The sequence below is a fragment of the Micromonospora yasonensis genome (assembly GCF_026013475.1).
Taxonomy (GTDB): domain Bacteria; phylum Actinomycetota; class Actinomycetes; order Mycobacteriales; family Micromonosporaceae; genus Micromonospora; species Micromonospora yasonensis.
The window spans coordinates 1-56123 of the sequence record NZ_JAPDPH010000005.1 but is presented as its reverse complement, the minus strand read 5'-3'; the positions used below and the strand labels follow the sequence as shown (position 1 = coordinate 56123).

General features: G+C 70.1%; 53 protein-coding genes, 2 tRNA genes and 3 pseudogenes (1 of these 58 running past the window's edge). 21 read left to right on the top strand and 37 right to left on the bottom strand.

From position 1 onward, the window contains the following. Positions 1 to 95, top strand: the 3' end of a protein-coding gene (locus ONA70_RS02340; RefSeq protein WP_265004630.1) for a glycine betaine ABC transporter substrate-binding protein. Its footprint begins 793 nt before the window's first position; only the last 95 of its 888 coding nucleotides appear in the window; its start codon lies beyond the left edge, outside the window; the stop codon is at positions 93 to 95. Positions 96 to 177: 82 nt separating this feature from the next. On the opposite strand, the gene ONA70_RS02335 is transcribed toward ONA70_RS02340, so the two are convergent. Next, on the bottom strand, positions 178 to 564 hold the full coding sequence (locus ONA70_RS02335) for a hypothetical protein (RefSeq protein ID WP_265004629.1): 387 nt from the start codon (positions 562 to 564) through the stop codon (positions 178 to 180). A gap of 210 nt (positions 565 to 774) precedes the next feature. On the opposite strand from ONA70_RS02335, the gene ONA70_RS02330 reads away from it, so the two are divergent. The 5 genes from ONA70_RS02330 to ONA70_RS02310 all read left to right on the top strand — a co-directional run bounded on the left by ONA70_RS02330 (position 775) and on the right by ONA70_RS02310 (position 4618). Further along, positions 775 to 1308, top strand: coding sequence for a ribbon-helix-helix protein, CopG family (locus tag ONA70_RS02330; RefSeq protein WP_265004628.1), 534 nt, complete (start codon positions 775 to 777; stop codon positions 1306 to 1308). A gap of 76 nt (positions 1309 to 1384) precedes the next feature. Beyond that, positions 1385 to 2224: a DUF4097 family beta strand repeat-containing protein gene (locus tag ONA70_RS02325; RefSeq protein WP_265004627.1), complete on the top strand. Its 840-nt coding sequence runs from the start codon at positions 1385 to 1387 to the stop codon at positions 2222 to 2224. 30 nt (positions 2225 to 2254) lie between these two features. Continuing rightward, positions 2255 to 3214, top strand: a complete 960-nt coding sequence (locus tag ONA70_RS02320; protein WP_265004626.1) for an ATP-binding cassette domain-containing protein — start codon at positions 2255 to 2257, stop codon at positions 3212 to 3214. Then, positions 3211 to 4050 (top strand): ABC transporter permease, encoded by an 840-nt coding sequence (locus tag ONA70_RS02315; RefSeq protein ID WP_265004625.1) that lies wholly within the window; start codon positions 3211 to 3213, stop codon positions 4048 to 4050. The genes ONA70_RS02320 and ONA70_RS02315 overlap by 4 nt, the downstream gene beginning before the upstream one ends. A 100-nt stretch (positions 4051 to 4150) precedes the next feature. Continuing rightward, on the top strand, positions 4151 to 4618 hold the full coding sequence (locus ONA70_RS02310) for a hypothetical protein (RefSeq protein WP_265004624.1): 468 nt from the start codon (positions 4151 to 4153) through the stop codon (positions 4616 to 4618). Positions 4619 to 4661: 43 nt separating this feature from the next. Here the strand turns inward: ONA70_RS02310 and ONA70_RS02305 are convergent, their stop codons facing one another. From ONA70_RS02305 to ONA70_RS02285, 5 genes are all read right to left on the bottom strand, one after another. Further along, on the bottom strand, positions 4662 to 4910 hold the full coding sequence (locus tag ONA70_RS02305; RefSeq protein WP_265004623.1) for a hypothetical protein: 249 nt from the start codon (positions 4908 to 4910) through the stop codon (positions 4662 to 4664). A 298-nt stretch (positions 4911 to 5208) separates the two neighbouring features. Next, complete coding sequence (locus ONA70_RS02300) at positions 5209 to 5694, bottom strand: hypothetical protein (RefSeq protein ID WP_265004622.1); 486 nt, start codon at positions 5692 to 5694, stop codon at positions 5209 to 5211. Positions 5695 to 5943: 249 nt separating this feature from the next. Next, complete coding sequence (locus ONA70_RS02295) at positions 5944 to 6690, bottom strand: cytochrome c biogenesis CcdA family protein (RefSeq protein ID WP_265004621.1); 747 nt, start codon at positions 6688 to 6690, stop codon at positions 5944 to 5946. Between the two features lie 451 nt (positions 6691 to 7141). Next, positions 7142 to 7333: a DUF397 domain-containing protein gene (locus ONA70_RS02290; protein WP_265004620.1), complete on the bottom strand. Its 192-nt coding sequence runs from the start codon at positions 7331 to 7333 to the stop codon at positions 7142 to 7144. Beyond that, a complete protein-coding gene (locus tag ONA70_RS02285; RefSeq protein ID WP_265004619.1) occupies positions 7326 to 8192 on the bottom strand; it encodes a helix-turn-helix domain-containing protein in 867 nt (288 codons plus the stop codon). The genes ONA70_RS02290 and ONA70_RS02285 overlap by 8 nt, the downstream gene beginning before the upstream one ends. Before the next feature lie 661 nt (positions 8193 to 8853). On the opposite strand from ONA70_RS02285, the gene ONA70_RS36810 reads away from it, so the two are divergent. Together ONA70_RS36810 and ONA70_RS02280 are read left to right on the top strand one after the other, a co-directional pair. After that, positions 8854 to 9255 (top strand): helix-turn-helix domain-containing protein, encoded by a 402-nt coding sequence (locus ONA70_RS36810; protein ID WP_406601130.1) that lies wholly within the window; start codon positions 8854 to 8856, stop codon positions 9253 to 9255. Beyond that, on the top strand, positions 9243 to 9527 hold the full coding sequence (locus ONA70_RS02280) for a hypothetical protein (RefSeq protein WP_265004618.1): 285 nt from the start codon (positions 9243 to 9245) through the stop codon (positions 9525 to 9527). The genes ONA70_RS36810 and ONA70_RS02280 overlap by 13 nt, the downstream gene beginning before the upstream one ends. A gap of 152 nt (positions 9528 to 9679) precedes the next feature. On the opposite strand, the gene ONA70_RS02275 is transcribed toward ONA70_RS02280, so the two are convergent. The 4 genes and pseudogenes from ONA70_RS02275 to ONA70_RS36805 form a co-directional block, all read right to left on the bottom strand. Next, a complete protein-coding gene (locus tag ONA70_RS02275) occupies positions 9680 to 10003 on the bottom strand; it encodes an STAS domain-containing protein (protein ID WP_265004659.1) in 324 nt (107 codons plus the stop codon). A 180-nt stretch (positions 10004 to 10183) separates the two neighbouring features. Further along, positions 10184 to 11161 (bottom strand): annotated as a pseudogene (locus tag ONA70_RS02270) (transposase); the annotation flags it as partial. Positions 11162 to 11349: 188 nt separating this feature from the next. Continuing rightward, positions 11350 to 11844 carry a PadR family transcriptional regulator gene (locus ONA70_RS02265; protein WP_265004617.1) on the bottom strand — a complete coding sequence of 165 codons (495 nt, stop codon included), beginning with the start codon at positions 11842 to 11844 and terminating at the stop codon, positions 11350 to 11352. Positions 11845 to 11967: 123 nt separating this feature from the next. Continuing rightward, complete coding sequence (locus tag ONA70_RS36805; RefSeq protein WP_406601129.1) at positions 11968 to 12510, bottom strand: TlpA family protein disulfide reductase; 543 nt, start codon at positions 12508 to 12510, stop codon at positions 11968 to 11970. Between the two features lie 638 nt (positions 12511 to 13148). Here ONA70_RS36805 and ONA70_RS02260 point away from each other — a divergent pair. Next, positions 13149 to 13508 (top strand): hypothetical protein, encoded by a 360-nt coding sequence (locus ONA70_RS02260; protein ID WP_265004616.1) that lies wholly within the window; start codon positions 13149 to 13151, stop codon positions 13506 to 13508. A gap of 56 nt (positions 13509 to 13564) precedes the next feature. Here ONA70_RS02260 and ONA70_RS02255 read toward each other — a convergent pair whose 3' ends face one another. Both ONA70_RS02255 and ONA70_RS02250 read right to left on the bottom strand, forming a co-directional pair. Continuing rightward, positions 13565 to 14152, bottom strand: a complete 588-nt coding sequence (locus ONA70_RS02255; protein ID WP_265004615.1) for a glutamate ligase domain-containing protein — start codon at positions 14150 to 14152, stop codon at positions 13565 to 13567. A gap of 51 nt (positions 14153 to 14203) precedes the next feature. Then, positions 14204 to 14937, bottom strand: a pseudogene (locus ONA70_RS02250) (UDP-N-acetylmuramoyl-tripeptide--D-alanyl-D-alanine ligase). Positions 14938 to 15285: 348 nt separating this feature from the next. On the opposite strand from ONA70_RS02250, the gene ONA70_RS02245 reads away from it, so the two are divergent. Beyond that, positions 15286 to 15936 carry a hypothetical protein gene (locus tag ONA70_RS02245; protein ID WP_265004614.1) on the top strand — a complete coding sequence of 217 codons (651 nt, stop codon included), beginning with the start codon at positions 15286 to 15288 and terminating at the stop codon, positions 15934 to 15936. Between the two features lie 60 nt (positions 15937 to 15996). Here the strand turns inward: ONA70_RS02245 and ONA70_RS02240 are convergent, their stop codons facing one another. Further along, the gene (locus tag ONA70_RS02240) at positions 15997 to 17007 is read right to left on the bottom strand and encodes a sigma-70 RNA polymerase sigma factor region 4 domain-containing protein (RefSeq protein WP_265004613.1); all 1011 of its coding nucleotides are present in this window, start codon (positions 17005 to 17007) and stop codon (positions 15997 to 15999) included. Positions 17008 to 17427: 420 nt separating this feature from the next. On the opposite strand from ONA70_RS02240, the gene ONA70_RS02235 reads away from it, so the two are divergent. The 5 genes from ONA70_RS02235 to ONA70_RS02215 all read left to right on the top strand — a co-directional run bounded on the left by ONA70_RS02235 (position 17428) and on the right by ONA70_RS02215 (position 22124). After that, positions 17428 to 17694, top strand: coding sequence for a hypothetical protein (locus ONA70_RS02235; RefSeq protein ID WP_265004612.1), 267 nt, complete (start codon positions 17428 to 17430; stop codon positions 17692 to 17694). A 723-nt stretch (positions 17695 to 18417) separates the two neighbouring features. Next, positions 18418 to 18822 carry a hypothetical protein gene (locus ONA70_RS02230; protein WP_265004611.1) on the top strand — a complete coding sequence of 135 codons (405 nt, stop codon included), beginning with the start codon at positions 18418 to 18420 and terminating at the stop codon, positions 18820 to 18822. A 65-nt stretch (positions 18823 to 18887) separates the two neighbouring features. Next, complete coding sequence (locus ONA70_RS02225) at positions 18888 to 20339, top strand: FtsK/SpoIIIE domain-containing protein (RefSeq protein ID WP_265004610.1); 1452 nt, start codon at positions 18888 to 18890, stop codon at positions 20337 to 20339. 143 nt (positions 20340 to 20482) lie between these two features. Next, entirely contained in the window at positions 20483 to 21916 is a 1434-nt protein-coding gene (locus ONA70_RS02220) for a replication initiator (RefSeq protein WP_265004609.1), read from the top strand. Next, on the top strand, positions 21900 to 22124 hold the full coding sequence (locus ONA70_RS02215; RefSeq protein ID WP_265004608.1) for a helix-turn-helix domain-containing protein: 225 nt from the start codon (positions 21900 to 21902) through the stop codon (positions 22122 to 22124). The genes ONA70_RS02220 and ONA70_RS02215 overlap by 17 nt, the downstream gene beginning before the upstream one ends. Here ONA70_RS02215 and ONA70_RS02210 read toward each other — a convergent pair. Further along, positions 22098 to 22334 (bottom strand): hypothetical protein, encoded by a 237-nt coding sequence (locus tag ONA70_RS02210; RefSeq protein ID WP_265004607.1) that lies wholly within the window; start codon positions 22332 to 22334, stop codon positions 22098 to 22100. The genes ONA70_RS02215 and ONA70_RS02210 overlap by 27 nt on opposite strands. A gap of 74 nt (positions 22335 to 22408) precedes the next feature. On the opposite strand from ONA70_RS02210, the gene ONA70_RS02205 reads away from it, so the two are divergent. After that, positions 22409 to 24001, top strand: a complete 1593-nt coding sequence (locus ONA70_RS02205) for a tyrosine-type recombinase/integrase (RefSeq protein WP_265004606.1) — start codon at positions 22409 to 22411, stop codon at positions 23999 to 24001. On the opposite strand, the gene ONA70_RS02200 is transcribed toward ONA70_RS02205, so the two are convergent. The 4 genes from ONA70_RS02200 to ONA70_RS02185 all read right to left on the bottom strand — a co-directional run bounded on the left by ONA70_RS02200 (position 24002) and on the right by ONA70_RS02185 (position 27850). Continuing rightward, positions 24002 to 24078: transfer RNA gene (locus ONA70_RS02200), tRNA-Ile, on the bottom strand. A gap of 138 nt (positions 24079 to 24216) precedes the next feature. Continuing rightward, positions 24217 to 25461, bottom strand: coding sequence for an NAD(P)/FAD-dependent oxidoreductase (locus tag ONA70_RS02195; RefSeq protein ID WP_265004605.1), 1245 nt, complete (start codon positions 25459 to 25461; stop codon positions 24217 to 24219). Then, positions 25451 to 27589 (bottom strand): MMPL family transporter, encoded by a 2139-nt coding sequence (locus ONA70_RS02190; protein ID WP_265004604.1) that lies wholly within the window; start codon positions 27587 to 27589, stop codon positions 25451 to 25453. Before ONA70_RS02190 ends, ONA70_RS02195 begins: the two co-directional genes overlap by 11 nt. A 188-nt stretch (positions 27590 to 27777) precedes the next feature. Next, positions 27778 to 27850, bottom strand: a tRNA-Asn gene (locus ONA70_RS02185). A gap of 287 nt (positions 27851 to 28137) precedes the next feature. On the opposite strand from ONA70_RS02185, the gene ONA70_RS02180 reads away from it, so the two are divergent. From ONA70_RS02180 to ONA70_RS02165, 4 genes are all read left to right on the top strand, one after another. Then, a complete protein-coding gene (locus ONA70_RS02180) occupies positions 28138 to 28530 on the top strand; it encodes a hypothetical protein (RefSeq protein ID WP_265004603.1) in 393 nt (130 codons plus the stop codon). 267 nt (positions 28531 to 28797) lie between these two features. Continuing rightward, entirely contained in the window at positions 28798 to 32133 is a 3336-nt protein-coding gene (locus ONA70_RS02175; RefSeq protein ID WP_265004602.1) for a ThuA domain-containing protein, read from the top strand. 83 nt (positions 32134 to 32216) lie between these two features. Continuing rightward, positions 32217 to 33290: a sugar phosphate isomerase/epimerase family protein gene (locus ONA70_RS02170; RefSeq protein ID WP_265004601.1), complete on the top strand. Its 1074-nt coding sequence runs from the start codon at positions 32217 to 32219 to the stop codon at positions 33288 to 33290. A gap of 108 nt (positions 33291 to 33398) precedes the next feature. After that, the gene (locus ONA70_RS02165; protein ID WP_265004600.1) at positions 33399 to 34583 is read left to right on the top strand and encodes an ROK family transcriptional regulator; all 1185 of its coding nucleotides are present in this window, start codon (positions 33399 to 33401) and stop codon (positions 34581 to 34583) included. A 44-nt stretch (positions 34584 to 34627) separates the two neighbouring features. Here the strand turns inward: ONA70_RS02165 and ONA70_RS02160 are convergent, their stop codons facing one another. From ONA70_RS02160 to ONA70_RS02075, 18 genes are all read right to left on the bottom strand, one after another. Then, a complete protein-coding gene (locus ONA70_RS02160; RefSeq protein ID WP_265004599.1) occupies positions 34628 to 35638 on the bottom strand; it encodes a sugar phosphate isomerase/epimerase family protein in 1011 nt (336 codons plus the stop codon). Positions 35639 to 35908: 270 nt separating this feature from the next. Further along, positions 35909 to 36976 (bottom strand): polyprenyl synthetase family protein, encoded by a 1068-nt coding sequence (locus tag ONA70_RS02155; protein ID WP_265004598.1) that lies wholly within the window; start codon positions 36974 to 36976, stop codon positions 35909 to 35911. Further along, entirely contained in the window at positions 36973 to 38367 is a 1395-nt protein-coding gene (locus tag ONA70_RS02150; RefSeq protein WP_265004597.1) for an alkaline phosphatase family protein, read from the bottom strand. Before ONA70_RS02150 ends, ONA70_RS02155 begins: the two co-directional genes overlap by 4 nt. Beyond that, positions 38364 to 39551, bottom strand: a complete 1188-nt coding sequence (gene eboE / locus ONA70_RS02145) for a metabolite traffic protein EboE (RefSeq protein ID WP_265004596.1) — start codon at positions 39549 to 39551, stop codon at positions 38364 to 38366. The genes ONA70_RS02150 and eboE overlap by 4 nt, the downstream gene beginning before the upstream one ends. Then, entirely contained in the window at positions 39551 to 40402 is an 852-nt protein-coding gene (locus tag ONA70_RS02140; protein ID WP_265004595.1) for a TatD family hydrolase, read from the bottom strand. The genes eboE and ONA70_RS02140 overlap by 1 nt, the downstream gene beginning before the upstream one ends. Further along, positions 40402 to 41022 carry an EboA domain-containing protein gene (locus ONA70_RS02135; protein ID WP_265004594.1) on the bottom strand — a complete coding sequence of 207 codons (621 nt, stop codon included), beginning with the start codon at positions 41020 to 41022 and terminating at the stop codon, positions 40402 to 40404. The genes ONA70_RS02140 and ONA70_RS02135 overlap by 1 nt, the downstream gene beginning before the upstream one ends. Positions 41023 to 41054: 32 nt before the next feature. Further along, positions 41055 to 41921, bottom strand: a complete 867-nt coding sequence (locus tag ONA70_RS02130) for a sugar phosphate isomerase/epimerase family protein (protein WP_265004593.1) — start codon at positions 41919 to 41921, stop codon at positions 41055 to 41057. After that, positions 41918 to 42805: an SCO3242 family prenyltransferase gene (locus ONA70_RS02125; protein ID WP_265004592.1), complete on the bottom strand. Its 888-nt coding sequence runs from the start codon at positions 42803 to 42805 to the stop codon at positions 41918 to 41920. The genes ONA70_RS02130 and ONA70_RS02125 overlap by 4 nt, the downstream gene beginning before the upstream one ends. Beyond that, the gene (locus tag ONA70_RS02120; protein WP_265004591.1) at positions 42802 to 43950 is read right to left on the bottom strand and encodes an inositol-3-phosphate synthase; all 1149 of its coding nucleotides are present in this window, start codon (positions 43948 to 43950) and stop codon (positions 42802 to 42804) included. The genes ONA70_RS02125 and ONA70_RS02120 overlap by 4 nt, the downstream gene beginning before the upstream one ends. Positions 43951 to 44168: 218 nt before the next feature. After that, positions 44169 to 45374: a Gfo/Idh/MocA family protein gene (locus tag ONA70_RS02115; RefSeq protein ID WP_265004590.1), complete on the bottom strand. Its 1206-nt coding sequence runs from the start codon at positions 45372 to 45374 to the stop codon at positions 44169 to 44171. A 20-nt stretch (positions 45375 to 45394) separates the two neighbouring features. Further along, the gene (locus ONA70_RS02110; RefSeq protein WP_265004589.1) at positions 45395 to 46447 is read right to left on the bottom strand and encodes a substrate-binding domain-containing protein; all 1053 of its coding nucleotides are present in this window, start codon (positions 46445 to 46447) and stop codon (positions 45395 to 45397) included. A gap of 91 nt (positions 46448 to 46538) precedes the next feature. Continuing rightward, positions 46539 to 47648: an ABC transporter permease gene (locus ONA70_RS02105; protein WP_265004588.1), complete on the bottom strand. Its 1110-nt coding sequence runs from the start codon at positions 47646 to 47648 to the stop codon at positions 46539 to 46541. A gap of 43 nt (positions 47649 to 47691) precedes the next feature. Next, on the bottom strand, positions 47692 to 49254 hold the full coding sequence (locus tag ONA70_RS02100) for a sugar ABC transporter ATP-binding protein (RefSeq protein ID WP_265004587.1): 1563 nt from the start codon (positions 49252 to 49254) through the stop codon (positions 47692 to 47694). A 116-nt stretch (positions 49255 to 49370) separates the two neighbouring features. Then, the gene (locus ONA70_RS02095) at positions 49371 to 50549 is read right to left on the bottom strand and encodes an ROK family transcriptional regulator (protein ID WP_265004586.1); all 1179 of its coding nucleotides are present in this window, start codon (positions 50547 to 50549) and stop codon (positions 49371 to 49373) included. Between the two features lie 210 nt (positions 50550 to 50759). Beyond that, on the bottom strand, positions 50760 to 51839 hold the full coding sequence (locus ONA70_RS02090; protein WP_265004585.1) for a YihY/virulence factor BrkB family protein: 1080 nt from the start codon (positions 51837 to 51839) through the stop codon (positions 50760 to 50762). A 62-nt stretch (positions 51840 to 51901) separates the two neighbouring features. After that, entirely contained in the window at positions 51902 to 52708 is an 807-nt protein-coding gene (locus ONA70_RS02085) for an ABC transporter permease (RefSeq protein ID WP_265004584.1), read from the bottom strand. Positions 52709 to 52717: 9 nt separating this feature from the next. After that, positions 52718 to 53515, bottom strand: coding sequence for an ABC transporter permease (locus tag ONA70_RS02080; RefSeq protein ID WP_265004583.1), 798 nt, complete (start codon positions 53513 to 53515; stop codon positions 52718 to 52720). Between the two features lie 114 nt (positions 53516 to 53629). Beyond that, positions 53630 to 54586 carry a helix-turn-helix transcriptional regulator gene (locus tag ONA70_RS02075; protein WP_265004582.1) on the bottom strand — a complete coding sequence of 319 codons (957 nt, stop codon included), beginning with the start codon at positions 54584 to 54586 and terminating at the stop codon, positions 53630 to 53632. Between the two features lie 63 nt (positions 54587 to 54649). Between ONA70_RS02075 and ONA70_RS02070 the strand changes: the two genes are divergently transcribed. Then, complete coding sequence (locus ONA70_RS02070; RefSeq protein WP_406601128.1) at positions 54650 to 55795, top strand: epoxide hydrolase family protein; 1146 nt, start codon at positions 54650 to 54652, stop codon at positions 55793 to 55795. A 36-nt stretch (positions 55796 to 55831) separates the two neighbouring features. Here the strand turns inward: ONA70_RS02070 and ONA70_RS02065 are convergent. Further along, positions 55832 to 56123: pseudogene (locus tag ONA70_RS02065) on the bottom strand (NmrA family transcriptional regulator); the annotation flags it as partial.

Sequence of the window (56123 nt, the reverse complement as noted above, 5' to 3'; positions counted from 1 at the left end):
AGGACCTGATGTTCAACACCCACAAGGGTGACGAGGCGAAGGCCGTCGACGAGTGGCTGAAGGCCAACCCGGACTACCTGAAGGCGCTCGCCTGAGCACCGCATGACCACGAGGGGCCCCGCCGGTTCGGCGGGGCCCCTCGTGGCAGGTGAGGATAGATACCGCGGCGGTGCCGGGTCACACGCCGGTCAGTCGCCGACGGAGCAGGTGGGCGGCCAAGCTGACCACGCCGCTGCCGGCCGCCGTGCCGAGCAGCACCAACGCCGCGCCCACCGCCCACAGCCCGGATTCGTCGGTCGACGCGGCGTGCACCGCCCAGGGAACCGTGAAGGCGACCGCCATCACCGGCGCCACCAGCCACGGGCCGAGCCACCAACCGCCGACCGCGGCGACGACACCGAGCGTGAGCACGCAGCCGACCACCTGCCACACCGCGTACGGGCCGCTGGTCGCGCCGGTCTCCGGGTCGACCGTGTAGCCGGTCTCCCAGCTCAGCCAGGCGAACCAGGTGCCGACCGTCGCCGCCGCCAGGATCAGGCCGCCGAGCAGGGTACGCGTTGTCATGGTCCCCGATCCTTCCGTTCGCGCCGGCCAGGCACATGAGCCTTCGTACTCAGGGACCCGCCGGCGGACCTCCTCGTCCGGCGATCGAGCAGCGGCGTCCCCACGCTTGACCTGCGCTCTTTCATCCCGATACGTCAGGCAGCGCCAACACGACACCCGCTGGTGCCAAAATGGCTTGTTCGTGTGCCATCGATGTGCCATATTGGCACCATGGACTTGACCTCGTATGTGAGCAACCTCGGACGTGAGTTCGCCACGCTTGCCGAAGCCGGCGGTGAAGAGGCGCGTGCGCTGGTCGAGCGCCTGACCGGGTCGCTTGAGTCGGCGATCCGGATGACGCTGCTGGACGCGCTGTCGGGCGCCGCCGACGAGATCACCCGGGACCTGGCTCCGGGTTCGGTGGAGCTGCGCCTGCGCGGGCGGGATCCGAGCTTCGTCGTGACTCCGCCACCCGCCGAGCCGCTCGGGCTCGCGGCCGAGGACACCGCGGCGACGGTCGGCGGCGCGCCGGACAGCGATCTGCTGATCGCCGAGGACGGCCCTGCCGCCCGGATCAACGTACGCATGCCCGAGCAGCTCAAGGCCGCGATCGAGGAGGCCGCGGCCAAGGAGGGGCGCTCGGTCAACGCCTGGCTGGTCCGGGCGGCCGCCGCCGGCCTGCAGCGGTCCGATCGCGATCAGCGTCCCGAGCCACGCGGCGGCGGGAAACGGACCAAGCAGGGCTTCACCGGCTGGGTGCGCTGACCGCACCGCACGCCTTCCTTCCACCACGTCCCCGACCAGCGGGGGCGACTCACCTACCCATGATGCGGGGACAACCATGCCTACTTTCGAGACGCCCAAACCGATCTCCGTCACGCTCGAATTCGGCGTCGGCTACGTGCGGATCGCCGCGAGCGACCGCACGGACACCATCGTCGAGGTCCGGCCGAGCGACAAAACCGACGAGTCCGACGTGCAGGCCGCCGCGCAGGTCCGTGTCGACTACACCAACGGCATGCTCCAGGTCACCGGCCCGAAGCGCACTTTCGACTTCTCGAAGAAGAGCAGGTCGGTGGACGTTTCCATCGAACTGCCCAGCGGTTCCCAACTGTCCGCTCACCTGCAGATGGGCGACATCCGCTGTGCCGGCCGGCTCGGCGAGTGCCGGGTCAAGACCACCGGCAACGTCGGGTTCGAACGAACCGGCCCGCTGCGACTGCATACGGGTATCGGTCACGTCACCGTCGACGGCATCACAGGCAACGCCGAGATCTCCACCGGTTCCGGCAAGATCCAGATCGGCGAGGTCGAGGGCGCCGTGGTGGTCAAGAACTCCAACGGCGACACCACGATCGACGCGGTCACCGGCGACGTGCGGGTGCGCAGCGCCAACGGCGCCATCGACGTCGAGCGGGCCGGCGCCGGCGTCGACGCGAAGACGTCCAACGGCAGCATCCGCCTCGGCGAGGTGGTCCGCGGCTCGGTCGTCCTCGGCACCGCCGCAGGCGACCTGGACATCGGCATCGCGGCGGGCACCGCCGCCTGGCTCGAGGTCAACACCGGATTCGGGCACGTGCGCAACCAGCTGGAGAGCACCACCCGGCCCGACGAGACCAACCAGACCGTCGAGGTCCGCGGCCGCACCTCCTACGGCGACATCACCATCCACCGCTCCTGATCCACTTCCAGCCCCGGAGGAAGGGAAACCATGACCATCACGCAATCCCGCCCGGCGATCGCCGCGACCGGGCTACGGAAATCGTTCGGCGACCACGTCGTGCTCGACGGTCTCGATCTGAACGTGCCACGGGGAAAGGTCTTCTCGCTGCTCGGCGCGAACGGCGCCGGGAAGACCACCACGGTCAAGATTCTGTCCACTCTGATCAGTGCCGACGCCGGTGACGTCCAGGTCGCCGGGCACGACCTCGCCCGCGAACCGGACTCGGTGCGCGCCGCCATCGGCGTCACCGGCCAGTTCTCCGCGGTGGACAACCTGCTCACCGGCGAGGAGAACCTGCTGCTGATGGCGGATCTGCACCACCTCGCCCGGGGCGAAGGCCGCCGGCGCGCCGCCCAGCTGCTCGAACAGTTCGACCTGACCGAGGCGGCAAGGAAGCCGGCATCGACCTACTCCGGGGGCATGCGGCGGCGGCTCGACCTGGCGATGACCCTGGTCGGCAGCCCGCAAGTGATCTTCCTCGACGAGCCGACCACCGGACTGGACCCGCGCAGCCGCCGGAACATGTGGCAGATCGTCCGGGACCTGGTGGCCGGCGGCGTCACCATCTTCCTGACCACGCAGTACCTGGAGGAGGCCGACGAGCTGGCCGACCGGATCGCGGTCCTCGACCACGGCCGGGTGGTCGCCGAGGGAACCGCGGAGGAACTGAAGCGCCGCATCCCCGGCGGGCACGTTCGCCTGCGGTTCGCCAACCCGCAGGGCCTCGACGCGGCCATGCGCGTACTGGGTCAGGCGTCGCGCGAGAACGACGCGCTCGCCCTGCGGGTGCCCAGCGATGGCAGCCTGCGCTCGCTGAAGACCCTGATCGGCCGGCTCGACGACCGCGCCATCGAGGTCGACGAGTTGTCCGTGCACACCCCCGATCTCGACGACGTCTTCCTCGCCCTCACCGGCAACCCCACCCACGAAGAGGTGACCACTCGATGAGCGCCCCGGCCCTCACCGCCTCGGCTCCGGCGGGCCTCCGTTTCCATCCGCTACGCGACTCGGCGACGATGCTGCGCCGCAACCTCAAGCGCATGCTGCGGTACCCGTCGATGACCGTGATGCTCGTCGGGATGCCCGTCGTCTTCCTGCTGCTGTTCGTCTACGTGCTCGGCGGCACGCTGGGCGCCGGGCTCGGCGGAGCGGCGCACAGCGGCGCGGCCGGCGGGCGCGCCGCGTACGCCAACTACGTCGCTCCCGCGATCATCCTGATGACCGTGGCGGCCACGGTCCAGGGGACCGCGATCTCGATCGCCATGGACCTGACCGAAGGCATCATCACCCGGTTCCGCACCATGCACATCGCCCGCGTCTCGGTGCTGACCGGACACGTCCTGGGCAGCGTGATCCAGGCGATGTTCAGCCTGGCGGTCGTGATCGGCGTGGCGTTGCTGGTCGGCTTCCGGCCCACCGCCGGGCTGGGCGCGTGGCTGGCCACGGCCGGTTTCCTGGTGGCGGTGACCTTCGCGCTCGTCTGGTTGTCCGTCGCGCTCGGCCAAGTGAGCAAGAGCGTCGAGACCGCGAGCAACCTGCCCATGCCGCTCATTCTGCTGCCCTTCCTCGGCAGCGGGTTCGTCCCCACCGACTCCATGCCGGCCGGTCTGCGCTGGTTCGCCGAGTACCAGCCGTTCACGCCGATCATCGAAACCCTGCGCGGCCTGCTGATGGACAAGCCGATCGGGAACAACGCGTGGATCGCGCTCGTCTGGTGCGCCGTCATCGCGCTCGGCGGATACCTGTGGTCGAAGCGGCTGTTCAACCGCGAGTCCTCCCACTGACAGGAACGGTGATTCCCACCGCTGTCGGCGGCACGGTCAGGAGACGGGCAGAGGTGATCGACGCATCCGCCCTACCCCTGATGCCTGGCAGACTGACCGCGTGACGGATGAGCACGGCCAAGACGAACCCGGCACCGACCAGTCGCCAGGGACACCAACTCTGAAAATCGCGAGGCAGTTGGCAAAGGAGTTGGCAGGGGTGGCGACTGTGGAGGTCGACCGCATCGAGGGCGGGATATCGGTGGGCGTCACACCACGTAATCCCGATGCTCGCGCCTTCGGATGGACCGACTTCTCCGATGAACTCATCCTGGGAGTCGGTGACCACGGCGGCCGATGGGAACTGGAAGCCGGCCCTGAAGATTTGGCCCTACTCGAAGACATCGCTCGCTCAGTGATCGCCGGCAGGGTCCGGGAGGTCTTTGCTCCGGGCCGCTCGGCCGTCTCGGTCACCCTCGCCGATGGATCAGTGGAGACCGAGATCGGAGGCGAAGCGCCAGCAGGCTGCCTGCCGCTACCCTTCTGGCGGCGTTGGTCCCGCAGCGTCCAGTACGCCCCGTACAGGTAACCGGCTATGACGGCCCATCGGACTCAGCCGGGCGCTCGGCCTGCTAGGTGGCGTGTCCCTTCAGCAGGTATCCGGTCCAGTAGATCGCGAACACGATCAGGAAGCACGTGAAGAACACTCCCGAGATGATGCTCGCGAAAACGAGCGCCTTTAGGCTGTCGGCCTGTGCGTGTGCGAAGAATCCAGCGATGCCCAAGACCAAGAAGATGATCATGTAGATGGGCAGCCTTCGACTGTCGGCTGGGTGAGGCACGCGAGGCAGCCGGGGGGCGCGAGGGTCGCTGCTGATCACGCCGTGAGTATCAGGGACGCGCTCGGTGCAAGCTAGCGGATCTCTGAGGCCGGGGCCGGGGCCAGTCCGGACTGAGGGCATCGGTCCGGATCTTGATGCCGTTCGACCGGGTCGCCGCCAGCATGGCTGACCAGGGCGCTTCCGTGGTGGGGCGGGCGGGACTCGAACCCGCGACCGAGGGATTATGAGTTGAATCCCGTTAATCTTTGGGCATGATCGCGAGTCCGTAGGGGTGCCTATCTGTGCAGGTCGGCACCCCTACGGCTGCTTCTCAGGGGGTTTACATGTCGGCTGGTTCTCAACCGTCCGGGCTCACATCGGGCTCACATTCGGCGCATGTGCCGAGCTGGCTGCCGTCAGAAGGTGTCCTTGCTGACACCATTGAAGACATTGACGCCGTCGACGTAGACGTATCCGTAGTTGCGGTAACGGTGGCCCGATAGCTTCGGGGCGGAGATGTTCGGGTGGTGGCCGAGGTAGAGTCCTGGTTCCCACTGTTTGCGACCCAGTTGCCAGTCGTGGTGTCGAGCAGCCTGTAGTAGGTGTAGCAACTGCTGCCGAGGCTGCCACGGCTGTTGATGTAGAGGTCCCCGAACACAGTCACGCCGTTGTCGGAGGAGCAGACGCCCACGTTCCAGGGTGACCCGCCGGTGAGGCATCCTCCGCCCGCGAGCGGACCTGGCGAGGCCTGCGCCGCTACCGGTGCTGCGGTGACCGTGATCGCTGCTGCGGACAGCGCTGCCAGGGTGGCCAGTCGAAGCCGGCGAAGATCGAACTTGCCCATGAGTCCTCCCGTGGATGGGTGTCGATGCGTCACCGACAGTAGATGCGGAAGTTGCGCTCCGCAACCCCTGTGAGTTCGCTTGAGTGCCTAGAGGCGGAGGGGTGGTATTTCGACGCCTCGCGCAAGATCAATTGAGCTCTGCATCGCATAACGGGATGTGCCGCATTTATGTCCAGTTGTAACGCTCGTGGCACAAATGCTTGGGAGCAGCCACTTTGGTGGCCCTCTGTGGGCTGATGCGACACCTTATTAAACGAGCACGTCAAAAGTCGAAAAAGCTGCTCTCAGCCAGATGGTGAACGAGTTCCATGCGCCAGTCGCCAACGCTATCCCTACGGCAATCAGCAGCAATCCGCCAACTTTGGAGACAACTCCATTGTGTCGACGGATGAATCGGAAAACTCCCAGGAGGCGACGGAAGTAGATGGCGAAGATGAGGAAGGGGACGCCGATTCCTGCGCAGTAGGCGGCGGCGAGCATGAGCGCACGCTGCTCGGTGTGGTTAACGATTGCAAGTTGCATCACCGCCCCAAGTGTCGGCCCGACGCAAGGAGTCCACGAAAGTGCAAAGACAATGCCGACGAGCGGTGCCGACCACACACCTACGGGGGGAAGTTTCCTAATTCGCCATTCGGTTTGGAGCTTTGGAATGAGGCCCATGTAAATTGCGCCGAGTCCTGCGACGAGCAAGCCACCGACGACCTCTATCATTCGCTGATGCGCAAATAGCGCTCTCCCTAATTGAGAGCCCATTACCAGCGTGGTAACAAAAACTAGTGAAAAGCCTGCAATGAAGAGCAGCGCACCTGCGACCACCCGCCCCCGGCGCTGTTGCTCTAGGTCTCGTCCGGTAAGCCCGGTGACGTATGCCACATAACCTGGAATCAGTGGCAGTACGCAAGGCGAGAGGAAGCTCGCCAGGCCCGCGAGAAGCGATACGAGGATCGCGAGGGGAAAACTTCCCGATAGGGCTATTTCGCCGAATTTCTCGCCCACCTTGGTCCTCACGGTCGCGCTGTTTGTGCCCGCTCATCGGCCTGGGCCTGCAAGGCATGGTAGCTGCCGGTTGGGTAGACCCCGCGTCTAGGGTATTCCGCCAATCTCACCTTGCGTGGCCGAAGATGCCCACCACCCCGGGCCACTCCGGGTTGTCTGTGGGGTAGCGCGCCCAGGTTGAGATCGGCCGGGCCCGGTAGGCTGGAATCGAAAAACGATCTCATGGTGGGAGCGGTCCACTAGTTGAATCCTGGTCGTGATTGAGGGTAACTGCTAGTCCATAGGGGTGGCCCTCTGTGCAGGTAGACCACCCCTATGGCTGCCCGTCAGTGATCGCCGTGCCGGCCAATGCGTGGGCGTCTGGCCTCACGGGGGCTCACCGCACCTGCGCCCTGGCCATACGTTCCCTGCTTGAGGTGGGCACTCGGCGGTTGGCGCGGCACCGAGAGGGCTACTTTGCCGTCTTGGTGAAGCGAAGGAAGGCTTCCCAGCCAGCGGGGGTGAAGACCAGCGCCGGCCCGTGCTGGTCTTTGCTGTCCCGGACGGCAACGAGGCCTGGGAGGTTCGCGGCTACCTCCACGCAGTTGCCCTGAGAGCTGCTGCGGCTGCTCTTCCGCCAGACTGCGCCGGTCAGATTAGTCATGATACCTCTCCTTGATTCCTTGCATTATTTTGTGGGACTCCTCCACGCTCAATGCCTGAGACGTGAGGGTGTTCCAAACCTCGGCATACGCTCTGACCTCTTCAAGGCGATCGATGTAGAGCGCTCCCGAGAGCCCCTCGTTATAGACGGTTGTCGGCTCGGCAGACCGAGCACCATTCGTCGGGAAATCTAGAATGACGAAGCTACCGGCAATGGCTACCTGGCTCAGTCTCTTGTTCAGTGGTAGGAGCCTGACGGACACGTTGGGTGCCTCGCCGGCTTCCATGAGTCGATCTATCTGCCCGGCCATGCCCGGCACGTTCGCGTGTAGTAGCGCCTCCTCAATGATCACTTCCAACGAGGGAGCTGCTGGCCTCTTTCGGACTAGGAGACGTTGACGCTCCGTGCGGAGTCCAACGAGCTTGGCAACCTCTTCGTCGGTGACACCTGGTCGAGTCCGTACTACCTCAGCGGCGTAGTTGGGTGTCTGCAACAGGCCGGGCACCAGAGCATGTTCGTAGGTCCGTATCCGGCTGGCCGCAGACTCAAGCCCTACGTACAGCTCAAACCATCGAGGGATGATCTCCCCGTAGGCGTGATACCAGCCCTTGCTCTTGGACTCCTTGGCCAGACTGATCAGAACTTCGGTCATCTCCGGTGAGGCCCCGTACAGGCGGCACATCTGGTCAACGTCGAGCGCGCGTACGGGAGTCTGCCCCGACTCGATGCGGTACATCTTGGCCCGCGACCATTCAAGATCAGAGGCCGCAGCTTCCAGGCCGATGCCGGCTTGCTCCCGGGCCTGCCTAAGCAGCCGGCCAAGCTCCCGCCTCGGCACCGTCGATCCCGCTTCGCTCATCGGCACCATCCTCCCTGTCTCATCCTGACGCGTCATTCGACTTGCCGTGAGACGGCTCTTGCATCATCGCCCGCTAGGCGCGTCTCTGCGCGATCGTCTCGTCTGGAGTGTTGCACGGCGCATCGATGCCGCCGGATCGTAGCTGGCAGCGAGCCTGGTAGACGGAGGCCGGAGGTGACTTGGATGCCCCGATGGAAGTGGTTCCAGCGCGAGCGGGAGCCGGTGGACGTGGTAGATCGCTCGGCGTATGCCCACCGTGGCGGTGCCTACGGCGGCCATCTCCGTCCAACGCCCTCGTGGAACGCCCCGACGATGCCACTGGCCCAGGATCGGCCCCTGCTGACGCGGGGTGGCACGTGGCGCGCCGATCACGCGGCCCGACGGCCACGTGGGGATCGGCTGTGAGCGTGGAAACGCCGCAGCCTGCACCACCGTTCGCCGTGATGATGGCAGGCTTCGTCGTGGACTTCCATCACCGAAACGTGTGCTCCCGCTGCCAGGCCGACGGTAGTTGTCCCCGGCTGGTGCGCGCTGGCGAGACCCTGAGGGCTTGGAGAATCAAGAACGGACGGATAGCCGGGTTGATGCCGACGCACACCGCTGCGGAGGGCGCGCCGGGTGGGCCGCGGGCTGGTCGGTCTGATGGGGGCGGTGGCCGGCGGTGACAGCTTCCGTCTTGGCCGCGCTCGCGGCTCCCAGCCGGTTGAATGTGGTGACGCCCGATGCGGTGGCGGAGTCTCGCCGGACGTTGGGGCGTGTCCTTGCGGAGGCGCGGGTAACGCAGGATCGGTTGGCGGTGCTGGCGCGTTGGTCACGCAGCACCATCGCCAATGTGGAGGTGGGACGCCAGTGCGCGCCTCGTGAGTTCTGGAAAGCCTGTGACGTGGTGTTGGGGCTGGAGGGCGCGCTACTGGCGGCGTGGGGCCGCACGGACGCCCTGGCGCGCCGGCTTCGAGAGCAGGAGACAGAGGCGCAGATTCGGCAGCTCCTCGCCCAGCCGGCCCCGGGGTGCGTGTGCCGTGAGCTGCACCGGCTGTTGGCGGAGTCGGGGTGGTCATCGTGACTCGCCGTCCGCACACGCCGATCCGGCCGATCTGGCTGTGCAGGGGTTGCGGCCACCCGTGGCCGTGCGGAGACGCCAAGTTGGCGCTACTGGCCGAGTACGAGCGGGATCGAGTGTGCCTGTTCGTCTATCTGGCCGGTCTGCTCGGCGAGGCGGCGGACGACCTGGGCAAGCTGCGGCCGGACGACGCGTGCAGCGACGCGGAACTGTTCGATCGTTTCCTGGGATGGCCGAGCCGGAGTCAATCCCGCGCTTCGGGTCACGCAAATTGATTCCCTTGGGGTTTGCCGGCTAGGCGTCTGGCCGCCGGCCGGCATCTTCGGAACCCATGAGATATGGCCATCTATGCCAGCGATGTCATTACTCACTGCAATGTGTCGGCCGTGAACGGGCAGGGGCGGGGTGGCCGGCGTAGCCCGAGGAACTATCGGTCCGCTGGGTCGAGCAGATACGACAGCCCGGTGAGTTCCACGATTCGGCGCACGCGTTGGCTAGGCGAGATGGTGAATTGGCGGTCTGACTTGTGGGCGGCGTTGGAGGTGTAGACGAGCGTGGCGGTCACGGTGGAGTCGATGAAGGTGACCGCTTGCATGTCGATGAGGAGGCGGGTGAGGCCGGGTCGCTGAAGCTCGCCGATGATCGCCTCCCGCACCTCCCGGTCGGCGGATAGATCGAGCTCTCCGGACAGCATGATCGTGCTGGTGTCCCCCAGCCGGTCGACGGTGTGCTGCCAGAGCGGCGCGCGCATCGACGCAGCGTACCCCGTCCAACGGCTCTGCGCCCCCACGCTCCCCGGCCAGCGGGGCGAGGGGGCGGCGGCACTGGTTGATGTCGTCTGCGATGGCGGGTGTGTCCCGTCCCTCGTCATCCGGGCAGGTGGCCTCGCCGCCTCCCGGGATCGCGCCGCTGACCTCCCGGGCGCGTGTCCGGCGGCGGTGTGCGGACGTTCGCGGCGGACGATGAACTGGGTCCCGTCGGGCCAGCCGGCAGCGTCGAGTAGGCCGGTGATCTCGCAGATCTCGGCATGCTCGCGCAGATCCCAATCGGTGTCGAGGGCGGGAACCCAGCCGGTGGCGGCCGTGATGGCCTGTCGGACGGGTTCGGTGATCGCGGCGCCGACGGAGAACCGGATGTCCAGGTGCTGCTCGCGCAGGCCGCGTATGTGGGCGAGGAAGCCGTGACTGGAACCGGCTGAATCACTGCGGATCAGGATCGGGGTGCCGTGCCGGTGCTCATCCGGGATCTGCGCCAGGGCCTGATCAAGGACGGTGATGTGATCGGCGGTGGTGTTGGACCCGGCCCTGCCCTCACGCAGCAGGCCGGATAATGCTTCGCCGGTGTTGTCCAGGAAGCAGAACAACGGGTGATACATGAATGTCTTCTTCCAGGTCCGCGTCGCTGACTCCTTCTCGGAATGGCAGAGCACGATCGAGGCGTCCATGTCCACGACCAGGCCTGCGACCGTCTGCCCGGCCACGCTGACCTGCGGGAAGGCTCGGTCGCGGGTCTCGGCGTGCTGGGCCCAGGCCACCTGCCACGCCTGAGCCCGCGCGGCCCGCAGTTCGGCCAGCAGCGTCTCGTCCAGTTGTGACAGCAGCCGCTACGCCGTCGGATCGGAGGCGACCGGCGCGAACAGGCCGGCCTGATCCCGTAGCGCCGCCAGATCGGCGATCGCTTCACCGCCGTCGGCGAGCATCACCGCCAGATCGACCGCAACGCGACCCGGATCGTGACCGCCCTGCCGCTGCCGCTGCCGCTGCCGCAAACCAGCACAAGCCAGGCCGAACGCGCTGGTCAACCCGGTCGCATCCGCCACATCGGCGAGCAGGCGGGCACCAGCGTGACCGACCACGCCTCGCCGGTCGCCGGTCACCACGATCTTCGGACGTGTTGCGGTAGCCTTCACCCAGCAAGTGCCTTCCGTGACGGGATGATCAGGACTCTCGACAAGCCCTATTTTCCCTGAACAGAAGGCACTTCTGCGTTTCCAGCCCAGCCCGTGGACAGCCCTTAACGAAGGGCCGAGTTAACGAAGGGCCGAGGCTAGAAGCCTTACAGGCTTGGGGGGGACTGCGTTATGGCCGTGTATGGGAATTACGACGATCCGTCGAGATGCAATCGAGAAAACTCCAGCCACTGAACCAGAGCGCGGTTCTGGAACACCCTAAAGCTGCTCCCAAGGTCAGCCTTCAGTTCATTTGACCTCTGCAGAACAATTTCCTCAGCTTCGTCAATCCGGCCGAGAGCCCAAGAAGTTGGCTTACCGCAGTGAAGCCCCAGAACTATTCGTTTCGGCAGGCTTGCCATGTCATCTTGCGGCACAAAAGGCATGTTCAGCCACTTATCTAGCATACTTCTTCCCTCCTCAGTGGCTTTGTATTGGAGCCTATCTGGCCCTTGATCTCGACCAATGGTTTGGCTCGCAAGAGCTTTCATTTTGGCCAATCTAGCTATGATTCTATAAAGTTGTCCGTAAGCAGGTGGTTTATCATCGGGAAACAGGGCTTGGAAAGCATTACGTAAGTCGTACCCGTGCATAGGCTTCACTGCAAGCAAGCCCAACGCAATGGCGTAGTCCTCTCTGATCACCCTCAACTCCAACTTTCTAGCGCCTAAGCCACCTGCAACCGCTCGAAAGCAGGTTCCGTAGGGCAAGGGCGTCACCTTACGAATCGTGCTGCTTGCCTGCATAACTTGAGGGCGCGTTAGGCCCTACTTCTCCGAGAGAGTCTGACTAAGAACATGCCGCAAATCGTCCCTCGCCACTCCGCCGACAATACGGGCGGACACCCGCCCACGGCGGTCCACGACTACTGTCCCTGGCTGTGGATTTGAGACGATGGCGCGATACTTCGCAGCAACCCTGCCTGGAGGATCGAAGATATTGGGGTAAGTCAAGTGGAATGCTTCTACAAATGATAGAGCCTTCGTCTCACTGTCATTGGAGTTGACGCCGACGAAGCTTACGCCCTCTTTGGCATACTCTTCATAAGTTAGCTGCAACTGGGGCGCTTCAAGGCGGCACGGAGCGCACCAGGATGCCCAAAAGTTGATAACCGTCGCGGGTGATTGCGATGCAAACGGATTGAAAACTTGAGGACTAGACAACAATCGTCCTGTGAACTCTGGCGCCGGAACCCGATCCTTCGGTTGAATTAGCCGTAGAGTAAGTTCATCAGATGCCTGCGGAGCATTGCCGCAACCCGTCACGCCTGCAAGCACAGCCGTCAGCGCCAGAAAACATCGCCGCTTCATTGACCAACCATTCGAGTCGTCTTGTACAGACTGATTGATTGTTATCCTACAGGTTCTGTGGATCCACGGGTGTTGCCGGACCGGGCCTGGGCGTTTCGCCTGGCGGGTAAGGCGTCGTGATGACCGCGTGCCAAAGGACCAGACCACTAGCGAAACGCCGCCCGCTCCGTTGGCCGCTGCGAAAGCCATAGCCCGAGCGGGTTTGGCGGCATGGGACAGAAACCGTCGCTGAACGGCCCAGAAAGGGCTACCCAAGCTGTCGCTCCAGACGCTTTTGAGAGACCGAGATCAATGAAAAGGCAATCAGCGTCTCGGCTACGAAGAGCACCTACGTTAAGGCCGCGCACGGTAGCCGTAGCGGCAAGCGTTCGACGACTAAGCCGGCCGACGCATCGTGATGGGCGGCAATTGGCATGCGGCGTCCCTTGCTTAAGCGACGATGTGGTTGCGGAATTCGCAGTTCTCGGGCAGGAATCTGGTCCTGTAGTTGGCCAGATTGCGAAACCCGGGTGCGAAGCCACAGTCGTGTCGCGGCTCTACACATCAAGGACCTGACCCTAGCCACTGGCCAACCGCTATTGACACCGCTGCCGCGCAGTGACACATTTCAGTTCCTCAATTTTAGTGGGAGGTTGTGCATGAAGACGGGGATCGGTCTGAAGCTAACGGCCGGGTTCGTGCTACTGGCAGGTGCCGTCCTAATTGCCCCGGCGCCCGCATATGCGGCCACCGCAACGAATTCCATCGGCTATGCATCGGATTTCAACTCGGGTAACGACGAACAAGCATGCAAAACGGTCAACACTAGTCGCAAGATTTATGGCCAATTCACTCGTCGCAATGGAAGTTCCGGTGAAACTGGCCACGACGCGAATTACACTCAGTGCGCTACGAGCCCCTACTACACGGGCGGTTCTAAAATCTATCGCATTCGGGTGTGCGAAGACATCTCTTTCCAGCCCGACCCTTGTTCTGCCTGGGTGAACACCGGATACTAGCGCATAGTCGCAACAATCTGCAGGGCCCAGCCGATTGGTTGGACCTTGCGATGCGCTCAGCCGTTTGAGATCGGCTGACATATCTTGGGAAGCAAAAGAGTGACGCCGACAAGGGTGCCGCCTGAGGTCGCGCTGTCCGAGCGAGTCTTATGCCTGGCGGTGACAGGGCCGGGTTCCTCGATCAGCTTGTCTGCGAGCTTGAGGAGCCCGGCGCTGTTGGCTGCCTTCACCAACACCACGTCGCCTGGCCGCAACCCGGCGGGCAGCAACTCCCACGCCTCGGCCACGCTGCCCGCACGGTCCACCGTCGTGCCGGTGCCCGCGGCTCCGTCCGCGTACTGCCCAGCGTCGGCTTGGCCGATCGCCACCAGCAACCCAGCCCCGACCTCGGCCACCTGCTGCCCGATCTCCCGGTGCACCTGTGCGGAGTGCTCGCCTAGCTCGGCCATCTCCCCGAGCACCGCGACCGCCCGCCGGCCATCCCCGGTGATCGCCTTCAACGCGCGCAACGCGGCCCGCATCGCATCCGGCGCGGCGTTGTAGGCGTCGTTGATGACCGTCACCCCATCCGGGCGAGTGCTGACCTGCATGCGTCCCGGCGACACCGCCTCGGCTCGTGACACCGCCTCGGCGACCGCCTCCATGGGGTGCCCCAGACCGAGGGCGACCGTTGCGGCGGCGAGTGCGTTAGACGCCTAGTGCAGCCCGTAGAGACGCAACCGCACCTCGGCGGCCTGACCGTCGTGCACGAGCCGGAACCCGGCGCGGCCCAACTCGTCCACGGTCACGTCTTCGGCGCGCACGTCCGCCGGGCCGTCGATGCCGTAGGTCAACACCAGGGCACCGGTGCGGCTCGCCATCGCGGCCACCGACACATCGTCGCCGTTGAGCACCGCCAACCCGCCGTCGCTCGCGTCGGGCAGCGCTTCCACGATCTCACCCTTGGCCTGAGCGATGTTCTCCACCGACCCGAACTCGCCAAGATGCGCGTGCCCAACGCGAGTGACGACGCTGACCGTGGGCGGGGCGATGCGGGTCAGATACGCCACGTGGCCAATGCCACGCGCACCATCTCCAACACGAGATAGCGGGTGTCGGCGGTGGCCCTGGTGACCGTGTACGGCAATCCAAGCTCGTTGTTGTTCGACGCGCGGTTGGCCACCGTCTCAACCCACGCGGGAAGCACCTGGGCGAGAATGTCCTTGGTCGAGGTCTTGCCGACTGATTCGGTCACCCCGATCACGGTGGTCTGCGGCAGCCGGTCCACGACCGCGCGGGCGAGTCGACCGTAGGCGGTGGGTACGTCCTCGACGACCACCGCCGGCACTCCGACCGGCCGTGACGCCAGCACCGCCGCCGCGCCGACCCCGATTGCCTGGGCGGCGTAGTCGTGCCCGTCGACGCGCTCACCCGGCAACGCCACGAACATGCCGCCGGCCTCAACGCGCCGGCTGTCGAACACGACGGGGGCGGTCACGGTGACGCCCTGGGGAGCGTCGTGGACGGTTCCGCCAACAACGGCCGTGATCTCTTGCAGAGTCATCGGAAGCACGTGATGAACTATCGTGTGCGGTCAGCGGAGCGAGGGCTGTAGCCGGATCGTGGATGTCTGTCCGCCGGCAGCTACTGGCATTAGCCCAACTGGCACGAGGCCAACTGTCGCTAGCGCTACTGGCACTATGCCAAGCTGTGTTTTATGTACCGCAATTCGCCTGCCGGTCGCCGGAGCGTCTGTGCTCGGCGGTCGACGCGTCGGCGCTTGCGTTCAGCGCCGTGGATGATGCCGAAGCCACGAACGCGGGCGGCCTGGGCGTCCTGGGCTGATGATCTGTATAACCTGCGGTCCGAGCTGGCCCACGATCAGGTGTGGCGCGCTCAGGCGGAAGGTGCGGACGCGCCGGTGATGGTGCTGCCGGTGGGTGATCCGGCCGTGCCGCTCGGCAAGCGTGCTGCCGAGCCTCGGGGGTTGTCGGCGGCGGCGCGGCGTCGTCGGGCGCTGGCCGATCAGGTGGCCAACACTCTTGCGAATCAGCCGACGATTGACCCGTGGCGCGCTGGGACGGACGTGCTCACGCAACAGGTGTTGCCGGCTCGGTTGGGCGATGATCCGGCGATGCGGCAACCGTTTGTCGATGCTGCCGCTGTAGTGGAACGGGGCGGGCCGGGTGTGCTGCGGATCGTTCCCGGAGACGGCGGGGTGGTGCTGCGGGTGCACGGGCCGTCGTGGTCGCTGGTGTTCCGGGTCAGTCCGATCGTCAACGCGATCGTGGTGTTCTTGGATGCGACGTCTCGCTACGGCTGGCGGGTCGAGGACGACACGGAGTCCCGGGAGCTGATCCAGGAAGCGGTGACGCGCGTGGTAGCTGAAGCGGCCCGCTATGGGTGGGGCGGGGACAAGTACGCGCGGCCGGTGGCACCGGTGGCCTGACAGCTGTCCGGCCGCCTCGTGGATGCGGTGCGCGTCTAACGAGGCGGCCGGACTTGGCGTCTAGCTGTGCGGTCGCTGCTCAGGGATCCGGCGGGCGATGAGCCGGCGGAGTTGCCGCACGGCGGTGGCGCGGCGCTTGGATGCGTTGCTGGGCGACAGGTTCAGGTCGGCGGCGACCTGGCCGAGGGGTTCGCCGTCGAGGTAGGTGCGTCGCAGGAGTTCGGCGCTGGCGGGGTCGATCCGGTCGGCGGGCGGCATCTGGGCGGACTGCGCGACGAACTCTTCTAGGCGGGCGATGACGGCATCCATGCCTCGGGGGTCAGGTCCGTCGTGGTGCCTAGCGTGGTGGGCGCTGATCTCGTCGTCGCCGCCTACGGGCACCTCTCGGAGTTGCTCCTCGCGGAGGCGTGTGATGCGAGCTTGGTGCTCGGCGGCGGTCTCGTCGTGGCGGCGGGTGAGCTGTTTGCGGCGGTGCTCGGTGCGTCCGCTGGCGTGGTCGTACGCGCCGCCGAGCAGCCTGGAGTAGACGTTGGGCCGGTCGATGTCCAGCCGCCAGCGAGTGCCGGCCGCGGTGGTCACGGTGGCTTGCATCCGGTCGAGGAAGGCGTGAATCAGCGTGTACTGGGCTGCGATCACGCGCTTGGCGGGGTCGTCGGGCACGGCGAGTCGGGCGGCGCGGGAGAGAAGTCCACGGGCGGCGACGCCGAGGGCATAGAGGTTCCAGTCTTCGCGGTTGTCGGGGTCGTCGCGGACCTGCCCGACGATGTGCCGCCATACCTGGTCTTTGATCTCGCGGGTGGCGTCGTCGGTCAGCAGGCGGCGCAGGACCTCATCGGCGCGGGCGGGGCGGGGGTCGTCGGTGCCGGTGATCCAGCCTTTCGGCACGCCGACGCGGCAGAGCGTGATGGCGGCGGACAGGACTTGGCCGGCGGGCAGCGCTTTCTGTTTGACGAGGGCGGCTACCGGGTCGGGTGGGGCGTCGGTGTCGGCGGCGGGTGGTGTGGAGAAGGTGAGTTGGCCGGGCAGGGCTATGCCGTGGGGGTGCCTTGTGGGCACTCGGTGTTCGGGCACGGGTTCGTGTCCTCCCAACGTCGCCTCGGGCTGGGTGGGACACGCTGGGCCGCCGGTCGGCGGTGTGGCCGGGTCGACGCTGACCCCTGGTGCGGCCCCCGGCGTGCTGCGGACACCGCCGGGAGTCGCACAAGCGTACGAGAGATCGCGTCAGGGTGCCACGGCGTTGTGCGGCCCCCGCTGCGAGCGCTCGTCGTCGCTCGGCTCCACAACCGACAGCCGGACCGGCCCCCCGCTCCGGCCTGACCTTGATCTCTTCGAGCGTACGCGCGGGCCAGAAAAATCTTCGAGTTGTGCCCACGAAGTTATCGATCTTGGAATATTCGGGCCTCTGGCGGTCCCCTTTAACAGGTAGAAGGATCCGTCCACGCGACGCGGCGGCACCGGGAGGGGGCGAAGATCGAAGGTGCCGGGCCGTGGATGACCGGCGGCGCCTTCGTGCCTGCTGGCGTCGTGTTCGCGCTGCTCAGCCTGGTGTTCGGGGGCAAGCCGGCTTGCCGGCGCGGCAGCACCTCAAGCCCGGCCATGGATCGACCGGACGGGCGTCGTCGGCGCTTTCGGTGCTGTGGCCTGCGGTTTCGGCCGATGTTGGCCGCATCGGTGAGGATCGGTCGCGGTTCGGGCGTGTCGGCTGGCGTCCTGGTGGCGGTGGTGGTCCGGGCCTGCAGCCAGCTCGCCGACGGGTGAGGTCGCCGTCTGCTCGTGCCGTCGTCTACTGCGGTCGTTGTCGCTGGTGGCGTTTGCCCATGGTCGGGGTCCGGCGTGAGGGTCTGACGCCTGGTTGTTGGCTGCTGGTCGTCTCCGGTGTCGTGTGCGCTTGCGCTTCTCTCTGGGGCGGGGCGGGGGACCGGCCGCCAGGCCGCAGCCCCCGACCCCGCCCACCGCTCCTTTCCCCTCCTTCCGTCTGTCGCGGGATCGGCCATGCCGATCCCGCTTCTTGACCAAGTAGGGAAACTCGTACGCACCCTGGCCCTCCGGGGTCCTGACCTGCCCGCCCGCGTTCCTGCCTTCCTGGCCCTGCTTGCAGGCTGGCACAACGGGTGCCGCGCCAGTGCCCGATTCCGGTCCACCTGTGGTACGGCCCGCTGCGGCGTCCCTCGCCCCGTCGCCCGGTTTCACGCTGGCCGGCGCTGGTCCCCTGGTCATGGTGTCCGGCATCGCAGTACCGCCACGTCCCGGTATAGCCGTCGTCGTGATCGTCGGCGGCCATCCGTCCCGCCCCGTCCGTAAGGAGCCTCGCTATGCCCTGTCCCGCGCTGTTCGCCGCCGTCGCCTCGCCCCGGGCCTCGGCCGGCGCACCCGTGCGGAGTCGCGGCCCTCCCCCTGGCTGGTCGCTTCTCCGCTGTCCCTGTCCCGACTACGGCACCACCTGTGAGCACCACCCAAACCCCTTCCTTTTAGGAGCTTGTTGTGAACAGCATCCCTGTTGATCTTTCTCGTTTGTCCGGTCTGCTGTGCGTGTCCGCGCCGGAGCGCAAGACGGACCTCGACGGTGAGGTTCGTAAGGACCGGGACGGTAATGCCCTGTGGGTGACCGGGATCGCGGTGCGCCGCGCTGGCACCCGGAAAGCGTCGGTGATCGACGTGCAGACCTCCGCCGAGCCGGAAGGCGTCACGGAGGGCAGCCCGGTGGGTGTGACCGAGCTGGACGTGTCCCTGTGGGAGATCGAGGGCCGGCACGGCCTGTCCTACAAGGCGGCGTCGGTCTACCCGGTCCGCGCCCGCACCGACAACCGCTCGGGCTCCGGGCCGGCTTCGACGGCGGTGCCGGCTCCGTCCCAGCGGGAGCGCGGCGGTAAGGCAAACCAGTCATGATCGCCGCCGAAGCAGTGATGCCGCCGGCATCGGTCTTGCCGCCGACGCCTGCGCCGTCACCGTCGATGACCCCCGGGATGCCCGGCTTCGCGCCGCGTTTCCCGGGGGTCACCCTCGAACGGCTACAGAGCTGGCTACCCACCATTGGCCGCGTCGGCGCGGTCGTGGCCGCCGTCGTCGTGCTGCTGGTCGTGGTGTCGCGGCTGCTGCGATGGAAGGCACCCCGCGTGCACTGGTGCCTGTTCGGGTTCCCGCTGCTGCGGCTGCGCATGCGGCACTCGTGGCGGTACCTGTGCTTGAACGCGGATCTGACCGGCACTGACCGGCCCACCACCGGGCAACTTGGTCCACTGCTGGTCAAGGGCCGGCCGATCATGCCGGTGTTGCCGCTGCTGACCCGCATCCGCCCCCGGAAGTTTGGGGCGACAGCGGTGATCCTGCTGCACCCTGGGCAGATCCCCGACCCGTTCGTCAACGCGGCCGAAGCCATGGCGCACGCCTGGCGGGTCCACGCCGTGCGCGTCAACACGGCGCAACGCGGCCGGGTCCGGTTGACCGTCCTCACCGCCGACCCGCTCACCACGGATCGCATCGCCGAAGCTGCCGCCTGGGCCACCGGCCCGCCAACGGAACCGGCCGCGGTGCCCTCCACTGGCTCGGCGGCGACCTACGCGGCAGCCGACACCGGTGGTGGGTCGGTGGCGGTGCCCGCCGATCTGGTGGCCGAGGTGGGGCACCGGGAGGACGGGCAGAGTTGGGTGATCGACCTTGCCACCTTCCCGCACTGGCTGGTCACCGGGGCCACCCAATCGGGCAAGTCCACCCTCATCAATGCGGCGGTGGCGAGGTGGGCGGCCCGTCCGGTCGCGTTGGTCGGGATCGACTGCAAGGGTGGCATGGAGTTGGCCCCGCACGCGCCCCGCCTGTCGGCTCTCGCGACCGACCGGGCGGAAGCCGCTGACGTTCTGGCCGAACTCGTGGCCGAGACGCAGCGGCGGATGCGGCTGTGCCGCCAGCTCGGGGCACGCAACATCTGGCAACTCCCCGCCCATCTGCGGCCGGTGCCGGTCGTGGTCGTGGTCGACGAGTTGGCGGAGCTGTACCTCGTTGCGTCGCGGGCCGACAAGGACGAAGCGCTGCGGGCCACGACGAACCTGCTGCGGTTGGCGCAGCTCGGCGCAGCGTTGGGCGTGCATCTGATCGTGGCCGGTCAACGGGTCGGCTCCGACCTCGGGCCGGGCGTGACGGCGCTGCGCGCCCAGCTCGCCGGGCGGATCTGCCTGCGGGTCAACGACGAGGAAACCGTCGACATGACCCTAGGCGACCTCTACCCCGACGCCGTCGAGGCAGCCCAGCAGATCGACCCGAGCGTGAAGGGCATCGCGGTCACCACCGCTGACCACGCCGGGTGGATACGCGCCCGGTCGGTGTACCTACCACCGGACGCCCTGACCGCCGTCATCAACTCGACGGCACACCTGGCGCCGGTCCTGCCCGGCCTCACCCCACCGGCCTGATCCGCCGGCCCAGCTCAGAAGGGAGCAGTCATGCGGCGACCACGACCAGCCCGCCCCGCCGGCCCACCAGCCGGTGACGGCGGCCCACCACCCGACCGGCCCACCACGGCCGGCTCCATCTACGCGAGGAGCAGAGGACCACCATGACCACCCCCGCCCCTGGCGGGCCTGACTCTGGCCTGTCCTTCACCGACCGCGAAATCCTGACCACCGCCACGCACCCCGACTTCCGGGCGTGGCTGGCGCGCATCCGCCACATCGGCGGCTGCCAACACCCCGTCCACCTCGTCGGCCACACGCTGACCGTGGACGCCGCTACCGGCCGCCTCATGCACGCCTTCACCAGCGCGGACCAGCCGCACGGGCGGCTCACCATCGCCTGCGGCAACCGGCGGCAATCCCGCTGCGAACCGTGCGCCCGACTCCACCAGGGCGACACCTACCAACTCGTCGTCTCCGGGCTCGCCGGCGGCAAAGGCGTCCCCGACACCGTGAGGGCGCACCCGCGCGTGTTCGTCACCTTCACCGCGCCCAGCTTCGGCCCCGTCCACCGACACACCACCGACGAACCCTGCCGGCTTCCGCGACGCGGGCGCGGCCTGGTCTGCCCGCACGGCCGGCCCCTGGCCTGCCCCGACCGGCACCCGACCGGCGACCCGCTCACCGGCTCCCCGATCTGCCCCGACTGCTACGACTACCCGGCCGCCGTCGTGTGGAACGCCCACACCCGCGACCTGTGGCAACGCCTACACCGCAACCTGTGCGAGTCCATCGCCACCGGTCGGGGCCTCTCCCGTACTGCTGCCCGCAAGGCGGTCCGCGTCGCCTACGCCAAGGTTGCCGAGTACCAGCGGCGCGGGTCGATCCACTTCCACGCCGTCATGCGCTTCGACGGCCCCACCCCCGACACCCCACCCCCCGCCTGGGCCACCCTCGCACTCCTGACCCACACCATCCGCACCGCCACCCGCCGCGTCCACCTCGCCGTGCCCGGCCTGGACACGATCCTGCGGTTCGGCGCTCAGCTCGACATCCGGCCCATCCTGCCCGGCAACGGCGGCGACGATGACCTGACGGAGCGGGCCGTGGCCTCGTACATCGCCAAGTACGTCACCAAGCCTGATGTCGCCGGCATCACCGTTGACTGGCCCATCCACGACGCCATCACCATCTCCGTCCTCCCCGTCACCGAACACGCCCGCACCCTCATCCGCACCTGCTGGACCCTCGGCGGCCGGCCCGAATACAAGGCGCTGAACCTGCGGCGCTGGGCTCACCAACTCGGCTACCGGGGCCACATCGCGTCCAAAAGCCGCGCCTACTCCACCACCTACACCGCACTTCGCGCCGCGCGTGAGCAGCACCATCGCGACCACAACGACCAGGAGGAAACACCCGACGACATCGACACCATCACCGACAAGGACTGGACCTACACCGGCAACGGCCACACCCCCGGACAAGCCATGTTCGCCGACGCCATCGCAGACGACCTCCAAGCCGCCCGCGAAGCCGCCCACGACGCTCGCATGAGCGTTGACCACCCTTCAGGAGGCAGCAATGAGCACCACGACTGACAGCACATGGACCATCGAAGCCGTCCGCGCACTTGGCCTGACGACGGACGTAGAAACAGCCGGCGCGATCCTCGGTATCGGCCGGAGCAAGGCGTACGCACTCGCCAAGCGTGGACAGTTCCCCGTGCGGGTACTCCGCGTCGGACGAAACTACGTCGTCCCCGTACCGGCGATCCTCGAACTACTCGGCATCCGAGCCGTCACCTGACCTCACTGTCCATTGAGGAACGTGCCGACCCGACAACACGTCGTCGACCAGCAGCGCGACGATACCGGCCGCGGTGAGATCCGGCCGCATCCTTACCAGCTTCTCAACCTCGCTACGCGAGAGCCGGATCTTGACCTGTTGGTCGCGCTTCTCCTCGCCGGGAAGCGCCGGCAATCCCTGAGCAGCCTCGACCACCCGACGTCGTCGCATAGCGCACCTTCCATCAACCATTCGGGGAAGTGGTACCATTATAGGTACCACTTCCCCTCTCCCAAGGAGGAACCTTGAGAGGATCCATATTCCGTCGCTGCGCCTGCCGAGATCCGCAGACCGGCAAGCAGTACGGGCAATCCTGCCCCAAACTCAACCAGCGCCGACACGGCACCTGGGGCGTCCGGCAGGAGCTCCCATCCAACGCCGAGGGCGAACGTCGCACCTTCCGCCGGTCCGGCTACACGTCGGCCACCGAGGCTCAAACGGACCTGGATGCCGTCCGCGCGCTGCTTACCCTGCCCGACCTCGATGACGAAGACGGCCGTCAGCGCATGGGGGACCTACTGGAGCGCGTGGCGTCCAACCGAGAGCCGCTACCCGACCTGGAGGAGACGCGACGCAAGTTCCGAAGCGGTCAGTCGTTGACCGCCCGCATCACCGTCGGGGAATGGCTCGACACCTGGCTTGCTGGCCGCAAGATCCGCCGGAACACCATCAACCGATACGGCCGGGATATCCGGCTCCACCTCAAGCCGCACATCGGCAACATCCGCCTTGACCGGCTGCGCGTGTCGCACCTGACTGAGATGTTCAACGCGATCGTTGAACGGAACATCGAGATCGAGGAAGCGAACGCCCTACGACGATCCGCGATCGACGAACTGAAGTCGCTCAAGGGGCATGAGCGCCGCCGCGCCGCGCGTGCCGCCATCGCTGAAATGCCGCCCTTCCGCCGTACCGCGGGGCCGACGACACGACGGCACATCCGGGCGACACTGCGGGCCGCCCTCAACGACGCCATCACGCAAGAGCTGATTACGTTCAACCCGGCGGCCCACGTTGAGCTTGACCCCGTTCGTCGGCCGAAGGCATTGGTGTGGACGGACGAGCGTGTAGCGCGTTGGCGGGCCACCAGCGAAAGGCCGTCGCCGGTCATGGTGTGGACTCCCGAGCAGACAGGCGTCTTCCTCGATTTTGTCGCCGACGATGAGTTGTATGCGCTCTTTCATCTGATCGCGTTTCGTGGGCTGCGCAGAGGCGAGGCGTGCGGCCTGCGGCCGGAAGACCTCGATCTCAAGGGCAAGATCCTCACGGTCGCCACGCAGCTCGTGGAGATCAGTGGGGAGATCGAGGAGAACGCGCCGAAGAGCGATGCCGGAAACCGCATCGTCGCCCTGGACCGCGACAGCCTGAAGGTGGCCAAGCGCCATCTCAAGCGGCAGCGGAAGGCGCGGGAGGAAGCCGACGCGGCGTGGGTAGAGAGCGGGCGTCTCTTCACCCGGCCGACCGGCGAGTGGGTCGAGCCCAACTGGCTGTCAGACTACTTCGATCGGCTGGTACGCAAGGCGGGCCTGCCGCCGATCCGCTTGCATGATCTACGGCACGGCGCTGCCACCATCGCCCTCGCGGCCGGCACCGAGATGAAGGTGGTCCAAGACATGCTGGGCCACTCCTCGATCTCTCTGACGTCCGATACCTACACCTCGGTCCTGCCGGAGCTGGCACGGGAAGCGGCCGAAGCAGCCGCACGTCTCGTCCCCCGTCAGGGCTCCAAGCGATCCGCCGGGCTCACGTCGGGCTCACAGCAGCCCCATCCATCGACGCTGACCAGTGGAAAAGATCGCAAGAATGGCAAGAAACCCCAGGTCAAGCGCACTTCTTGATGGTGGGGCGGGCGGGACTCGAACCCGCGACCGAGGGATTATGAGTCCCCTGCTCTAACCTGCTGAGCTACCGCCCCGCTACCGCGCCGGATCGTAACCCGCCCAACGGATCACCGGCCACCACCTAACGGGCCGCGCGTGATGATCAGACCGACACGGTGGGCAACGCGAGGATAACAACGTGCAGTAGGACGGCTGGTACCACGGTCGCCGGGTCACCGCTCAGCGGCGCGCAGCTCGGCCAGGACCGCGCCGGCCGTACGCCAGCCGGAGGCGAGCGCCCCCTGGATCGACGGGCTGTCCCGGTGGTCGCCGGCGACGAAGAGCCCGTCGCCGAGGGCGACCGGCTTGCGCAGCCGGCCCTGTGGGGGTGGCGCGGCGGGAAGCGCCTCCGGGACCGAGACGGTGGTGAGGTGGGTCCAGTCGGCGGTGGACCGACCGTAGAGCCGGTCCAGTTCCCGGCGGACGACCGGCTCGGGCGGGGCCTGCGGGCCGACCACGGAGGTGGCCACCAGGTGCTTGCCGGCGGGCGCGTAGGTGGGTGCCGCGTTGCTCAGCACCGCCGTGTTGGCGACCAGTTCCCGGCGGTCCCCGTCGAGCAGCAGGATCGGCTCGGCCAGGGGCGGGGTGTCGGTGCTGTGGTAATAGGTCGTGCAGCTGTGCATGCGTACCCTCGGCAGCCGGGGCAGCAGCGTGGTCGCGGCCGGCGGGTCCACGGCGACCACGACGGCGCGGCAGGCGAGGTCGCCGTCGCGGGTGCGGACCCGGCCGGGCGCGACCTCGGTGACCGGGGTGTGCGGCTGGATCAGTTCGGCGGGCAGTGGGGCGGCGATGGCCTGCGGCAGCGCGGCCATCCCCCGGGCGGGCAGGCCGATCCGGCCGCGGGCGAACGCGCGCAGGAACAGCGCGAGGACGTGGCTGGAGGTCGCCAACTCCCGGTCGAGGAGTACGCCGGACAGGAACGGTCGAATCAGTTCCTCGATGATCGCGTTGGAGAGCCGGGCCCGGCGCAGTGCCGCCTCGCTGGTGGTCTCGGTCGCGTTGAGCAGCCGGCCCACCGGCAGGCTGGCGCAGCCGGCGGCCAGCGCGGCGAGGCGCAACCGGTCGAGGACGGAGCCGATCCCGGCGGTGACGGTGCCGGGCGCGCCGGCCGGGGCGCGCAGCGGGTTCACCAGCCGCTCGAGCCGGTCGCCCCGGCGGACCAGCACGCCGGAGGTGAACCAGCCGAGGTCGAGCGCGCCCAGGTCGAGCAGGCCACTCAGCCGGGGGTACGCGGTGTTGAGCACCTGGAAGCCGCGGTCCAGCAGGTAGCCGTCGAACTCGTCGGTGGCCACCCGGCCGCCGAGCCGGTCGGCCGCCTCGAGCAGCCGCCACGGCACGCCGGCACGGTGCAGCCGGCGAGCGGCGGCCAGGCCGGCGAGGCCGCCGCCGACGATGACCACGTCGGTCTCAGCGGGCATGCTCCACCTCCGCGCCGGTCCGGTCGCCGCCGCGCGGGGACCGGGACAGCCGGCCGGGCCACCAGATCCTGGGTCCGAGGTCGTACGAGAGGGCGGGCACCAGCAGCGAGCGGACGACGACGGTGTCGAGCAGCACCCCGGCGGCGACGGCCACGCCCAGTTCGACGAGCACCACCAGCGGCAGGACGGCGAGCGCGGAGAACGTCGCGGCGAGCACGATGCCGGCGGAGGTGATCACGCCGCCGGTGACGGCGAGCCCGGCGAGTACGCCGGCCCGGGTGCCCCGCCGGACGGACTCCTCGCGGACCCGGCTCATCAGGAAGATGTTGTAGTCGATGCCGAGGGCGACCAGGAAGACGAACGCGAAGAGCGGGAACGCCTGGTCGACGCCGGGGAAGTCGAGGGCGTACCTGAAGATCAGCGCGCAGAGGCCGAGCGTGGCCAGGAACGACAGCACCACGGTGGCGATCAGCAGGACCGGGGCGACCAGGGCGCGCAGCAGCAGGGCCAGGATGACCGCGATGACCAGCAGCACCACCGGGATGATGACGTTGCGGTCCCGGGCGGAGGCGGCGGCGGTGTCCACGTTGATGGCGGTGAAGCCGCCGACCACGCTGTCGGAGCCGGACACCTTGTGCACCGCCGCGCGCAGGGCGCGGATGGTGCGGTCGGCGGCGTTGCTGTCGGGCGGATCGGTCAGGGTGGCCAGCAGTTGCACCCGCCCGTCGACGACCTTGGGCGGTACGTTCGGGGCGGGCGGCCCAGCCTGGCCCGGCTCGGTGAGCGGGCGGACCGAGGACACCCCGCGTACGCCCTGGGCCACCTGGGCGACCTGCTGGGCGGTGGCCTGGTTGGTGAAGATGGTGGCCGGGCTGCCGGTGCCGGCCGGGTAGTGCCGGGCGATCACCTCCTGACCGGCCACCGACTCGGTGCGGTTGGTGAACAGGTCGGACTGGCCGAGGGTGGTGACGCCGAGTTGGGTGACCCCGACCGCGAGCACGGCCAGGACGACCGCGGTGACCAGCCAGACGGTCCGGGCCCGCCGGGCCACGAAGCCGGCGATCCGCCCCCAGATGCCGTGTTCGGCCTGCGGGTCGGCGTGGTCGAAGCGGGGCCGGCGCGGCCAGAACGCCCAGCGCCCGCCGAGCAGCAGCAGGGCGGGTAGGAAGGTGAGCATCACCAGCAGGGTGGCGGCGATGCCGACGGCGGCGACCGGGCCGAGCGCCCGGTTGGAGTTGAGGCTGGACAGCAGCAGGCAGAGCAGGCTGACGATGACCGTGGCGCCGGAGGCGAAGATGGCCGGGGCGGCAGCCTTCCAGGCGGTCCGCAGCGCGTCCCACGGCCGCTCGTGCCGGTGCAGTTCCTCGCGGTAACGGGCGATGAGCAGCAGCGCGTAGTCGGTGCCGGCGCCGAACACCAGCACGGTGAGGATGCCCTGTGCCTGCCCGTTGAGCTTGACGAGGTCGTTCTTGGCGAGGTGGTAGACGAAGACCGAGGCCAGCCCGTACGACATGCCGGCGGCGAGCAGCGGGAAGATCCAGAGCACCGGGCTGCGGTAGACGATCAGCAGGATGATCAGCACCACGACCAGGGTGACCAACAGCAGCGGCCCGTCGATGGCGGCGAAGACCTGGATCAGGTCGGCGAGCAGTCCCGCCGGCCCGGCCACGTCGACCGTGAGCCCGTCGCGGTTCGGGCCGGCGATCTCCCGCAGCTTGTCCACGACCGTACGGATCTGCTCGCCCTCGGAGCTGTCGATCGGGACGATCACCTGCACGGCTTGGCGATCCTGGCTGACGATCGGCGGCGGCAGCGGGCCGACCACGCCCGGGACCTGGGCGAAGCGGGTGGCGTCGGCCTGGACGCGCTGCTGGTCGGCAGGGGTGATGCCCGAGGTGCGCTCGTAGGCGACGAGGGCCGGGGTGGTCTGCTTCGCCACGAAGCCGGCGGCGAGGTCCTGGGCCCGGGTCGCCTCGGCGTTCGCCGGCAGGAAGGAGGCGTTGTCGTTGGTGGCGACCTCGCCGAGCTTCCCGGAGTACGGCCCGGCGACCCCGCCGACGACCAGCCAGCCGAGCACGACCACCGCCGCGATCAGGGTGGCCGTCCAGCGGCCTCGTCCTCCGGCCATCTCCACCCGTCCTCGGATCGCCGCACCAATCGACGCAGCAGGGGCCAAGTCGACATCGCCCATCCTGCCGGGCGAAAGGAGCACGTGGGCGGAAACCACCAGTCGCGCGGCAACCCGGGCAGTGGCGGCCCGGCGGGGCGACGAGAAACGCCCGCCGGCCAGGCCGACGGGCGTCGTGTGGAGCGAAGCTCCCCCGATTGGACTCGAACCAATAACCTGCCGGTTAACAGCCGGCTGCTCTGCCAATTGAGCTACAGGGGATCGTGCATCGCCCGGCTGCCGGATCTCTCCGCGCCGTGCGACGGGGACAAGAGTACAGGACATCCGGGGGTGGTGCGCCAGGGGGTTACCCGATCAACCGGGACGACGCCCCAGGAAACCCGACCCGCCGACAATACGGACAAATCGCCATCTCGGCACACGGAGGTATGAGCGGAGAGCAGGATGGGTAGTTAGCCGCCGACAGAGGACGCAGGCGCGAGATGGTCGCTCCCGCCGGGGAAGGCCCCGGTGGGGACGGCGGCGCGTCAGGTACGGAAGGAGCCGCCATGCGCGGAAAGATCATGTTTCTTGGCGGGCTGGCTGCGGGATTCGTCCTGGGCGCCCGTGCCGGCCGGGAGAAGTACGAGGAACTGGTGGTCCGAGGCCGCAAGGTGCTCGACCATCCGACCGTCCAGGAGGCTGCGGGCGTCGCGCAGGCCCAGGCGACCCGGCTCTACGCCGAGGGCAAGGACCGGCTGGGGCAGACCAAGCTCGGCGAGAAACTGGGCAGCGGCAACGGCAGCAAGCAGGGGCTGACCGCGGCGGACAAGCCGTTCGCCGGCACGCCGGCGACCGTCGGCGCCAAGTCCGGCACGGGTTCGACCAGCGCGACCGGCTCGACGACCACCAGCACGAGCACCAAGTCGTCCGGCACGGGCACCAGCGGCAGCAACCTCTGACGCATCCAAGCAGCGGGCCGGTCGCCAACGGGCGACCGGCCCGTTGCCGTCTGTCCGAACAGCACCGATCCGCTCCCACTTTTGCTCATCTTGAACAAAAGTCGTGGCGGTTCGGCGAAAACTTTTGGCTCCGCCCTCTTCTCTTTGCTCGCGTACGCAAATATCGTCTCGCGTAGAACCTGGCCAGGCTCTCGTCACCTCTTCCAGCGACCTCCTCAGCCTCGTCCCGGCGCTGAGGCGGACCCGCCCGACCAGAGCGAGGTTCGATTGCGCAGACCGTTCGGCCGCAGGGCCGCCATCCATCTCAGCCTGCTCGCCCTCGTGGGCGCGACGCTCGTCGCGACGGCCGAGCAGACTCCGACCCCGGCGCAGGCCGCGCCGGTGCTCACCACCCCAGCACCGAACAGCAACGGCATCCAGTACAAGGTGCTCGTCTTCACCCGGTCGGCCAGCGGCAACAACGCCGCGACCGCGGCCGGCGTACAGGCCCTCCAGCAACTCGGGCAGGAGCGGCGCTTCACCGTCGAGGTGACGAACGACCCCCGCAAGTTCGACGAACCCCACCTGAAGCAGTTCCGCGCCGTGGTGTTCCTCAACACCGCCGGCGACGTGCTCGACGACGCCCAGCAGGCGGCCTTCGAGCAGTACTACCGCGACGGCGGCGGCTTCGTCGGCGTCAACTCCGCCATCGAGGCCGAACCGGACTGGTCCTTCCTCACCAACCTGCTCGGCACCCGCGCCACCGGCGCGCCGTCCGCGGTCAGCAAGGCCACCGTCACGGTCGCCGACCGGGTCCACCCGGCCTCGAAGACGCTGCCGCAGCGGTGGAGCACCACCGACCGGTGGTACAACTTCGCGGCCAACGTCCGGGGCGTCTCGCACGTGCTGGCCACCGTGGACGAGAAGACGTACACCGGCGGCACCATGGGCTTCGACCACCCGATCACCTGGTGCAAGGACTACCAGGGCGGGCGGTCGTTCTACACCGGACTCGGCGCCACCCCGGAGAGCTACGACACGGTGGACCTGCGGGCTCACCTGGGCGGCGCGATCCAGTGGGCGGCCGGGGTGACCGACGGCGACTGCGGCGCGACCGTGCTGGCCAACTACCAGATGACGGTCGTCGGCGCGCAGCCCAACGTCAACGAGCCGATCGGCTTCGACGTGCTCCCCGACGGCCGGGTGATCCAGACCGACCGGCGCGGCGGCGTACGGCTGCACAACCCGGAGACGAACGAGACCACCGTCCTCGCCCAGATCCCGGTCTACACCCACAGCGAGGACGGGATGTACGGCCCGGCGATCGACAACGACTTCGCCACCAACAAGTGGGTCTACCTCTACTACGCGCCCCCGCTGAACACGCCCGCCGGCAGCGCGCCGACCACCAGTACCGACCCGCACGCCTGGGACGTGTGGAAGGGCTACTTCCAGCTCTCCCGGTTCAAGTTCGTCGACGGCGAGACGCCCTCGCTGGACCTGAGCACCGAGCAGAAGATCCTCCAGGTGCCGGTCGACCGGGGCGCCTGCTGCCACGTGGCCGGTGACATCGCGTTCGACTCGAAGAACAACCTGTGGCTGGTCACCGGGGACGACACCCCGGCCGGCGGCGGCGGTTCCGGCGGCTTCTCGCCGCACAACGACTCGGTCAGCGCGACCGGCGTCTACCAGGCCCCGTTCGTCGACGCCCGGCGCAGCTCGGCCAACACCAACGACCTGCGCGGCAAGATCCTGCGGATCACGGTCGGCGCGGACGGGTCCTACACCGTCCCGGCGGGCAACCTCTACCCGCCGGGGACGGAGAAGACCCGGCCGGAGGTCTACGCGATGGGCTTCCGGAACCCGTTCCGGATCACCCTCGACAAGAACGACGTCGCCTACATCACCGACTACTCCCCGGACTCGTCGGTGGCGCAGGTCGGGCGGGGACCGGCCGGCACCGGCCGGATGATGGTCGTCGACAAGCCGGCGAACTACGGCTGGCCGATGTGCGTGCAGCCGAACCTGCCGTACATCGAGATGAACTGGACCACCAACCCCATCTCGCCGGTCGCGCCGTTCGACTGCGCCGCGCCGAAGAACACCTCGCGGCACAACACCGGCCTGACCGACCTGCTGCCGGTGGAGAAGTCCGAGCTGTGGTACTCGTTCCAGGCGCCGACCCCGTGCCCGGAGTCCTACCTGTCGACGCCCACCAAGACCTGCCCGGTGCTCTTCCCCGAGCTGGGGACCGGTGGGGTCGGCCCGCACGGCGCGGCGAAGTACGACTACGACCCGGACCTGAAGTCGGAGACGAAGTTCCCCGCGTACTACGACGGCGCCATCTTCTTCGGTGAGTTCACCCGGGACACCCTCAAGGAGATCCGGCTGGACGACAACGGCGACATCCTGAAGATCAACAATGTGTTGAACTGCGGGCAGGCGCCCACCACCCCGGCCAAGCCGTTCCTCTGCGACAACCCGATGGACATGCGCTGGGGCAAGGACGGCAACTTCTACCTGCTGACGTACGGCGACGGGTTCTTCAACATCAACCCGGACGCGGCGATGCTCAAGTTCAGCTACGTCAAGGGCCTGCGGGCGCCGACCGCCGTGCTGAACGCGACGCCGACCAACGGGCGGGCGCCGCTGACCGTCGCCTTCTCCAGCGAGGGCTCGAAGGACCCGGACCCGGGCGACTCGATCAGGTTCGCCTGGGACTTCGACGGCAACGGCACCACCGACTCGATCGACCCGAACCCGTCGTTCACCTACACCACCAACGGCGTCTACACCGCCCGGCTGACGGTGACCGACTCCAGCGGCAAGACCGCGTCGGCGAACACCATCATCACCGTCGGCAACACCGCGCCGACCGTCACCGTCAACACCCCGCTCGAGGGCGGCTTCTTCAGCTGGGGCGACGACATCCCCTGGTCGGTCACCGTGACCGACCCGGAGGACGGCCCGATCGACTGCAGCAAGGTCGAGGTCACCTTCGTCCTCGGCCACGACAGCCACGGGCACGGCGAGACCAACCAGTTCGGCTGCTCGGGCGTACTGCCCACGGACGCCGACGACGCCTCCCACGGCGGCTACATCTACGGCGTGGTCAGCGCGTCGTACACCGACAAGGGAGCCAACGGACAGCCGGCGCTGACCACGGTGGGCCAGCAGATCATCCAGGCCAAGCGCCAGGAGGTCGAGTTCGCCACCGACGAGTCGGGCACCACGGTCGGCACCAGCGCGGACACCGGCGGCGGGCAGCAGCGCGGCGGGCTCGACCCCGGTGACTGGATCGCCATCAACAACACGGTGAACCTCAAGAACATGCAGTCGGTGACGCTGCGTACCTCCGGGGGCAGCGCCGCCACCGCCGGACAGCCGCGGTTCGGCGTCCAGTTCCGGCTGGACTCCCCCACCGGACCGCTGCTGACCTCCGCCACGGTCAACGCGACCAGCGGCAACAACGCCTTCACCAGCACCACCGTGCCGATCACCGATCCGGGCGGGTCGCACAAGCTCTACCTGGTCTTCACCACCGTTCCCGGCGGTCCGGCCAGCGGCTTCGGCAACCTCAACTGGGTCGAGTTCACCGGCCAGGGCATCGGCGTCACGCCGTGACGCCCGGGTGGGGTCGCCGCGCGGCGGCGGCCCCACCCACCTCCCCCCACACCACCCAGCACCATGAGAAAGGCAGTCAGCACATGAACGACACATCGCGCGGGATGAGCCGCCGCCGGATGCTCGGCACCATCGCCGGGGCGGCGGGCGCCGTCGCCGTCGGTGCCGCCGGCTTCGGCTCGGCGGCCGCCGCGGCGAGCAACGGCCTGCTCGTCCCCACCGGCAAGCGGGGCATCATCCTCTACAGCGTTCGCGACCGGATCGGCGCCGCCGACGACGGCAGCGGAGTGCCGTACGGGTTCGAGCGGGTGCTCGGCCGGCTCGCCGAGATCGGCTACAAGGAGGTCGAGTTCGCCGGGTACAACCAGCACACCTCGATCCTCGGCCGGCAGATCACCCCGACGGAGATCCGCAAGATCCTCGACGACAACGGGCTGCGCGCCAACGGCTCGCACGCCTCCGTCCCGAGCACGGTCAACCCGACCACCATCGCCCAGTTCGAGCAGACGCTGGACACCGCCGAGATCCTCGGCATGAGCCACATCGGCACCGGCAGCGACCCGACCGGCAGCAACTACCAGGCCGACTGGGACGCCGCCGTGGACCGGTGGAACACCTTCGGCGAGATGGCCGCCGCCCGGGGCCTCAAGCTCTACACCCACAACCACGACGCGGCGTACAACTTTCTGCTGGACAGCGGGCCGCTGGACGCGCTGGGCCGGCCGACCCGGTCCTCCGGTGTCCGGAAGCTGGAGTACTTCATCGCGCGGACCAACCCGGAGTGGGTCTGGTTCGAGATGGACATCTACTGGGCGCACGTGGCCCAGCACCGGTACCGCAGCTACACCGACCCGGACGGCGTGGCCCAGACCAGCATCTTCGACCCGCTGGCCGTGGTCGCCGCCCAGCCCATCCGGTTCCCGCTGTTCCACGCCAAGGACGGCAAGATCAACAACAACACCACCAACGGGTACGACATGGTGCCGCTCGGCGAGGGCGACATCGACTACGGCGGCTTCTTCGCCAACATGGGCGCCAAGGGCTACCACAACCCGATGTGGGAGCAGGACACCGCGCCGGGTGGCAGCGCCGACCCGGGCCGGTCGCTGCGCTACGCGGAGATCAGCTACCAGCACATGTCGAGCCTGCGGGGCTGATCCGAACCCCCTAGCACGCTGGGGCCGCACCCGGGGAAACCGGGTGCGGCCCCCTCGCGTCACATCGTGGTGACACCCATGTGGCACATTCGGGGGGAGGTGATCGCGATGAGCATGATCGGACCGGAGAACGCGGACCAGGCACGGCTGCTGCGCCTGCTGCGCGACGACGGACCCCGCTCGCGGGTGGAACTCAGCGACGCCCTGGGGCTGCCCCGGGCCCGGTTCGCCGCCGACGTGGAGCGGCTGACCGCGCAGGGCCTGGTGGAGACCGCCGGCCCGGCCGCCTCCCGGGGTGGTCGCCGGTCGTCGCTGCTGCGGCTCGGCGGGCAGGTCCGCTTCGGCGCGGTCGTGCTCGGCGACGGCCGGCTCGACGTCGCGCTCGCCGACGGCGAGCTGACCCTCCTCGTCCGCCGTAGCGAGCCGGTCGACGTCCGGCTCGGGCCCGAGGCGGTGGTGGGCCGCGCGGTCGACCTCCTCGGCAAGCTACGGGCCGAGGCGGGGCTGGCCCGGCTGACCGGGGTCGGCGTGGCGCTGCCCGCGCCGGTCGCGGTCCGCGCGGGCGCGCCGGTCGCCCCGCCCGCCCTGCCCGGCTGGCACCAGTTCCCGGTCCGCGACACCATCGCCGCCGAGCTGGGCTGCCCGGTGCTGGTCGACAACGACGCCAACGTGATGGCCCTCGGCGAGCGGCACGCCGGCACCGGCCGCCCGTTCGACGACTTTCTCTACGTGAAGCTGGGCAACGCCGTCGGCTGCGGGCTGGTGCTGGGTGGCGCGCTCTACCGGGGCGCGACCAGCGGGGCCGGCGACGTCGGCCACCTCCAGCTCACCGAGGACGGGCCGCTCTGCGTCTGCGGCAACACCGGCTGCGTCGAGGCGTACTGCGGGGATGCCGCCCTGGTCCGGGAGGCGGAGACCGCCGCGCGGGCCGGGCGCTCGACGGCGCTCGCCGAGCGGCTGGCCGAGGCCGGCATGCTGACGGTGGCGGACCTGGCCCGGGCGGCGACCGGCGGCGACCCCGCCGCCCAGCGGCTGGTCCGGGACGCCGCCCGCCGGCTCGGGCAGGTGCTGGTCGGCCTGGTCAGCTTCGTCAACCCGGCCCTCGTGATCATCGGCGGCGCGGCCGCCGGCCTCGGCCCGATCCTGCTCGCGGAGACCCGCGGGGTGGTCTACCGGCGCTCCACGCCGCTGGCCACCGGGAGCATGCCGATCGTCCTGTCCGACCTCGACGACCGGGCCGGCCTGGTCGGCTCGGCCCGGCTGATCAGCGAGCAGGTCTTCGCGGCCTGCTGAGCGGCGGCCCCCGGGGCCGGCGTGGCCGGCCCCGGGGGGCCGGGTCAGTCCCGGCTGCTGCTGAACGCCGCGTCGAAGGCCGCCGCCGGGGCGTCGAAGGCGAGCCGGCGGACGAACTGGAGCGCCTCGGGGGCACCGAGCAGGCGGTCCATGCCGGCGTCCTCCCACTCGATCGAGATCGGGCCGTCGTAGCCGATCGCGTTCAACGCCCGGAAGCAGTCCTCCCACGGCACGTCCCCGTGGCCGGTGGAGACGAAGTCCCAACCGCGGCGCAGGTCCGCCCAGGGCAGGTGGGAGGAGAGCCGACCGCGCCGGCCGTCGCCGGTACGGACCTTCGCGTCCTTGCAGTCGACGTGGTAGATCCGGTCGGCGAAGTCGAAGATGAAGTTGACCGGGTCCAGCTCCTGCCAGACGAAGTGCGACGGGTCCCAGTTCAGCCCGAACGCGGGCCGGTGGCCGATCGCCTCCAGGGTCCGCTTCGTGGTCCAGTAGTCGTACGCGATCTCGCTCGGGTGCACCTCGTGGGCGAAGCGCACGCCCACCTCGTCGAAGACGTCCAGGATCGGGTTCCACCGGTCGGCGAAGTCCTGGTAGCCACGCTCGATCATCGCCGGCGGAACCGGCGGGAACATCGCCAGGGTGTGCCAGATCGACGAGCCGGTGAAGCCGATCACCGTCTTCACCCCGAGCTTCGCCGCCGCCCGCGCGGTGTCCTTCATCTCCTCGGCGGCCCGCCGGCGGACCCCTTCCGGCTCGCCGTCGCCCCAGATCCGGGCGGGCAGGATGTCCTGGTGCCGCTCGTCGATGGGGTGGTCGCAGACGGCCTGCCCGACCAGGTGGTTGGAGATGGCGAAGACCTGGAGGTTGTGCTTGGCGAGGGTGGCCCGCTTCCGGTCCACGTACGAGTCGTCGGCGAGCGCCTTGTCGACCTCGAAGTGGTCGCCCCAGCAGGCGATCTCCAGGCCGTCGTACCCCCACTCGGCGGCGAGCCGGCAGACCTCGTCGAACGGAAGATCGGCCCACTGGCCGGTGAAGAGCGTGATGGGTCGCGCCATTGTCCTTCTCCCCTGTCGTGATGGGGGGATTCCGTAGCGGACCGGGGCGAGGGCGACCGGGTGCCGGCGACCCGTCGGAGCACCGGTGGGCGCGGTCGCGCCTGGGCCCGTCGGGTTGCGCCTCCCGGCGGGTCACCGGCCACCTCGCGGTCGCCGCCCCCACTCTATGTACGCCGGACCGCTTGCGAAAGCCCTCACCTGGCCGGTGTCCGCGTTAAGAAGGTGCCCCTTTACCACGCCAGGCGTTAACAAGGGGCCCTTCCTTCTCGCTCAGTGGCGACGGTGGGCGGCGCGGGCGGCCAGGTCGGCCAGGGCGGCCCGGGCCGGTTCCGCCAGCGGCAGCCGGCCCAGCGCGGCCAGCGCGGCATCGGCCCGGGCCCGGATCATCCGCTCCACCGCCGCCCGGGCCCCGGTGGCCTCGATGATCTCGCGGACCTCGGCGGCGCCCGTCTGGTCCAGGCCGGGGTCGCCGACCAGGGCCCGCAGTCGGGCCGCCCGGGCCGGATCGGCGCCGGCGCGGGCCAGCGCCAGCAGCACGGTCGCCTTCCCCTCCCGCAGGTCGTCCAGGTTGGACTTGCCGGTGACCGCCGGGTCGCCGAAGACGCCGAGCAGGTCGTCGCGCAGCTGGAAGGCCTCGCCGAGCGGGTCGCCGAAGTCCGCCAGCGCCGCCACCAGGTCCGGGGCCGCGCCGGCCAGGGCCGCGCCGATCTGCACCGGCCGGGTCACCGTGTAGCGCGCCGTCTTCAACCGGATCACGGTCAGGGCCTCGGCCACCGACCCTTCACCCGCGGCGCCCACCACATCCAGGTACTCCCCCGCGATCACCTCGACCCGCATCCGGGCGAAGAGGACGTGCCCCCGCCGGATCCGCTCGTGGTCCAGCCCGCAGCCGTGGAACATCTGACCCGACCAGGCGGCGCAGAGGTCGCCGCAGAGCAGGGCCGTGTCCCGGCCGTACGCGTCGGGGTCGCCGTACCAGCCGGACCGGGTGTGCAGGTCGGCGAAGACCCGGTGCACGGTGGGTTCGCCGCGCCGGCGGTCGCTGCCGTCGAGAATGTCGTCGTGGATCAGGGCGAAGGCGTGGAACAGCTCCAGGGCCGCCGACGCGACCACGATCGGCTGATCGTCGGGGCCGCCGAAGCCCCGCCAGCCCCAGTAGCAGAACAGCGGCCGCAACCGCTTGCCACCGGCCAGGACGAACCGGCGGAGCACGGCGTGGACGTCCCGCGTCCCGTCGTCCGACCGACCCGGCCCCCGTTCCCGCAGGAACGCGGCGAGCGCGGCGTCGAAGCGGTCCCGCAGCAGGGTCGGGTCGGTCGGTGCGACGGCGAGGGTCATGGCGCCTCCGAGGCCAATCCGGCGAGCTGGAGCAGCAGGGCCTTGACGTCGGTGGCGGCGAACCGGTCCCGGGCCGCCGCGGGGTCGGAGCAGAGCAGCACCGGCCCGTCGGCCGGGTCGGCGGGCAGCCGGCCGTGCGAGCCGCGGACCGCCCGCGCCCCGGCGTCCAGCCCGACCACGCTCATCAGATACCGCATGCCGAGCTTCTTGCGGGCCAGGGCCACCGCCGCCCGCCGCTTCGCGGCGCCGGGCGCGGCCGGATCGAAGAACAGCTCGGCCGGGTCGTAACCGGGTTTGCGATGGATCTCCACCAGCCGGGCGAAGTCGGGCGCGCGGGCGTCGTCGAGCCAGTAGTAGTAGGTGAACCAGGCGTCCGGCTCGGCCACCAGCACCAGCTCACCGGAGCGCGCGTGGTCCAGCCCGTACCCGGCCTGGCCGGCGGCGTCCAGCACCTCGGCCACCCCGGGCAGCGCCGCGCACAGCTTCGCCACCGCCGGCACGTCCGCCGGGTCCTTCACGTAGACGTGCGCCACCTGGTGGTCGGCGACCGCGAACGCCCGCGACGTCCACGGGTCCAGGTACTCCATCCCGGCCTGGGTGTAGACCCGCAGCAGCCCCTCCGCGCGCAGCAGCCGGTTCACGTCGACCGGGCGGGAGACGTCGGTGATGCCGTACTCGGACAGCACCACCACCGTTGCCTCCCGCGCCCGGGCGGCGTCCAGCAGCGGTGCGAGCACCCCGTCCAGCTCCGCCGCCGCAGCGGCGGCCTCAGGCGCGGACGGCCCGAAGCGTTGCAGGTCGTAGTCGAGGTGCGGCACGTACACCAGGGTCAGGTCGGGCGACTGCTCGGCGAGGATCTGCTCGGCGGCCCGGCAGATCCACCGGGACGAGGGCAGCCCGGCGCCCGGCCCCCAGTAGGTGAACAGCGGGAAGGTGCCGAGCCGGTCGGTCAGGGCGTCGTGCAGCTCGGGCGGGTCGGTCCAGCAGTCCGGTTCCTTGCGCCCGTCGGCGTAGTAGATCGGTCGGGGCGTCACCGTCCAGTCCACGTCGGCGCCCATCGCGTACCACCAGCAGACGTTGGCCACCCGGTAGCCGGGCTCCACCCGCCGGGCCGCCTGCCACAGCTTCTCCCCGCCGACCAGCGCGTTGTGCTGCCGCCAGAGGAACACCTCGCCGAGGTCGCGGAAGTACCAGCCGTTGCCGACGATGCCGTGCCCGGACGGCGGTTCGCCGGTGAGGAAGGTGGACTGCACCGAGCAGGTGACCGCCGGCAGCACGGTGCCCAGCTCGGCGGCGAACCCGGCCTCGGCGACCGCGCGCAGCCGGGGCATGTGCGCCAGCAGCCGCGGGGTCAGCCCCACCACGTCCAGGACCACCAGACGCTTGCTCACCGGCCCACCCCCACGGTCGTGGCCAGGCCGAGGCCGGCCAGTTCGGCGCGGGTGAAGGCCAGCTCGGCGGCGATACCGACGGCCAGCTCCCCGCCGGTGCGCGGCCGCCGCGACTCCGGCAGCACCCCCCAGGTGTACGTCTCGACGTCGAGGTGGTCGCAGCCGGCGACCGGTCCGGCGTAGAGCTCGGCGAGGGCGGCCCGCAGCACCGGCACGGTGGAGGCCAGCGGCGGCTCGGGCGGGGCGTGCAGCGGCACGTGGTAGTGCACCCGCCACGGCCCGGGCAGGCGCGCGTCGAGGGCGGCGTCCAGGTCGTCGGCCGCGTACCCGGGGTGGGCCGGGTCGGTGGTGCCCGCGCAGCCGGCGGACCTGGTCTGGTGCAGGAAGCGCGGCTCGACCCAGCGGCGCAGCGCGTCGCGGGACGCGGCCGGGTCGGCTGCCGCGACGGCGGCGGAGACCTGCACCTTGACCACCGGCAGCCCGGCGGCCCGGAGTCGCCCGAGCGCCTCGACGGGCTCCTCCCAGGCGCAGGCGAGGTGAGCCAGATCCAGGCAGACCCCGAGCCGATCGGTATCCATGGTTGACAATACCTCGGCCGCCTGTCCCGTGGACTCCACGAGACAACCCGGTTCCGGTTCGAAGCCGACCCGGATGGTCCGGCCGGTCTCCCGCTCCACCGCCGCGAGTCCGGCGGCCAGCTCGTCGAGGCGGCGCCGGGCCGCGTCGGCCCGACCGGCGTCCCACGGCGTCCGCCAGGCCAGCGGCAGAGTGGAGATCGAGCCCCGGGCCGCGTCGTCGGGCAGCAGGTCGGCCAGCACCCGGGCCAGGTCGAGGGTGTACGCCAGCCGCTCCGGGGTGGTCCAGTCCGGGTGGTAGACCGCGTGCTTCACCACCGGCGCCTGGAAGGCCGCGTACGGGAAGCCGTTGAGGGTGACCACCTCGAGCCCGCGCACGTCCAGCTCGTGGCGGAGCCAGCGGCGGGCCGCCGGGTCGGCGGCCAGTTCGGCGGCGACCGGGGCGGCCAGCCAGAGTCCCAGGCCGAGCAGGTCGGTGTCGAGCACCCGCCGGACGTTGACCGCGTACGTGTCGAGCTGGGCGAGGACGCCGGCCAGGTCCTCGGCGGGGTGGACGTTGGTGCAGTAGCCGAGATGGACGGTGCTGCCGTCGGGGTGCCGGAACCGCATCACTCGCCCCCGCGCAGGATCGAGTTGCCGGCGAAGGTGGGCTCCGGCGCGTCCAGGTCGCTGAGGTCCAGCCGCCCGGACTGGCCGTAGAACTCCACCGGGTTGCGCCACAGCACCCGGTCCACGTCGTCCTCGGTGAACCCGGCGAGCAGCATCGCCTCCCCGGTGGCCCGGGTGAGCAGCGGGTCGGAGCGCCCCCAGTCGGCGGCCGAGTTGACCAGCATCCGCTCGGTCCCGTACGTCTTCAGCAGCTCGACCATCCGGGGCGGCGACATCTTGGTCTCCGGGTAGATGGAGAAGCCCAGCCAGCAGCCGGTGTCCCGGACCAGCTTCACGGTGACCTCGTTGAGGTGGTCGACCAGCACCCGGCCGGGTTCGATACCGGACTCGGCCACCACGGCCAGGGTCCGCTCGACCCCGCGCGCCTTGTCCCGGTGCGGGGTGTGCACCAGGGCCGGCAGGTCGTGCGCCACGGCCAGGGCGAGCTGGCCGGCGAAGGCGGCGTCCTCGGCCGGGGTCATCGAGTCGTAGCCGATCTCGCCGACCGCGACCACGCCGTCCTTGTCCAGGTAGCGCGGGAGCACGTCGAGCACCGGGCGGCAGCGCGGGTCGTTGGCCTCCTTCGGGTTCAGCGCCACGGTGGCGTGGTGCCGGACGCCGAACTGCCCGGCCCGGAACGGCTCCCAGCCGATCAGCGAGTCGAAGTAGTCGACGAACGAGTCGACGCTGGTGCGCGGCTGGCCGAGCCAGAACGCCGGCTCCACCACCGCGCGTACCCCGGCGGCGGCCATCCGCTCGTAGTCGTCGGTGGTCCGGGACGTCATGTGGATGTGCGGGTCGAAGATGCGCATCACGCCTCCAAGGCGGTGGTGGGGTGCGAGCCGGCGCCGAGCCGGGCGAGCAGGTCGGTGGCGTCGGCCGGCATGCTCCGGCCGGCTGCGTACCGTTCGGCGGCGAGCGCGGCCAGCATCGCCGCCAGCTCGCCGTCCGCCCGGCCGTCCAGGTCGTCCACCACGGCCAGCGGTACGCCGGTGAAGACGCACTTCAGCACGGCCTGCCGCCAGGCCGCCTGCTCAAGGTGCCGGGCGTACGGGCCGAGCGCGGCAGCGATCAGGCGGGTGTCGTTGGTGCGGATCGCGTCGTGCAGCAGCGGCACGCACTCGGCCCCGATCGGCAGCAGCGGCAGGGCGCGCAGCACGGCCCGCTTCTCGGCGGCGTCGCCGTGCCGGTATAGCGAGTCGGCCAGCACGGCGTGGTCGCCGGGGAGCGCGGTGAGCAGCAGCGCCCGGGCGGCCTCGTCGGCGGTCCAGCCGGGCGGGTCGGGAAGCGGCCCCCGACCGCACCGCCGGGCGGCGGCGGCGAACAGCCGCGCGATCGCGGCGGGTTCGGTGGCGACGCGGCGCAGGGCCGCGTCCAACCATTGCGGATCGGATACGTCGTGCAGCGCGGCGCGCAGTCGGTCGGGTGTCATGCCGTCTCCCCTTTCCAGCGGATGGCAGGTGGTCAGCCACCGCCTTTGGCGGCGGTGCGCAGGAAGTCGAGTGAGCGGGCGGCGACGGCCGGCGCGGCGTGCGAGTGCCGGGGCAGCTCCACCGCCACCAGCCCGCGGTAGCCGGCGTCGGCGAGGGCGCGCAGCACCGGCGGGAAGTCGATCTCGCCGGTGCCGAACTCCAGGTGCTCGTGCACACCCCGGCGCATGTCGTCGATCTGCACGTTGACCAGGTGCTCGGCGACCGCGGCCACGCAGTCGGGCACCGGGGCCGGCTCGAGGCAGCGGCAGTGCCCGATATCGAGGGTGATGCCGAACCGGGGCGGCGCGCCGAGCGCGTCGCGCAGCCACCGCCACCCGGCGATGTCCTCGACCAGCATTCCCGGCTCGGGTTCGAAACCGAGCGGCACGCCGGCCGCCTCCGCCTCGGCGCACACCGTGGCGCAGCCAGCGACCAGGCGGTCCCGGGCGACTTCGGCCGGCACCTCGGGCGGGCGTACGCCGGCCCAGAAGGAGACCGCCTCCGCGCCCAGGTCCGCGCCGATCCGGACCGCCCGGCGGAGGAACTCGATCCGCAGCGCCGGGTCGTCGTGCAGCAGCGTCGGGGCGTGCTTGTGCCACGGGTCGAGCAGGTAGCGGGCCCCGGTCTCGACCACCACCCCGAGACCGAGGGCGCTCAGCCGCCCGGCGACGGCGGCGACCCGGCGGGCCAGCTCCGGCGCGAACGGGTCCAGGTGGTCGTGGTCCAGGGTGAGCGCCACGCCGTGGTAGCCGAGGTCGGCCAGGACCGCGAGCGCGTCGGTGAGGCGGTGGTTGGCGAAGCCGTTGGTCCCGTACCCGAAGCGCAGGGCGGTGGGGTCGAGCGCCGGTCGGGCGGTCATGTCGGTGAGATGAGTCGGGCCAGGCGGCGGCCGAGCGGCGCGGCCGCGGCGACGGCGAGGCCGAGGTACCGGGCGCCGGCCCGGGCGGTCAGCGCGCCCTGCAGGGCGGGCAGCCCGGTGATGCCCGCGCCGACGGCGGCCCGTACCCGGGGCGGCGACGGGTCGGCGAGCACCTTCGCCTGCGCGGCGCCGTACCGGGTGGCGTAGCCGGCGGCGAGCGCCATCGGGACCGGGTCGGCGCGGCCCAGCGCGGTGGCCGCGACCAGGGCGGTGCCGGCCAGGGTGGCCCGGGGCAGCCGCCGGTCCGCGCCGGAGACCTCGCGCCGGGACAGCGCGGTGACGGTCCAGGTGTGCGCGGCCACGGTCAGCGCCGCCGGCACCGCCCGGAGCAACGCCGGCGCCGCCCGCCGCACGGGTCGCGCCGCACCCCGGCGGCCCGGCCCGGCGCTCGCGCCGAGCAGGACGTCCAGGCCCCGGCAGGCGGCCATCACGGCCGGACCGGCCGCGGTGTCCTTGGCGAGCAGGTCGTACCCCCAGATCGCGGCGGCGAGCGGAACCGCGACGGCGGCGGCGCGCCGGCCACCGGCGGCGGTGGCGAGGGCGACTCCCGCGGCGGTCAGGCCGGCGGCGACACCGAGCGCGGCGGCCGGGTGGACCCGGCCCGACGGGATCGGTCGCTCGGGGCGTTCGACCGCGTCCAGCCGCCGGTCGGCCCAGTCGTTGCCCGCCATGCCGGCCCAGTAGAGCAGCACCGACGCCCCGGCCAGCGCGGGCGTACGCCGGTCCAGCGTGCCGGCCGCCGCCGCGCCGGCCAGCACGTCCCCCGGTACGGAGAGCGCGGCGGGCGCCCGGACCAGCTCGGCGAGGTCGGCGAGGCGACTCATCGGGTCGTCCCGGCGTGCAGGCCGGCGACGAAGTCGCGGAGCAGGGTCCACTGCTCGGCCAGCGAGTGGGTGGGTGCGCCGATGCCGTCCTTGAAGAAGAAGGCCAGCTCGGTCAGCGGCCCGGTGCGGCCGGCGGCGTGCGCGGCGGCGGTGATCCGGGCCAGGTCGAGCACCAGCGGGGCGGCCAGCGCCGAGTCGCAGCCGTGCCAGGTGAACTCCATCCGCATCCCGGTGCCGAGGAAACCGGCGAAGGTGACCAGGTCCCAGGCGGTCTTGAAGTCGCCCAGCTCCGCCACGTGGTCGATCCGGGTGTCGCCCTGCGGGACGTAGCCGAGGGTCTCCCCGAGCACCCGCTGCTTGCTGGCCACCTTGGCCGCGTTCGCGGCCGGCTCGGCGAGCGTGGCACCGTCCCCGCCGCCGAGCAGGTTCAGCCCGGACCAGGAGCGCACCGCCAGGTTCCGCATCGCGAACATCGGCGCGAGCACCGACTTGACCAGGGTCTCCCCGGTCTTGCCGTCGTGCCCGGCGTACGGCAGGCCGCGTTCGGCGGCCAGCGCCGCCAGGGCGGGCAGCCGGGCCCCGGTGGACGGCGTGAAGTCGACGTACGGGCAGCCGGCGGTGAACGCCGCGTACGCGTACGCCGAGCTGGGCGGCAGCACGTCGGCGGGGCCGGCGAGCGCGTCCCGGAGCGCGGCGAGGTCGTGGTGGGCCGGGTGCGCGGCGGGGGCCGGTTCGGTGGCGGAGACGTTGACCACCACCACCCGGTCCAGCCGGTGCCCGTCCCGGAAGGCGGTCAGGTCGCGGGCCACCGCGTCGATCCGGTCCGCCTGGGTGCCCCCGCTGGGGGCGGGCCGCAACTCCTCCTCGACGCCGGCCAGTTCCCCGGCGAGGGCGTCCACCAGCCGGCCGGGCACCACCCCGGCGGTGGCGAGCGCCTCGGCCCGTTTGGTGAGCGGACACGCCACCACGTCGTGGCCGCCGAATACCAGGTCGGCGAAGGCCGGCAGGGCCGGCCCGCGCAGGTCGGGCAGCTCGGTGACGCAGCCGGTCGGGCCGGTGAGCCCGGCCCGCAGGGCCAGTGCCCCGACGATGCTGGTGGTCGCGACCGAACCGCGCGCTCCCACCAGCCAGACACCCGTACGCATCGTGTTTCCTTTCCGTCCTCGTCGGGCCGGCCCGCCGGTGCGGCCGGGGAATCCCGGTCCGGCCGCACCGGACGGCCGTGCTGGTCGTGCCGCGGAGGACTCCGGCGGCACGCTTCCCGAGGTCGACCTCGTCCCCGCCGCGGGGCGCAACCGCGGCGGGCCCTCGCCGGTCGACTCCGGGAAGCTGGTCGGGCGGCGCCGGCGGGCGCCGCGTCGGGTCAGGCGGCCAGTTCGGCCAGCGCGGGCTCCACCTCCGTCCACGTGGCCAGCTCGGCCGATCGGGCCACCGCGTCCAGCACGAGCTGGACCTGCAACGCGTCGGCGAACGACGGCGCCGGGTCGGTGCCGGTGGCGACCGCCTCGACGAAGTCGCGCATCTGATGGGTGAAGGAGTGCTCGTAGCCGATGATGTGGCCGGGCGGCCACCAGGCCGACAGGTACGGGTGCTCCGGCTCGGTCACCAGGATCCGGGTGAAGCCCTGCTCGGCGCTGGGCCGGGTGGCGTCGTAGAACTCCAGCTCGTTGAGGCGTTCCAGGTCGAACACCACCGAGCCGAGCGATCCGTTGATCTCCACCCGGAGCGCGTTCTTGCGGCCCGTGGCGAACCGGCTCGCCTCGTACGTGGCGAGCGCGCCCCCGTCGAGCCGGGCCACGAAGACCGCCGCGTCGTCCACCGTGACCTCGCCCATCGCCTGGCCGTGGCCGTCGGCCTGCGCAGCCAGGCCGCTCGACCCGGCCGGCAACGGCCGTTCCTTGACGAAGGTCTCGGTCGCCGCGCTGACCCCGGTGATCAGCTGGCCGGTGACGAACTGGGTGAGGTCGATGATGTGCGCACCGATGTCACCCAGCGCGCCGGAGCCCGCCTTGTCCTTCTGCAACCGCCAGACCAGCGGGAACTGCGGATCGACGATCCAGTCCTGCAGGTACACCGCGCGGACGTGCCGGATCTCGCCGAGCCGCCCGTCGGCGACGAGCTGCCGCATCATGGTGACCGCGGGCACCCGGCGATAGTTGAACCCGCACATCGTGCGTACCCCGGCGGTCCGGGCGCGGGCGGCGGCCGCCGCCATCTCCCGGGCCTCGGCGACGGTGTTCGCGAGGGGTTTCTCGCAGAGCACGTGCTTGCCGGCGGCCAACGCGGCGATGGCGATCTCGCAGTGGCTGTCCCCTGGTGTGCAGATGTCGACCACGTCGATCTCATCGGACTCGACCAGGCGGCGCCAGTCCGTGGTGTGCCCCTCCCAGCCGAGCCGGTCGGCGGCCTCGGCCACCTTCGCGCCGTCCCGGCCGCTGATGAGCGCCATCCGCACCCGCGCGGGCAGGTCGTACACCCGGTTCACGGTGCGCCACGCCTGGGAGTGCGCGGCGCCCATGAACGCGTAGCCGACCATGCCGACCCGCAGGAGTCTGTCGTGAGTGGACAAGGTGGGTCTCCCCCCGTGTGTCAGAACCCGAGCTTCAGGTAGTCGCTCGCGTTCTCCTTGGTGATCGTCTCCGAGGCGAGCACGATCTCCTTCGGGACCTGGAGCTCCACCAGGTCCGACATGCCCTTCTTCTGGCCGATGAGCCGGGCCAGCGAGATGGCCGAGGAGGCCATCGAGGGGCTGTAGGTGACGGTCGCCTTCAGCACGGTGTTGTCGGCCTTGATGTCCTCCATCGCCTTCTTCGAGCCGGCGCCGCCGACCATGAAGAAGTCCTTGCGGTTGGCCTGGTTGACCGCGGCGAGGACCCCGATGCCCTGGTCGTCGTCGTGGTTCCAGATCGCGTCGATCTTGGGCAGCGCCTGGAACAGGCCGGTGGCGGCCTGCTGCCCCGAGTCGGCGGTGAACTCGGCCGGGCGGCGGTTGGCCACCTTCAGGCCGTACGAGGCGAGGGTGTCGGCGAAGCCCTTGGAGCGTTCCTGGGTCAGCTCCAGGGAGTCGATGCCGGGGATCTCCCCGATGATCGGGTTGCTGACGCCCTTGGCCTTGAGCTGCTCGGCGATGTAGGTGGCGGCGGCCACACCCATGCCGTAGTTGTCGCCCTTGATCTGCAGCCGGTAGGCCCGGGCGTCGGGGAAGGCCCGGTCCAGGTTGACCACCGGGATGCCGGCCTTCATCGCCTCCAGGCCGAACGCGTTGAGCTCCTTGCCGTCGTGCGGCAGCAGCACGATCACGTCGGGCTTCTGGGAGATCAGGGTGGACAGCGCGGCGCGCTGGGCCGCCGCGTCCGCGCCGGCCTCCACCGACTTGAGCTCCACGTCGGAGTACGCCCCGGCCTGCGCCTTGGCGTTGTTGGTGATGGCGGCGATCCAGCCGTGGTCGGCGGCCGGGGCGGAGAAGCCGATGGTCACCTTCTTGCCCGGCTCGCTGTTGCCGCCGGTCGCCGCGGCCTTGGTCTGCGCGGAGGTGGGCTCCTGCTCGTTGCTGGTGCAGCCGGCGAGCACTACGCCGGCGGAGAGCGCGGCCCCGCCGAAGAGCAGCCGGCGGCGCGACAGGTCGCGACCCTGCGTTGTCATAACGGCCTCCTGATGAGGTGGTGGGGTGAAAAAGGGTGTGCTGGGCCCGGCCACCGTCGCTGTCGAGGTGGCCGCCGGTGTCGCGGTGAACTCAGGTGGTGGTGGTCCGGTTGCGGTGGAGGAACTGGGTGAGGCTGCCGAACTGGACCTGCTGGACCAGGACGGCGGCGACGATGATGCCGCCCTTGACCATGTTCTGCGCCTCCGTGGAGAGGCCGTTGATGGCGAAGAGGTTGGTGATGGTGGAGAAGATGATTACCCCGAGCAGGGAACCGACGATGGTGCCCCGCCCGCCGCTGAGCAGCGTGCCGCCAATGATCGCGGCGGCGATCGCGTCCAGCTCGTAGAGGTTCGCCATCGCCGCCTGGGCGGAGGTGGCCTGCGCGGTCAGCATGACCGCGGCGATGCCGCAGCAGAGGCCGGAGAGCGCGTAGAGCAGCAGCGTGTGCCGGCGGACGTTGATGCCGGCGAGCCGGGCCGCCTCCGGGTTGCCGCCGACCGCCACCGTACGGCGGCCGAAGGTGGTCCGGTTGAGCAGCACCCAGCCGGCGATCACCACTGCGGCGAGGATGTAGACCAGCAGCGGGATGCCGAGCACGTTGGTGCTGGCGATGCCGTTGATGAACTGGTTGTTCGAGACCTGGGTCTGCTTGCCGGAGATCTGGGCGGCCAGGCCCCGGGCGGCCACCATCATGGCCAGCGTGGCGATGAACGGCACCAGCCGCCCGTACGAGATGAGCAGGCCGTTCACCACGCCGACGGCGAGCCCGACGGTCAGCGCGCTGAAGATCATGCCGCCGGCGCCGTAGCTCTGGGTGGCGAGCGTGGTGCACCAGACCCCGGCGAGCGCGACGATCGCGCCGACCGACAGGTCGATGCCGCCGCCGATGATCACGAAGGTCATCCCGACGGTGACCACGCCGACCACCGAGGCGAGCTTGAGGATGGTGAGCGTGTTGCCCCACACCCAGCTCGCGTTCCCGTAGAGGTCGGGCCGGGTGAGGATGCCGATGACGACCAGCACCACCAGGGTGGCCAGCAGGCCGAGGTTGCGCTTGGCGCCCTCCCCGCCGTCCCCGCGCCACCAGGAGAGCCCCGCCGGCGCCTCGGCCTTGGCCGTCTCGGCCGGGTCGACCGGCGGCGACTGGGCCGGCAGCCCCGCCGCCCGTTCCGGGGTGGCCGTGGGTGTCGTCTCGCTCATGCCGCCGCCTCCATCCACACGTCGGTCTGCGCGCTGCGCCGGTTCATGCCGGTGCGCCTTCCATCAGGGACCCCGCCATGACGAGGTCGAGCACGGTGTTCTCGTCGAGTTCGCCGGCCGGGGCCTCCCGGACCACCCGGCCCTCCCGCATGACCAGCACCCGGTCGGCCAGGCCGAGCACCTCGGGCACCTCGCTGGAGACCAGCAGCACCCCGACGCCCCGCGCGGCCAGTTCCCGCACCACCTGGTAGAGCTCGGCCCGGGCGCCCACGTCGACACCCCGGGTCGGCTCGTCGAGCAGCAGCAGCCGGGTGTCCCCGAGCAGCCACCGGCCGACCACCACCTTCTGCTGGTTGCCGCCGGAGAGGGTGCGCACCGGCCGGCGTACGTCGCGGGGGCGCAGTTCGAGCGAGTCGGCGATCCGGGCCGCCTCGGTCCGTTCCCGCCCGGCGTCGGTGAAGCCGAGGCGGGCGTACCGGCCGAAGGTGGCGAGGGTGACGTTGCGGTAGATCGGCTCGCCGAGCAGCAGCGCCTGGCTCTTGCGCTCCTCCGGCGCCATCCCCATGCCGGCCCTCACGGCCGCGCCGACGCTGCCCGGGCGCAACGTCCGACGACCCATCCGCACCGTGCCGGCCTGTGCCCGCCGGGCGCCGTAGATGGTCTCCAGCAGTTCGGACCGGCCCGAGCCGACCAGGCCGGCGATGCCGACGATCTCCCCGGCCCGAACGCTCAGCGAGACGTCGGCGAACTCGCCGTGCCGGGTCAGCCCGTCCACCCGCAGCAGCTCCGCGCCGGCAGGGTCGTCGGCCGGGCGCTCCGGGAAGACGTACTCGATGGTCCGGCCGGTCATCCGGGCGACCAGGTCGCGGGTCGGGGTGTCGCGCGCCGGCAGGTTCGCCGCGGTGGTCCGGCCGTCCTTGAGTACGGTGACCCGGTCGCCGATCTCGCGGATCTCCTCCAGCCGGTGCGAGATGTAGATGACCGCGATGCCCTGCGCGGTGAGCTCCCGGATGATCCGGAACAGGTTGCCCACCTCGTCGTGGGCGAGCACGGCGCTCGGCTCGTCCATGATGATCAGTCGGGCCTCGTGGGAGAGCGCCCGGGCCATGCTGACGATCTGCTTGCCGGCGGCGGGCAGCTGCCGGACCAGCCGGCCGGGCGGGATCTCCGGGTGGCCGAGCCGGGCCAGGATCTGCCGGGTACGCCGGGCCATGTGGCCCCGGCGGACGAAGCCGAGCCGGCGCGGCTCGTGGCCGAGGAAGGCGTTCTCCGCCACCGACAGGTCCTCGACCAGGTCGAGTTCCTGATAGATGGTGGCGATCCCGGCCCGCATCGCGGCCTGCGGGTTGGCGAAGGCGGCGGGCTGGCCGCGCCACTCGACCCCCCCGGAGTCCGGCCGGTGCACCCCGGCGAGCACCTTGATCAGGGTGGACTTGCCGGCGCCGTTCTGCCCGAGCAGGCAGTGCACCTCGCCGGCGCGCACCTCCAGCTGCACCCCGTCCAGCGCCCGTACGCCGGGGAAGGTCTTGACCACGTCGGTGAGGCGCAGCACCACCTCGCCCGCGACGGTGTCGGCGGGGGCCTCCACCAGCGGCGTCTTCGTCACGTCGTGCTCCTCGCTGCGATCGGTCCGTCCCGGGACGGCGTGCTCCCCCGGGCCGGCATCGCCCGTCCCGCGCCGTCCCGGGCCGGCCGGTCCCCCGTGGTCTGTGGACGCCGCGCTCATGCCGCCTCCCCGAAGGCCAGGTCGCTGGCGAGCACGGCGGCGCCGGCAACGCCGGCGCGCGGGCCCAGCTCGGACAGGACGACCGGCAGGTTGCCGGTGGCCAGCGGCAGCGAGCGGCGGTAGACCACGCTGCGGATCTCGGCGAGCAGGATGTGGCCGAGCTGGGCGAGCCCGCCGCCGATCACGATCATCGACGGGTTGGTGAAGCTGACCAGCCCGGCCAGCACGCTGCCCACCCGCCGGCCGCCGTCGCGGATCAGCTGGATGCAGGTGACGTCCCCCTCGGCCGCCCCCTGCGCCACGTCCAGCGCGGTCACCGCGCCCCGGGCCGCCAGCCGCTCGGCGAGCGCCGGCGAGACCTCGGCGCGGGCGGCCGCAGTGGCCTCCCGGGCCAGCGCGGCGCCGCTGAAGACGGCCTCCAGGCAGCCCACGTTCCCGCAGGAGCACATCGGACCGTTCGGGTCGACCTGGATGTGGCCGATGTCGCCGGCGCAGCCGTCGGTGCCCCGGTAGACCTCGCCGTTGAGGTAGATGCCGCAACCGATGCCGGTGCCGATCTTGATGAACAGGAAGTCGTCCACCGAGTGGGCGACGCCCCCGTGCCGCTCGCCGATGGCCATGATGTTCACGTCGTTGTCGACCACCGCCGGGCAGCCGTGCTCCCGGGTCAGCAGCTCGCGGACCGGGAACCGGTCCCAGCCGGGCATGATCGGCGGCGAGACCGGCACCCCGTCGCGGAAGCTCACCGGCCCCGGCACGCCGATGCCGACCGCGTCGAGCCGTTCGTACGCCCCGTCCACCTTGGCCTTGTGCAGCAGCTCGTTGACCCGCTGGAGGGTCACCTTCGGCCCGGAGCGGATGTCGGCCTGCTCGGCGTACGCGGCCACCGTCTCCAGCCGGCCGTTCACCACCTCGACGTCGATCGAGCTGGCGCCCAGGTCGACCGCGGCGAAGCGCAGGTGCGGGCTCAGCTCGACCAGGGTGGACCGTCGGCCGCCCCGCGAGGCGGCCAGCCCGGCCTCGGCGACGTAGCCGAGGCCGACCAGACGCTCCAGCTCGGCCAGCAGGCGCGGGCGGGGCATCTCCAACCGGTCGCCGAGTTCGGCACGGGAGACCGCGCCCTCGTCCCGGAGCAGTCGCAGGAGCTGTACGTGCAGGGGGTCCACCGTCCGCACCGGGACTCACCTCCGCATCGGAGTCGTTCACATCGACGCAACGGCGATGTGTCGTGTCCGACACAGTAGGAGCCTTCGGGGTGACGTGTCCATAGCTTCGGCAGATCCAGTCCAAACTTTTGTCCATCTGAGCAAAAGCAGGAGTGGATCTAGAAAAACCATCCGCCCTCGTCGCACGGTGCGCGACGAGGGCGGAACGGGGCGTACGGGTCAGCGGCGACGGGGGGCCGAGTTGCGCTTCTTCTTCAGCTTGCGGTCGTCGCGCAGCTCGACGTACGGCTCCTCGGTGGCGGGGTGCCCGGCCTCGATCGCCCGGCTGCGTTCCAGCTCGGCGTCGAACTCCGCGCCCAACAGGATGGCGATGTTGCTCAGCCAGAGCCAGACCAGAAAGATGATCACGCCGGCCAGCGCCCCGTAGGTCTTGTTGTACGAGCCGAAGTTGCTGACGTACACACCGAAGAGGCCGGAGATCACCACCCAGATCACCACGGCCAGCACGCCGCCGGGGCTGACCCAGCGGAAGCCGCCGTGCCGGGCGTTCGGTGAGGCCCAGTAGAGGATCGCGAACATCAGGCTGACCAGCACCAGCAGCACCGGCCACTTGGCGATGTTCCACACCGTCACGCCGGTCGAGCCGAGCCCGATGGCGCTGCCCGCCTGCTGGGCGAGGCGGCCGGTGAAGACCACGATGACCGCGGCGGCCAGCAGCAGCAGGCCGATCACGGCGGTGACGCCGAGCCGGACCGGCAGGGTCTTCCAGACCGGCCGTCCCTCCGGCACGTCGTAGATGCTGTTGGAGGCGCGCATGAAGGCGCTGACGTACCCGGAGGCGGACCAGAACGCGGCGAGCAGACCGAGGACCGCGGCGAGGCTGGCCAGGCCGCCGGAGCGACCCGCCTGCTCGATCGCCATCGTGATGATGTGCCGGATGTTGTCCTCCCGCACCACCTGGTTGACCGTGTTCTCGACGCCCTTGGTGGCGCCGGCGCCGAACAGGCCGAGCAGGGAGATCAGCACCAGCAGGCCCGGGAAGATCGACAGCACCCCGTAGTAGGTGAGCGCGGCGGCCCAGTCGGTGAGGTTGTCCTCCTGGAACTCCTTGACCGTGCGCTTGAACGTCGCGACCCACCCGGTGCCCGGCAGCTCGGTCGGGCTGGCCGGGCCGGCGTCCGGCCCGGCCGGCTGGTCCCGTTCGTACCCGTTGCGGGCGTGTCCGTTCCGGGCGTGTCCGGCCCGGTCGGGTCCGGCCTGGTCGCGCCTGGCCTGGGCGGAAGACTCGTCGGCGGCCATCGCCCCTCCCTCGTCGTCGCATCGTCCCCGTGAGATGCCCCGACGAGCAGGCGGAAAACTTCCTACTTGTAGAGCAACCGGCCCATCCGCCCGGAGGCCACCACCAGCATCACGACGGTCAGCACCAGCAGGTAGGCCAGGTCGAGCAGCCACGACCAGCCGGACGTCCCGACGCTGATGCCCCGGAGCAGGTGCACCGACCGGTAGAGCGGGGTCACCTCGACCACCCAGCGCAGCACCGCCGGATACGCCTCGGCCGGGACGAACGTGCCGGAGAAGAGGAAGAGGGTGAACTGGGCCGAACCCATCAGGTCGAAGTCCTGCCAGCTGCGCATCAGGGTGGAGACCGTCATGCCGAGCGCGCCGAACGCGAAGCCGACCAGCACCGCGGCCGGGAAGGCGAGGAGCGCCCGCAGCCCGGTGGTCAGGTCCAACGCCACCATGATCACCAGGAAGGCCGCCGAGTAGAGGCTGCCCCGGATCATCGCCCAGCCCAGCTCGCCGAGGGCGATCTCGAACGGCTGCACCGGGGTCGCGATGACCCCGTCGTACAGCTTCATGTACTTCATCTTCCCGAAGAAGTTGAAGGTGGTCTCGGAGAGCGCCCCGCTCATCGCCGACGAGGCCAGCATCGCCGGGGCCACGAACGCCGCGTACGACACCACCTGCCCGCCGGGCAGGGTGAGGTCGCCGACCAGCGCGCCCACCCCGACGCCGATCGAGAAGAGGTAGAGCACCGGCTCCAGGAAGCCGGAGAGCAGCACCAGCCAGTACGCGCTCTTCAGCGCGGTGAGGTTGCGCTCGGCCACCGAGGCGGAGCGGCGCACCCCCGCCGGGCCGACCAGCCGGGGCAGGACGAGAGCGACCACGGGATCCTCCTAGACGACGAGCGAGCGGCGGAACACGCGCGTGGCCAGCAGCCAGCCGGCGGCGGCCCAGGCGGCGAGGTAGAGCAGGTGACCGGCGACCGACCACTGCGGAGGCACGCCCAGCGTGGCGGCCCGGCACAGGTCCACGCCGTGCCAGAGCGGGGTCAGGTACGCGAGCTGGCGCAGCCCGCCCGGCAGCTGCTCCACCGGGAAGAACACCCCGGCGAAGAGCGTCATCGGGATCACCGCGAACCGGAAGAACAGCGCCAGGTAGCTGTCGCTGGGCACGGCGGCGCTGAACGCGAAGGTCGGCGCGGCCACCGCCAGGCCGAGCAGCAGGACCACCAACGGGACGGTCAGCGCCCACGGCGAGCGCAACGCCCCGAACAGCGCCGTCACCAGCAGGAACGCCACCACGCTGGTGACCACCCGGAACAGCACGAAGGCGAGGTGGCCGGCCACGATGTCGCCGACCCGCAGCGGCGCGGCGACCTGGGCGTGGTAGGTCCGGATCCACTTGAAGTTGCTGTGCACCGGCCAGGTCGACTCGGCCACCGCGGTCTGCAGCGCGGCGGACGCGATCAGGCCGGGGACCAGCCAGTCCAGGTAGGGCACCCCGCCGACGCCCCGGTTGACGTACGCGCCGACACCGACGCCGAACCCGACCACCGTGAGCACCGGCAGCAGGAAGGACGAGAAGACGCCCGCCCGCCAGGTGCGCCGGTAGGCGACCAGGTAGTAACCGAGCACCCCCAGCGCCGGCACCCGGGCCGTTCCCGGCCCGGCCCGCTCCGCCACACTCACCACGACCACCCCCGCTCGCCGCCCGCTCCGGCCTTCCTACCCCTGGGGTACGACAGGCCGCCGGCCACCCTACGACGGTCCATCGGTGCCGTCGCGCGAGTTTCCGCTGTCACGAGCTCAGAACGTCTCGATGGCCTCGGTCAGTCGGGCGGTGAGATCCCGGATGTGTGCGATGAGTTCGGGTGGCTGGTGGATCCGGAAGCGGAAGCCGAACAATGCGACGTAGACGGCGATTTCGTCGAGGGAGTTCGATCCGGTGTGCAGGAGGCAGGTGTGCGAGTCGACGGCCTCGATGACACCGACGGTGGGCGGGATCCGTTCGGCGGCCGTCTCGGCCGACGCGTACAGGGTGATCCGGGCCTGATAGCGGTAGGGGGCGGTGGAGACACCGTGCGCCAGGTAGCCGGCGAGGTCGACGTCGGGTGCCTGCCGGGGGGTGAAGCGAGGGCCGGTCGGGACGCGGGGACGGATCCGGTCGACCCGGTAGGTGCGCCAGTCGCGCCGGTCGGTGTCCCAGCCCACCAGGTACCAGCGCCGGCCGGTGTGGACCAGCCGGTGAGGTTCGGTGTCGCGTACCGAATCGGCGCCGTCGTGGCTGCGATAGTCGAAGCGGAGCCGTTGGTGTTCACGGCAGACCCCGGCGACGACGGTCAGCACGTCCGGGTCCACGGTGGGGCCGGCGGCGGGGACCGTGACGGTGACCGAGTGCAGCAGGTTGACCCGGTGACGTACGCGCGACGGCAGTACCTGTTCGAGCTTGGCCAGTGCGCGTAGCGATGTTTCCTCGATGCCGGTGACCGTGCCGCTGGCGGCGGTCCGCAGCCCGATGGCGACGGCGACTGCCTCCTCGTCGTCGAGCAGCAGCGGCGGGAGCTTCGTGCCGGCGCCGAGCCGGTAGCCGGCCGCGCCGGGGGTGGCGTGCACCGGGTAGCCGAGGTCGCGCAGTTTCTGGATGTCGCGGCGCACGGTCCGCACGTCGACCTCAAGACGCTGCGCCAGGTCGGTACCAGGCCAGTCGCGGGGAGTTTGCAGCAGCGAGAGCAGACGCAGCAGCCGGGCGGAGGTTTCCAACATGCCCGTAAGTCTGCCAGCAAGCTAGGGCCAAACCTGTCCTAGCTCACCCCTAGCGTGATGCTCATGAGCGAACAGATCACCCCGTTCCGGATCGAGATTCCCCAGGACAGCCTCGACGACCTGCGCCACCGGCTCGCCCACACCCGTTGGCCGGAGGAGTTGCCGGGCGCCGGCTGGGAGGCCGGGGTGCCGCTGGACTACCTGAAAGACCTGGCCGACTACTGGCAGACCACGTACGACTGGCGCGCCCACGAGGCACGGCTGAACGAATTTCCCCAGTTCACCACCGTCATCGACGGACAGAAGATGCACTTCCTGCACGTGCGTTCGCCCGAGCCGGACGCGCTGCCGCTCATCCTCACCCACGGCTGGCCCGGCTCGGTCGTGGAGTTCATGAAGATCATCGGCCCGTTGACCGATCCCGCCCGGTACGGCGGCGACCCCGCTGACGCCTTCCACGTCGTGGCCCCGTCGCTGCCCGGCTTCGGCTTCTCCAGCCCACTCGCCGCCTCGGGCTGGAACACCAACCGGGTGGCCCACGCCTGGGCCGAGCTGATGAGGCGCCTCGGCTACCACCGCTACGGCGCCCAGGGTGGCGACACCGGAGCGATCGTCTCCCCCGAGCTCGGCCGCGTCGACCCTGTTCATGTGCTCGGCGTGCACGTCAACAACCTGGGGACCTTCCCCTCCGGTGATCCGGCCGAGCTGGTCGGCCTCACCGAGGCCGACCAGGCCCGCCTCGCGCTGATGACGACCTGGGGCCGGGACATGAGTGGGTACGCCATCGTCCAGTCGACCCGGCCGCAGACGATCTCCTACGCCCTCACCGATTCACCCGTCGGCCAGTTGGCGTGGATCGTCGAGAAGTTCAAGGAATGGACCGACCCGAGCGCCGGCCTACCCGAGGACGCTGTCGACCGCGACCTGATCCTCACCGACGTCTCGGTGTACTGGCTGACCGGCACAGCCGGATCCGCCGCCCGCATCTACTACGAGGACGCCCGCACCTGGGGCCAAGCCCAGCCGCGGTCGTCAGTACCGACCGGGGTGGCGGTGTTCCCCAACGACATCACCATCCGACCCCTCGCCGAACGCGACCACAACGTCGTGCACTGGGCCGAGTTCGACCGCGGCGGGCACTTCGCCGCCCTGGAAGCACCCGACCTCCTGGTCGGCGACGTGCGGGAGTTCTTCCGCCACGTCCGCTGACGCCACCGAGACAGGGCAGTCGTCTCGGCGGCGGGATCAGGCGAAGTCGGCGGCGTGGTCGGTGGCCCACTGGGCGAACGAACGTGCGGGCCGCCCGAGCACCGCCGCCACGTCGTCGGTCACCTGCTCCGGCGTCTCCACCAGGGCAGCCCAGCCCGCCAATGCCGCATCCGCGAACGCGGGGCTGCCCATCGCCACCGCCAGCATCGGGCGGATGGCGTGGGCGGGCACGTCCTGCCAGTGCAGGTCACGGCCGATCGCCTCGCCGATGAGGCGCACCTGCTCGGCCTGGGTGACCGTCTGCCGGCCGCTGAGCACGTACGTCTGC

What these genes read in the sequence shown, in the direction of transcription:
- ONA70_RS02275 (WP_265004659.1), bottom strand. Translation starts at nt 10,003, where the DNA reads ATGCGCGCGCCGCTCTGGCAGCACACCGTCGACCGGCTGGGGGACACC.
- ONA70_RS02255 (WP_265004615.1), bottom strand. Translation starts at nt 14,152, where the DNA reads ATGGAGGCGGTCGCCGAGGCGGTGTCACGAGCCGAGGCGGTGTCGCCG.
- ONA70_RS02225 (WP_265004610.1), top strand. Translation starts at nt 18,888, where the DNA reads ATGACCCCCGGGATGCCCGGCTTCGCGCCGCGTTTCCCGGGGGTCACC.
- ONA70_RS02140 (WP_265004595.1), bottom strand. Translation starts at nt 40,402, where the DNA reads ATGCGCATCTTCGACCCGCACATCCACATGACGTCCCGGACCACCGAC.
- ONA70_RS02290 (WP_265004620.1), bottom strand. Translation starts at nt 7,333, where the DNA reads ATGACTAATCTGACCGGCGCAGTCTGGCGGAAGAGCAGCCGCAGCAGC.
- ONA70_RS02160 (WP_265004599.1), bottom strand. Translation starts at nt 35,638, where the DNA reads ATGGCGCGACCCATCACGCTCTTCACCGGCCAGTGGGCCGATCTTCCG.
- ONA70_RS02075 (WP_265004582.1), bottom strand. Translation starts at nt 54,586, where the DNA reads ATGTTGGAAACCTCCGCCCGGCTGCTGCGTCTGCTCTCGCTGCTGCAA.
- ONA70_RS02180 (WP_265004603.1), top strand. Translation starts at nt 28,138, where the DNA reads ATGCGCGGAAAGATCATGTTTCTTGGCGGGCTGGCTGCGGGATTCGTC.
- ONA70_RS02195 (WP_265004605.1), bottom strand. Translation starts at nt 25,461, where the DNA reads ATGCCCGCTGAGACCGACGTGGTCATCGTCGGCGGCGGCCTCGCCGGC.
- ONA70_RS02170 (WP_265004601.1), top strand. Translation starts at nt 32,217, where the DNA reads ATGAACGACACATCGCGCGGGATGAGCCGCCGCCGGATGCTCGGCACC.
- ONA70_RS02320 (WP_265004626.1), top strand. Translation starts at nt 2,255, where the DNA reads ATGACCATCACGCAATCCCGCCCGGCGATCGCCGCGACCGGGCTACGG.
- ONA70_RS02135 (WP_265004594.1), bottom strand. Translation starts at nt 41,022, where the DNA reads ATGACACCCGACCGACTGCGCGCCGCGCTGCACGACGTATCCGATCCG.
- ONA70_RS02155 (WP_265004598.1), bottom strand. Translation starts at nt 36,976, where the DNA reads ATGACCCTCGCCGTCGCACCGACCGACCCGACCCTGCTGCGGGACCGC.
- ONA70_RS02335 (WP_265004629.1), bottom strand. Translation starts at nt 564, where the DNA reads ATGACAACGCGTACCCTGCTCGGCGGCCTGATCCTGGCGGCGGCGACG.
- ONA70_RS02330 (WP_265004628.1), top strand. Translation starts at nt 775, where the DNA reads ATGGACTTGACCTCGTATGTGAGCAACCTCGGACGTGAGTTCGCCACG.
- ONA70_RS02260 (WP_265004616.1), top strand. Translation starts at nt 13,149, where the DNA reads ATGAAGACGGGGATCGGTCTGAAGCTAACGGCCGGGTTCGTGCTACTG.
- ONA70_RS02210 (WP_265004607.1), bottom strand. Translation starts at nt 22,334, where the DNA reads ATGCGACGACGTCGGGTGGTCGAGGCTGCTCAGGGATTGCCGGCGCTT.
- ONA70_RS02125 (WP_265004592.1), bottom strand. Translation starts at nt 42,805, where the DNA reads ATGAGTCGCCTCGCCGACCTCGCCGAGCTGGTCCGGGCGCCCGCCGCG.
- ONA70_RS02120 (WP_265004591.1), bottom strand. Translation starts at nt 43,950, where the DNA reads ATGCGTACGGGTGTCTGGCTGGTGGGAGCGCGCGGTTCGGTCGCGACC.
- ONA70_RS02300 (WP_265004622.1), bottom strand. Translation starts at nt 5,694, where the DNA reads ATGGGCAAGTTCGATCTTCGCCGGCTTCGACTGGCCACCCTGGCAGCG.
- ONA70_RS02245 (WP_265004614.1), top strand. Translation starts at nt 15,286, where the DNA reads ATGATGCCGAAGCCACGAACGCGGGCGGCCTGGGCGTCCTGGGCTGAT.
- ONA70_RS02325 (WP_265004627.1), top strand. Translation starts at nt 1,385, where the DNA reads ATGCCTACTTTCGAGACGCCCAAACCGATCTCCGTCACGCTCGAATTC.
- ONA70_RS02215 (WP_265004608.1), top strand. Translation starts at nt 21,900, where the DNA reads ATGAGCACCACGACTGACAGCACATGGACCATCGAAGCCGTCCGCGCA.
- ONA70_RS02090 (WP_265004585.1), bottom strand. Translation starts at nt 51,839, where the DNA reads ATGGCCGCCGACGAGTCTTCCGCCCAGGCCAGGCGCGACCAGGCCGGA.
- ONA70_RS02285 (WP_265004619.1), bottom strand. Translation starts at nt 8,192, where the DNA reads ATGAGCGAAGCGGGATCGACGGTGCCGAGGCGGGAGCTTGGCCGGCTG.
- ONA70_RS02130 (WP_265004593.1), bottom strand. Translation starts at nt 41,921, where the DNA reads ATGACCGCCCGACCGGCGCTCGACCCCACCGCCCTGCGCTTCGGGTAC.
- ONA70_RS02110 (WP_265004589.1), bottom strand. Translation starts at nt 46,447, where the DNA reads ATGACAACGCAGGGTCGCGACCTGTCGCGCCGCCGGCTGCTCTTCGGC.
- ONA70_RS02235 (WP_265004612.1), top strand. Translation starts at nt 17,428, where the DNA reads ATGACCGGCGGCGCCTTCGTGCCTGCTGGCGTCGTGTTCGCGCTGCTC.
- ONA70_RS02315 (WP_265004625.1), top strand. Translation starts at nt 3,211, where the DNA reads ATGAGCGCCCCGGCCCTCACCGCCTCGGCTCCGGCGGGCCTCCGTTTC.
- ONA70_RS36805 (WP_406601129.1), bottom strand. Translation starts at nt 12,510, where the DNA reads ATGAAGCGGCGATGTTTTCTGGCGCTGACGGCTGTGCTTGCAGGCGTG.
- ONA70_RS02070 (WP_406601128.1), top strand. Translation starts at nt 54,650, where the DNA reads ATGAGCGAACAGATCACCCCGTTCCGGATCGAGATTCCCCAGGACAGC.
- ONA70_RS02190 (WP_265004604.1), bottom strand. Translation starts at nt 27,589, where the DNA reads ATGGCCGGAGGACGAGGCCGCTGGACGGCCACCCTGATCGCGGCGGTG.
- eboE (WP_265004596.1), bottom strand. Translation starts at nt 39,551, where the DNA reads ATGCGGTTCCGGCACCCCGACGGCAGCACCGTCCATCTCGGCTACTGC.
- ONA70_RS02105 (WP_265004588.1), bottom strand. Translation starts at nt 47,648, where the DNA reads ATGAGCGAGACGACACCCACGGCCACCCCGGAACGGGCGGCGGGGCTG.
- ONA70_RS02165 (WP_265004600.1), top strand. Translation starts at nt 33,399, where the DNA reads ATGAGCATGATCGGACCGGAGAACGCGGACCAGGCACGGCTGCTGCGC.
- ONA70_RS02220 (WP_265004609.1), top strand. Translation starts at nt 20,483, where the DNA reads ATGACCACCCCCGCCCCTGGCGGGCCTGACTCTGGCCTGTCCTTCACC.